The organism is Paenibacillus piscarius (assembly GCF_022234545.1).
Taxonomy (GTDB): domain Bacteria; phylum Bacillota; class Bacilli; order Paenibacillales; family Paenibacillaceae; genus Paenibacillus_AQ; species Paenibacillus_AQ piscarius.
Genome location: NZ_JAIEUI010000015.1, coordinates 115,343 through 171,971, shown reverse-complemented (window position 1 = coordinate 171,971; position 56,629 = coordinate 115,343). Strand labels below are relative to the sequence as shown.

The window sequence follows — 56,629 nt, the reverse complement described above, 5'->3', positions numbered from 1 at the left end:
TGATACATATATGAACACCTCCAACGCAAGCATATCTTAGCGAATTATTCGCTATTAATTTTTAGCGAAAAATTCGCTAATATAATAAAGAGATGATGATTTGGGAGGGGTGCAAGTGAGTTTTTTAGAAGATCTATATTACGGGAAAATCTGCCCAAATGAACAATCTGTTTAAATGATCCCGAATATGTACATAACTCTAAGCTAATCTCGGAGCGTATACACATCCTGCAAGCAAAGCTGTCTCGAGAAGACTTCACCGTGCTCGAAGAAATAATGGATCTGAACAGTCTACTGATCTCTATCTCATCCGCTTCTGCCTATACTCTTGGTTTCAGAACGGGAGCTGCGATGCTCGTAGAAGTGTTGGAGCATAAGTAAAAACCTATACATATTAAGGAGAAGTAGGTCTTTGAAGAAATAAAGTTGGATAGGAGAGAGTTATGAGACTTCTAATTCTATATAGTACGTATATTCATTTACGCGTTGGCTTCTTTTATTTTGTTAAGGGGTTGGGTTTTAATCTTGGGCATATTGCAATACGGTTAACTGATAGCAAGATACCTAAGCAATATAACATTATAAGAGCGGATCATTGACCTGAACATGTTCGATGAGAACAAGCTGCAAAGTTGTAGTTATAATAATACGAAGACCATGTTTGCCGCGATGAAATAGGAACTGCAAAAGTATAGACGGGTATTAGATAAACTGCAAGAATCCAATAAAGATAAAATTATGAAGCGAGTGTTAGTGAAGCGAAACGTAGTTAGAACAAGGCGAATACAGATTGTGTATAATCGGAAAGAAAGTCAGGCGGAGTTGACGGATTCTTAAAAATGAATTACTGCACGTGATTATCCATAAAACAGAAAAAGAGCCTTCATCCAATAGACATATAAATAGGAATTCTTGTCTGATATAATGATATGAATCTTATGTTTGGGGAGGATTTATGACAAAGAATTCTAACTTAATGAGTGGTTTTATTGGAACGGTTATTGGAGCATGTATTGGTGTAGGAGCAACTTGCTTAGGAGTCTATCTTAACTTAAGTTTCGACTTTATGGTTGATAATGAAGCTGCATTATTAGAACTGAATAATGTAAAATCTATTCTTGAAAGTACTAAAATCGGAGAAATTCCAAAATACAAGTTGTTAAATAATATCGATGTGGATTGGAAGACAGTTCTAATTGATATTGGTGATGAAGAACTCAGAAACTTATATTATGAACTTGCAACATTAGATACATTGTTAGAAAGAATACACCAGACTGTTGATGGTCCGATTCGTAAAGAATATATAATGGAGTATGGTGATAGAATCAATTTTTTGGCAGAAAACAATTTAGTAGATCGAGAAATAGAAAATGTCACACGCAAAAATAATTCCTCTTATTAATTTTTGTTAAATTACTCCTTTAAGAATTGGAGAAAGGTGATGTGAGATGGCTGTATTTGCATCTGAAGAATTTAATTTAGGGACTTCCCTAGAAGAACTAGGGGTTTTTGATTCTCTGCTTAATGAAGATAGCAATTACTTTATCAATATAAAAAGATTGAAATCAACCAAAGTACCCGAATTTTCTGATTCCTACAAAAAAATCAATCATTTTTTTCGAGATATTGGAATTTTATTGAAGGCTTCAACGAATAAACAAGATAAAAATTATAGAACTGCACTAAAAAAATTTGATTTTCCTGAAGTACAAGGGATTAACTTAGGGTTCTCTAAAGGGAAAAGAGGGGCTGGATTCGGAAAAAAATTAAAAGAAAAAATAATAAATGATGCGTCTGAAATAATCAAAAGTGGTTCAGAACAACCAGAAATATTTCATCTGGTCGGTCTTTTTGAAGAAAATGTTGGACCAGATAGACTAAGCGATATGGTAGCTCGGTTAATATATGATGAAATTGTTTTATATACTAAGAACATCAATGAGTTATTAGGAATAAATCAGTTTAATTATCCAAATATTAAGTTTGTAAATGGACTTGCGATAAATTCATATAAGAAATGTGAAATATTACTGCTTCCTATTGATATCTTACATGAGCTTCCCATTGCTAAGGATTGGGAAGATATAGATAGAGTGTGCAGAGAAAATGAAATAATTAGAGAAGAAATAAATGGATTGGTAGAGAAAGAGTGGAAAAAATTATCTGTTGGTAAGAAAAAGGAATATCTCAGAGAACATATATTTAAAAATCCTGAAATATTACAAAGGGTAATTGCGAATTACGACGCAATAGTAGTCGCCCCCTATGATGTGAATAAAAATATGGAATATTTAATTGAGAAGATTATTTATAATATTCGAAAGACTGATGAGACAGTTAGTAATTTTAATAAGAGTTCATTTGAAGCGGCCAGAGAAATACTGCTCCACTATAAACAGTGGGTTGAAAATCAAAAAGGTTACTCTGTATTACAAGGAGTAGAAAGTAAGAATGAAGAAAAAATTGTTCAAAGAACTCTACATGGGTGTGCTGGATACTATTGCAACATAAACGGACTGGATATAAGTCCTGAGTCAAATACAGGGAGAGGACCCGTTGATTTCAAGATAAGTAGAGGGATGGATAAAACAGTTATTGAAATAAAACTAACATCCAATAGTCAGGTTGTTCATGGTTTTGAAGTCCAAATAGAAGAATATGCAAAATCTGAACAAACTGAAAATAAAATATTTCTATTAGTAGATAACGGCAAAGAGTCCCATAGAGTTTTAAAAGTGATGGAGAGCTACAAAAAGAGAAAAGCAGAAGGACAAAAACCAGCAGAAATAATAATAATAGATACTAAGCCAAAATCTTCCGCAAGTAACTTTAAGCCTGGTGCGAATTAATGATTTTTGTCAGCAGTTAACTTCACGTATAGTTTGTTAAGATAATTTTTGGATATATCTATGTTTTTGTTAATTTAAGTGAGTTTCATTTATTTAAATTGATGAAATTACAAGTTGTATGACGATATGAATGAATTCTATCATATGGTAGAATTTGTTCGTATTGTTAAGAGACGTGTAAACCAAGTTATTGGTTTGTGGTTTTTACGCGTATTCTTATTGGTGTTTATTTCAGGTATTATTTTGCAATTATTTTTTAATCTTGAGGGGATAACCCCTCTTTTTTTGTAATATTTAAGCATGCAATTAGGTATCGTATTGTCGGTACCTTTTTTCAATTTTTGAGCCTTCCCCCACCAATTTGGGTAAACTAACCCTAAGCAACACTCTACCCAAATCCAACACGAAACGAGGTGATGCCCCATGACAACTCACAAAGTACCCAATAGATTAGCCAAGGAAAAGTCACCGTACTTGCTGCAACACGCCTATAACCCGGTGAACTGGTTCCCTTGGTCGGAAGAGGCTTTTGAAGTTGCTAAGCGCGACAACAAACCTGTCTTCCTTTCTATTGGGTATAGCTAGTTGTTGATACCCAAGAACTTGCCATTGGTGTCACGTAATGGAGCGCGAATCCTTCGAGGACGCCGATGTCGCCCAAATTCTCAACAATCACTACGTAGCGATCAAAGTGGACCGCGAGGAGCGGCCGGATATTGATGCGCTGTATATGTCGGTGTGTCAGGCGCTGACGGGGAGCGGGGGATGGCCGCTGACGGTGCTGTTGACGCCGGAGAAGAAGCCGTTCTATGCCGGGACGTATTTCCCGAAGCGGCAGATGTTCGGGCGGATTGGGCTGATGGAGGTGCTGGAGCAGATTCATGCGAAGTGGGAGCAGGACGGTGAAGCGCTGGATAAGCTGGGCGATGATCTGCTGGCTGAGCTGCACACGCTGGACCGCAAGAATGCGTATAACCCTGATACTGCGGGCGGTATTCCCGGAGCGGAGCTGCTGCACGAGGCGTATGAGCTGTACCGGCGGCAGTTCGATGAGGAGTATGGCGGGTTCGGCAATTCGCCGAAGTTCCCTTCGCCGCATAATTTGTCTTTCCTGCTGGCGTACAGCCAGCTGCATGATCAGCCGGAAGCGCTGCGGATGGTGGAGCATACGCTGGAGTCGATGTACAAGGGCGGCATGTACGACCATGTGGGCTTCGGCTTCGCGCGGTATTCGACAGATCGGGAGTGGCTGGTGCCGCATTTTGAGAAAATGCTCTACGATAACGCTCTCCTCGCGAATGTCTATCTGGAAGCCTTCCAGCTTACGGGGAAGCCGCTGTATGCGGAGATTGCCGAGCAGATCTTCACGTATGTGCTGCGCGATATGACTTCGCCTGAAGGCGCATTCTACTCCGCAGAGGATGCCGATTCCGAAGGGGTGGAAGGCAGGTTCTATGTCTTCTCCCGTGAAGAGATTGAGGAAGCGCTGGGACTTGAGGATATGCATTCGTATTGCCATGTGTACGGGATTACACCGGAAGGTAACTTCGAAGGTAAAAATATTCCGAATCTGCTCCAAGGTCTGCCGGAAGAGATTGCGGAGCGTATGGGCATGAATCCGCTTGGCCTGCGGACCCGGATGGACGAATGGCGCGAGAAGCTATTCGAGTACCGGGAGCAGCGCATTCACCCGCTTAAAGATGATAAGGTACTGACCTCATGGAACGGGCTGATGATTGCTGCGCTGGCAATGGGTGCGAAGGCCCTACAGAAACCGGAATACGCCAGAGCCGCCGGACGTGCGGCGGACTTCATCTGGGACAAGCTGCGGCGTGAGGATGGACGGCTGCTGGCCCGTTACCGTGACGGGGAGGCGGCGATTCCCGCATATGTGGACGATTATGCCTTCCTGCTCTGGGGGTTCAGTGAGTTATATGAAGCGACAGGGCGGGCGATCTACCTGGAACGGGCGTTGGAGCTGAAGGACGGACTCTTGAACTTGTTCCATGATACGGATGGCGGCGGATTCTTCTTCACCGGACATGACGGGGAGAAGCTGCCGGTCCGCTCGAAGGAATTGTATGACGGGGCGATTCCGTCCGGGAATTCGGTGGCGGCGAAGCTGCTCTGGAAGCTGTCGGTGGTCACCCAGGATATGGAGCTGAAGCAGATCGCTGAACGGACTGCGGCGGTGCTCGCTTCCGCTGCTTCGGAGTATCCGCCGGGGTATGCGATGTATCTGCAGGCCCATCTGGGCATGGTCTCCGGCGGCAGAGAATGGGTCCTCTACGGCAAAAAAGAAGATCCGGTGCTGCACGCCATGCTCGCCCAGGTTCAGCAGACCTATCTGCCGGACGCAGCGCTCATCGTCAATTGGGAAGGGGACAGCGAAGGGATGCTCCGCCTGCTGCCGCATCTGGCTGACAAACCGGCCATCCGGGGTGAAGCAACCGCCTATGTCTGCCGGAACTTCGCCTGCCGGGCTCCGGTCACGAACAAGGAAGCCGTCCGCGAACTGCTGGCCAGCCGCGAGGTCTAGCGAATACAAGATTTGCCATGGCAGAATGGATGAGCTATTGTAAAAGCATGGCTTCATTCCGTTAGCCTTGTCTAATCTGAATCGTGAAAAGGAGAGGAAACTCATGAACATTACGTACCACGGCCATTCCTGTGTGCAGATTGAAGTGAACGGCAAGTCTTTGATTATCGACCCGTTCATTAGCGGTAACTCTGCGGCGGTGACGAAGGTAGAGGATATTCAGACCGATGCTGTCCTGCTGACTCATGCCCATATGGATCATATCCTGGACGCTGTGCCGATTGCCGAGCAGAATCAGGCGGTGGTTGTAGCCAACGTGGAACTGGCGGGCTATCTGGAGGGCCAGGGAGCGAAGAAGACCATCGGGATGAACATCGGGGGGACGGTGGACCTTGGCTTTGCCAAGGCGACAATGATTCATGCCTTCCACACCTCAAGCATCACGCTGGAGGATGGACAGAGGATCTATGGCGGAACCCCGGCGGGCTTCATTATTGAGGCAGAGGGGCGCACCGTGCTCCATGCCGGAGATACCGGGCTGTTCGGTGACCTGAAGATGTTCGGGGAGCTGTATTCCATAGATCTGGCTATCCTGCCGATTGGCGGACATTTCACCATGGGGCCGGAGCATGCGCTGCTTGCGGCGAAGTGGCTGGGGGCGAAGCAGGTGCTTCCGGTTCATTACAATACCTTCCCGCCGATCCGCCAGGATGCAGGAGCCTTCGTGAAGGCGCTGGAGGAAGCGGGAATCCGGGGCACAGCGCTGGCATACGGAGAGTCGCTTGAGCTGTAATGTCAATACCATGCTCAGTTAAAATACAGCCGTTTCTTTGCGTAAGCAAGGAAACGGCTGTATTCATATAGCGGACCGTCTAACGGGCGAAGGCGGACAGCTCCCGGTTGAAGCGTTCCCGTTCGTCATAGAAGAGTCCGTGCCCGCTGTTCTCGAACGGAATCAGCACCGAGTGCCTGATCCCTTGATGCTGCGCCACGGCCAGCGGATACAGGACAACCTGATCGTGGATGCCGTGCATAATCAGGGTCGGAACTTGAATACAAGCGAGATCGCGGAACAGCTCTTCTGCCAGCCAGGTCTCGGCGACGGCCATCGTAGACCAGCTCGCCGCCTCCAGTCCGAGCTGGAAGAACCAGTCCGAGAACGGCTGCGACACCTTATGATAGAAGAAGATATCGCCGAAATCCCGCAGCATCTGCGGCCGGTCCTGCCGGGTGGCCTGAATAATCTGCTCTATCGTTTCCCTGGTCACGCCATATGGGAAGCCGGGGCGCTGAATCAGACTGGGAGCCGCCGCTGCAAACAACGCGAGTCTGGACACCCCGTAGCCCTGATGCCGGGCCATATAACGTATGGCGACGGCACCGCCTGTGGAATGGCCGCTCAGTGTAATATTCTGCAATCCCAGCGCACCGATCACACAGCGGATGTCATCGGCAAGCCGGTTGTAGTCGTACCGCCCGACAGGCTTATCCGATTGCCCGAAGCCCCTCAGGTCCACCCCGATACAGCGGTAGCCCAGCGGGATCAGATGATTATACTGGTATTCGAACATCCGGTGATCGGCCGGCCAGCCGTGGATGAACAGGATGGTTCGGCTGCCCAGCGGGTTGATGTCGTTGACATAGATTTTCACGTCCGGTTCGACTCTGATCCAATGCTCCATATTACTTCCCCCATTTACCGGTTGATGGTCCTATGGGGTTATACTATTCAGAGCAGTAGGGAAAGTGCCTAGATCAAGGAATAGTTAATGGAGAGGAGTGCCCATTATCATGAATCATAGTTTTGATGAAATCGTGTGGAAAGAGCAATCGGCGGAAGGGGAGGAGCTGCTTAGGAAGGCTGACGGGGCGGTAATCACTGCCATGAAGGGAGGACTGGAGGCTGAGGTGCAGCGGGTATCGCTTGGGAGTACAGAGCTGGTGCTCAAAAGCTGGAGCCGTGAATCCCGGCCGGATGTCCCGCTTCAATATAAGGTGCTGGAGCAGCTATACCGACAGGGCTGCGCGGTATCCCGGCCTTACGCCTGGGGCGTGGACGCAGCGGGCGATCAGGTGCTGTTAATGAGCTACGACGGAATGCCTGTCCGTAAGGTAAACACCGCAGGCCTTACAGCTATTGCGCAGAATTTGCTTGATATACATAAGCTAGACCTTAATATACTGGACGTAGTTCATGTACCACGTTATGAGTTCACCGATTACTTCTTCCCGGAGTGGGGCAAGCAGCCGGAGATCCGGGCACTGGCGCAGAGGCTGGCAGCTCAGGCCGAGATGACTTCCCGGCATCTGATACATGGGGATTATCATCTGGGGAATGTGCTGGAGGCAGACGGGAAATATACGATTATTGACTGGACCAATGTCCAGCTCGGTGATCCGCGGTATGATATCGCCTGGTCGATTCTGCTGCTTAGAGTCTATGCAGGGGAGCGGTACGCAGGTATCTACCAGCAGGCATTCCTCACCGCAGGCAGCTGCACTCCGGCAGAGCTGGAGCTGTTCGGGGCATTGGCCGCGCTGCGCTGGCTACAGCTGCACCGGACGACCGGTGTCCCGCTGAAGCCGGGCACGCCTGCGGTGATTCGTAAGCTTATGCAGCAAAATGTATTTTTACCGAACGACCTGCTATGATTTGCGTTCAGGCTTCTGCGGCTTCGTGCGGGCCGGCCGGGTTACCCAATTGCTGCGGTTCATCGGCTTCACAGTATCAATCCGGGCCATAGCAGCCTCATCCTTGCTATTGTCAACCGGAGCTGTTTCTTCGGTGTTATCGCTCCCCTCTTCTACATTGACAGGGGGCTTCTTGGACAGGCCGGCCCCATTATGCTTGCCTCTGTTCCACACTCTGTTCTTGCTCATTCATTACACTCCATTTCTGTTCACATATAGTTCAACCATACCATAAGTCAGCCTAAGCACAAAACACTGATTTTGACAAGTTATAAATTATACTATTGCTGGTCTGCCAGGGTGGCTATAATAATATAGAATTGAAAGGAGAGCACCCTGATGCCCATCAAGATTATTACAGATAGCGGTTCCGACGTCCCCCTTGAGTACATCCAGCAGTACGATATCTCTATTGTCCATTTGCCTGTTCATTTCGGCCATGAGCTGATGCCGGATGATATGACGGCGAAGGATTTCTATGCGCGGATGCATGATGAGAAGGAGCTGCCCACAACGGCAAGCCCAAGTCCGCAGACCTTCCTGGACACCTTCAAGGAGGTAGAGGCAGGCACTGACATTCTGGTCATTTGCATGTCCTCTAACATTAGCAGTACTTATCAGACTGCACTGATCGCTAAGGAGATGTACGAGGAAGAGGGACATCCGAATGCGATTGAAATTATAGATTCCAAGCTGTTCTCCGGCGGACTGTCACTGATCGTGGCGATGGCGGCCAAATGGTCACTGACGGCAGCAAGTCTCACTGAGCTGAAGGATAAAGTGCTGGACAAGGTCGAAGAGACGACCGCTTACTTCACGCTGGATACCCTGGAGAATGTCATCAAGGGCGGACGGCTGAGCCGGATCTCCGGGGCTGTGGCTTCTGTACTGAACATCAAGCTGCTGCTGAAGATCAGCGATGAGGGTGTCGTTGAGGTGGTGGAGAAGACCCGGGGGCTGCCCAAGGCGCTGACCCATCTGCTGGCTAAGCTCGATCAGAAACAGCATGATTATGAACAGGCAGTGATCGCCATTGTGCACAGCAATTGTGAGAAGCTGGCGCTGGAGGTCAAGGCGCGTATTCTGGAGAAGCATCCCTTCAAAGAGGTTCTGCTGTCCACGATGGGGCCTGTGATGGGCACGTATGCCGGGCAGGGCGGAATCGGGGTTGCCTTTTAGCAGATATGCCCCGAGCAGATACAAGCATAGCGTAAGCCGTATGCGGAAGGTTCCAGTGTACGGCTTTTTGGTGTGTGCCGGGGTGGAGGCAGGAGCGCTGAGCAACCTAGGCACCCCGGACTGGGCAGATGCATAGAATGGAGCAAATCCATTAAGACGGAGGTCATCCACTTATGTTAACCAATCAGTCCGGCCCGCAAACAACGGTGATCTATCAGGCAGATCCAGCGGCGGTTAAGCATATGCAAGGTGTACGCGATTCTCTGCATCAGAGCTGCAAGCCATATCTGAATCATAATGTCCAGGTGCAGACGATTGACGGACAGATGCATGAAGGCACCCTTGCCGGGATGGACAGCAAAAACCTGTACCTGACCGTAACAGTAACCATGGAGAACGGCCGCGGGTACTACAACCCATACTACAAGCCTTATCCGGGCTACGGCTATCCGGGGTATCCTTATCCGGGTGGAGTGAGCAGCAATGTGATTGTACCGCTCGTTCTGTATGAGCTGCTGGCAATTTCATTGCTCTGAGGTTCATTTCCTTCTCTGCTTGATAACCGGGTCGGCATAGGGCTGATCCGGTTATTTTGGCTGCGCGGGACTTGTGCGAATCGGATACCGATCTGCTATACTGGCAGTAAGACAGACAAGACAGGAGTTATGATGGGATGAAAAAAATGTTTTTGGCGTCTTCCTTTGTTGACGTTGCCAGCCTGCTCGCAGATTTCGAACCAGACTTAAGCGGTAAAAGGGTAACCTTCATTCCTACGGCAAGCAAAGTCGAAGACTACGTTGTTTATGTGGAGGAGGGAAGAGCGGCCCTTGAGCAGATGGGTCTTATTATCGACGAACTGGATGTATCCACTGCTGCTACTGCAGATATCGCTGCCAAGATAGACACCAACGATTACATCTATGTGAGCGGAGGCAACACCTTCTATCTGCTGCAGGAGCTGAAGAGAACCGGTGCAGATGCCATCATCGCGGATGCGGTCAACGCCGGCAAGCTATATATCGGGGAGTCCGCCGGATCAATCATTGCCTCAGCGGATATAGAATATGTACAAGGAATGGATAGCGTTGAGCCGGCCCCGGAATTACCGGATTTTGCTGGCCTTAGTCTGGTGGACTTCTATACCGTGCCGCATTATACCTGCTTTCCTTTTATAGAAAGTGCGCAACAGATTGTGGATACCTATTCGGCTACCCTCAGCCTGCGTCCGATCACCAACAACGAAGTGATTTGCGTCAGGGGCAATGAGATTAGCGTCAAAAGCATCTAAGCCTCCGCTTCAGCCTGATCTGAACAGAATGTACATAGACAAAAGGGATGATCCACCGGATCATCCCTTTATCCTTAATTACGGCTGACGTACGCTTACGTGTTCACAACCGCTGTAATCTCTTCATCCAGCTCCAGCCGCACATCCTCGCGGTAAGCGCGGATGCCGTATTCGCTGTGCAGGTAGCGCAGAATAGCCTCAATCATATTGGATTCGACCAGATACTGGCTCCGGCCTTGTACCCAGACCTCAGCGGTATATCCGGTGTCTTCATCCCAGCTGAGTTCAACCTGGACCTCCTCCACGCGGACAGCCTTGCGCTCCGCCATATGCAGGCAGATCGCGTTGATGATCTCGTCCATGCTTAGAACAGTAGCCGGCATCTTAGTAACGTCCGTCTCTTTCCTGCAGTCTGCGGCGTTCCTGTCTGCGCTTGAAGAATGACATGATCAGGACAATGACGAAGTAGATGGCCATCATGTTAATCAGGAAGCCGATGATATTCCCCAGTGCGCCCATGCCGGCGAACATTCCGCCGAAGAGCATGCCGGCGATTCCGCCGATCATCAGGCCTTTCATCAGTCCGCCGCCGCTGAAGAAGCCGCGGTTTGCGTTGGCTGCTGTTCCGGCAGTGCTGCTTTTGGTGCTATCGCTTTTTTTCACGTTGTCAGTGGTGGATTTCTTCGGGGTGGTGGTGAAGCCCCGGGTACCGGACTTGAAGCCTCCGCCGCCGCGGCGGGCATCTGCGAAGTCAGGGGCGACAGTGACGAAGAACAGGGTGAAGGCCATGACGATCATCAATACGCGTTTCATTGGTTTCATTGTAGTACGAGAACCTCCTAGAAGTATGGTAACACCTTACCGGTGTTCCCCGGTAATACGCAGGCGGAGGCCTAAGGTTTCAATTTTAATAATCATAAATGTTAATAAAAAAGGCGCAGGTCCAGGACCCGCGCAAGCAGCAGTTATTCAGGGAGTTGTCTTCACGTCGGCGTATCCATCCGAGACAAGCTCAAGCGCTCCGGTAGCCGGATCGATGATCATGCCGTGGATAGGTACGTTCGGTGGGAGTAGGGGATGGCGCTTGATCAGCTCCACAGTCTGAATTACCCCTTCCTCCACGTTGTCAAACCCGCGGAGCCATTTCGTCAGCTTAATGCCCGAATTCTCCAGCGTGCTCAGTACTTCGTCAGACACGCCGCGCTCCTTAATGGAATTAATCATTTTGTCGGCGTTCAGCGAAGCCATACCGCATTCATAGTGCCCGACGACGATGACCTCGTCCGCATCCAGCTCGTATAGCGCAACCATAACGCTGCGCATCACGCTCCCGAACGGCTGGGAGATGACGGCTCCGGCGTTTTTGATGATTTTGACATCACCGTTCTTGAAGTTCATTGCCTTGGGGAGAAGCTCAACAAGCCGTGTGTCCATGCAAGTGATGATCAGCATCTTCTTATCCGGGAAGCGGCTGGTCAGATAACTCTCATATGCCTTCTCCTCCACAAAATGCTTATTGAACTCCAAAATGTCTGTAATCTGACTCATACCAATGCGCCTCCTCAAATTAAACTGTAACTTATTGTACTGCGTCTTGCGGCGAACATAAAGAGCTTCCTGTGCTGTAATCATGATGAGTATAAGCGGTATTTCCGCTTCTGCTCTGTAGACCGCCTACTACTTCAAATTTGAAGAGGTACAGCCTGAATTTGATTATATATATTATAAAAAGTATCATCAAGAGGAGAAGAAAAAATTAACAAGGCAGGTGCTTATCCATGGAACAGCAGGTCCGGGAAGAGTGGGAGAAATTCAGTGAGCTATTATCCAAAATCAAAGGCTATTATGAAGCGATTGGGCTTCTTGGCTGGGATCTGCGCACCGGTGCGCCGCGTAAAGGCGTTGAGATGCGTTCGGCCACATTGGGGATGCTGAGCGCAGAGGCGTTCAAGCTTGAGATATCGGAGGAAATGGGAGCATTCACCGAATACTTCAGCCGTCCTGAGATCATGAGCCAGTTGAACAGCAATCAGAACAAAATTGTGAAGGATACCCGTAAGGAGTACCTGCGCAGCAAGAGTATTCCCGCCAAAACGTTCGAGGAGTATTCCGTGCTGACCGCTCATGCCCAGACGATCTGGGAAGAAGCCAAGGACAATGACGATTTCGCTTCCTTCGAGCCATATCTCAGCAAAATTGTTGAGCTTAAGCAGAAATTCATTGATTATTGGGGCGTGAAGGGTACGCGTTATGACACGCTGCTGGATATGTATGAGCCGGATCTGACGGTGGATAAGGTGGACGATATCTTCAGCCGCCTCCGCAGCCGTCTGGTTCCGCTTGCTGAGGCAATCAGCGCGTCGCCGAACAAGCCGGATACGGCGTTCCTGAGCCAGATTTTCCCCAAGGAGCAGCAGGAGAAGTTCGGCCTCTTCATGCTGGAACAGATGGGCTATGATTTCGAGGCGGGACGTCTGGATGAGAGTGTCCATCCGTTCGCAACGGGCCTGAACCCCGGCGATGTGCGTATTACAACGAACTACCTGCTGGACAATGTGACCAGCGCGATCTTCAGCTCGCTGCATGAGGGCGGACATGCCCTGTATGAGCAGAATTTCGGGGAAGAGCTGATCGGCACACCGCTGGCCCAGGGCGCTTCCATGGGAATTCATGAATCCCAGTCCAGACTGTGGGAGAATATGATCGGCCGCAGCCGGGCGTTCTGGCAGCGTTACTACGGTGATCTCCAGCAGCATTTCCCCGAGCAGCTTGCGGAGGTAACGATGGAGGACTTTTACCGGGCGATCAACAGTGTGGGCAATTCCTTCATCCGCATTGAAGCCGATGAGCTGACGTATAACCTGCATATTATTGTGCGCTATGAGATCGAGAAGCTGATCTTCAACGAAGGACTGGAAGTGAAGGATCTGCCGAAGATCTGGAACGCGAAGTACCAGGAGTATCTTGGCATTACGCCGCCGACCGATGCGCTGGGCGTGCTGCAGGATGTCCACTGGTCCGGTGGCGACTTCGGCTATTTCGCTTCCTATTCACTTGGCAACATGTACGCGGCCCAGATGCTGAATACGCTGCGCAAGGAGCTGCCGGAGTTCGAGGAGCTGATTGCCGCAGGCAACCTGCTGCCGATCAAGGAATGGCTAACCGATAAGGTATACCGCTACGGGCAGAGCCTGACCCCTTCGCAGATCATTGAGCAGGTGACCGGCGAGCCGCTGAACCCGGATTATCTGGCCGATTATCTGGAAGCGAAGTATACCGAGCTCTACAAGCTGTAGAATAACCAGTGGCTGGAAGGATGGCGGGGAAACAGCTATAATAGAAGGAAACCGTTAACGGAAGGAATTGTGGTATGGCTAACACTCACACTTACAGCCGCAGGGAAGAAGTGGCGAATGCGGTTACGCACGGAATTGGCGCTGTGTTAAGTATCGCCGCACTGGCGCTGCTGGTCGTATTTGCAGCTCTATACGGCACGGCCTGGCATGTTGTCAGCTTCTCGATCTATGGCGCTACGATGCTGCTGCTGTATTTTAATTCAACGATGGTCCATAGTCTCAAGGAAGGCAAGGCGAAGGATTTCTTTGAATTTCTGGATCACTCTTCGATCTATTTGTTTATCGCCGGCACGTATACGCCATTCATGCTGGTGGCCATCCGCGGGCCGCTGGGCTGGACACTGTTCGGCATCGCCTGGGGAATCGCGGTATTCGGGGTTGTATTCAAGGCTTTCTTCGTCAAAAGATTCCTGTTCATGTCCACCATCTTCTACATTGCGATGGGCTGGATGATTGTGATTGCCTGGGGGCCCTTGACTCAGGCTGTAGCCAGCGGCGGTATTACACTGCTGGTGCTCGGAGGAGTCCTGTACACATTGGGAACAATCTTCTATGTATGGCGGGGATTCCCGTATCATCATGCGATTTGGCATTTGTTCGTGCTCGCGGGTACAGTGCTTCACTTCTTCGTTGTTTTGTTGTATATTACCCCGATTCAATAAGGAAAGAGACATGAAAGAGGACGGTATTCCAGCGTGGAACCGCCCGTTTGGAACACAGAGAAAGATGACAAGCAAAAAAGCTTGACATCTTTCTTTGTTTTCGGTATCATAAGGGACGTTGTGAAGCTGTAAAGTGTTTTTCCTTGACGAAGGGAGTGCCCTTAATGAGTCAGGAGAATAGGCTCGAGAAGACGAACCGGATTAACCTGTTATTCGCTTTCTACGAACGGCTGCTTACTGATAAGCAGCAGACGTTCCTCAAATATTATTTCCATGATGATTTCTCCCTGGGGGAGATTGCAGCGGAATTTGAAATCAGCCGCCAGGCCGTGTATGAGCATATCAAGCGGGCCGAGCAGGTGCTGGAGAATTATGAAGAGAAGCTTGGACTGCTGTCCAAGCATGAAGACCGCAACAAGTATATTGAAGAACTGCGCAGACTGCCTGACCATGGGACGCTGCCTGAGGCATTTGAGCAGCGGTTCATGGACATCCTGGACCGGCTGCAGAAGTTAGAATAGCATTGAAGGGAGCGAGCCGCCTATGGCATTTGAAGGGTTAACCGGAAGATTGCAGAATGTGTTCAACAAGCTGCGCGGCAAGGGCAAAGTATCCGAAGATGATGTCAACGAAGCGATGCGCGAAGTGCGGCTGGCCCTTCTGGAAGCTGACGTTAACTTCAAGGTCGTCAAGGACTTCGTGTCCAAGGTGAAGGAGAAGTCAGTCGGTACGGAAGTGATGGACAGCTTCACGCCGGGCATGGTCATCATCGACATTGTGAATAAGGAACTGACCGAGCTGATGGGCGGCAGCCAGGCGAAGCTGGCGAAGGCGAACAAGCCGCCGACCGTTATCATGATGACGGGTCTGCAGGGGGCAGGGAAGACCACCACCTCCGGCAAGCTGGCGAAGCTGCTGCAGAAGGGCAATCACCGCCCGCTGCTTGTAGCGGCTGACATCTACCGTCCTGCGGCGATCAAGCAGCTGCAGGTGCTGGGCGACCAGATTAAGGTTCCGGTCTTCTCGCTGGGGGATCAGACAAGTCCGGTGGAGATCGCCAGACAAGGGATTCAGCATGCGAAGGACAACAACCTGGATTATGTACTTATCGATACCGCAGGCCGCCTGCATATAGATGAAGCTCTGATGGAAGAGCTGAAGCAGATCCATGCTGTAGCTAATCCTGATGAGGTACTGCTGGTTGTGGATGCCATGACCGGTCAGGATGCCGTGAATGTGGCAGACAGCTTCAATAAGCAGCTTGAGCTTACCGGTGTAGTGCTGACGAAGCTTGACGGTGACACCCGCGGCGGTGCCGCGTTGTCCGTCAAGGCCGTTACCGGCTGCCCGATCAAGTTCGCTGCGCTCGGTGAGAAGATTGATGCACTGGAGCCGTTCCATCCGGAGCGGATGGCGTCGCGGATTCTCGGCATGGGCGACATGCTCTCCCTGATCGAGAAGGCCCAGGCCAACATCGACACCGAGAAAGCGAAGGAAATGGAACGTAAGATGCGCAATGCGGAATTTACGTTCGATGACTTCCTGGAGCAGATGGACCAGGTCAAGAAGCTTGGCCCGATCGATCAGATCCTTGATATGCTGCCCGGCATGAATAAGGCCAAGGGTATGAAGGATCTGAAGGTCGACGATAAGCAGATGGGCCGTGTCGAAGCCATTGTTCATTCCATGACCAAGGCTGAGAAAGCCCAGCCTGAGATCATTAACCATAACCGCCGCAAGCGTATCGCTGCAGGCAGCGGCACCAACGTGGCTGAGGTGAACCGGCTCATCAAGCAATTCGACGAGATGCGCAAGATGATGAAGCAGTTCTCCGGCATGATGGGCGGCGGAGGCAAGGGCGGCAAGAAGAACGCCATGAAGCAGCTGAAGGGCCTTGCCGGTAAGGGCGGCATGAAGTTCCCGTTCCGTTGATCTTAATCTTTTAATCATTTGTTTTTAAAGATCAGACATAGTACAACATCAGAAGATCAAAGGGTTTTGATCTTGCCCTTAATCTTTCCCCCGTATCCAGGGAACATCGCCGTCAAGCGTATCCCGCAGGGAGGAAAAGCGGTCCTTCACCAACCCCCCTCTAAGTCCCGCAAGTCTGAACGCCTACGCTAATTGCACTTAGCAGGTGTCCAGAGGGTGCAACCCTTTGGGGCCCTCCCTTGGAGAAGGGAGGGTTTGGGAGGGATGGAAAAAGGGTTTATCTTTAAACAATTCCCTATATTCCGATATTCTACTAAGGAGGTGAATTTCGTGGCAGTACGTATTCGTCTGAAAAGAATGGGTGCACATAAAGCGCCTTTCTACCGTGTAGTGGTTTCCGATTCCCGGTCCCCTCGTGACGGTCGTTTTATTGAGGAAATCGGTTATTATAATCCGGTTGAAGTTCCAGCAGTCGTTAAGATTGATGAAGAGAAGGCTCTTAAATGGCTTCAGACAGGTGCCCAGGCATCTGATACCGTCCGCAACCTGCTTTCCAAGGCTGGCGTGATGAAGAAGTTCCATGAGTCAAAGCTACAGAAATAATGACTGATTGCGAGGGTCCTCTATGGAAGAATTAGTTGGCGTTATTGCTAAGGCTTTAGTGGATCATCCGGAGGATGTGGCTGTGCGGACCGTGGAGAAGGATCACCTGATTGTCTATGAGCTTTCCGTACATCCTGATGATGTCGGCAAGGTCATCGGCAAGCAGGGGCGGATCGCCAAAGCGCTTCGTACCGTAGTCACATCGGCAGCAGTCAAGAGCGATAAACGCGTTACCGTGGATATTTTATCTTAAGGATGCGCACAAGAGGGGCTAGGGATAGTATATCCCGGCTCCTTTTTGTTGAAAATATAAGAATTTATAGGTTGCACACGATAAGAACGGCAGAAGGAGAGGAAGTTATGACGGAAGAGCTAACGGTAGGCAGGCTGGTGAATACCCATGGAGTCCGCGGGGAGATCAAAATTCTGTCCCACACCGATTTCCCGGAAGTGCGCTTTGCCCCCGGCAAGAAGCTGCTGCTGATTCCGGCCGACGGAAGCCCGAAATTCGAGGTCACGATCGAGTCGGCCCGCGAGCATAAAGGGATGTATATCGCGAAGCTTAAAGGGTATACCAATATCAACGAGGTTGAGAAATACAAAGGCAGTATGCTGAAGGTGCCGGCGGAGGACCTGGTGGAGCTGCCGGAGAACGAATATTATTTCCATCAGATCGTGGGCTGTGAGGTCTACACCGATGAGAATCCAGAGCAGCCCTTGGGAACGATCAAGGAGATTCTGCGGCCCGGGGCGAATGATGTCTGGGTCGTGAAGCCGGCCAAGGGCTCCGATATTCTGATTCCGGTGATTAACGATGTCGTGCTTGATGTAGATATTGCCGCCAAAAGAATTACTGTCCACCTTATGGAAGGGCTGCTTCCATGATGCGGATTGATGTGCTGACGCTGTTCCCGGACATGTGTGAAGGCGTGTTCGGCACCAGCATTCTCGGCAAGGCCCGGGAGAAGGGGATCGTTACGCTAAATGCCGTTAACTTCCGTGACTTCTCGGGGAACAAGCACAACAGTGTGGATGATACGCCTTATGGGGGCGGGGGAGGCATGGTACTGAAGCCTGATCCGATCTTCGCAGCGGTAGAGCATGTTCTGGCCCAGAGCGCCGCTGACAGCAGGCAGGAAGGGGCTGCTGAGGGTAATGTTGCTGAAGACAATACCGCTGTGAAACCGCGCATCATCCTCATGTGCCCCCAAGGCCAGACCTATAATCAGCAGATTGCCGAGGAGCTGGCGCAGGAGCGGCATCTCATCTTCATCTGCGGACATTACGAGGGCTACGATGAGCGCATCCGCGAGCATCTGGTGACAGATGAGCTGTCGATCGGGGACTATGTCTTGACCGGGGGAGAGCTTCCTGCCTTAACGGTAATAGATTCGGTCGTACGGCTCCAGCCCGGGGCACTCGGGAACGAGACCTCTGCAGTGACGGACTCCTTCAGCACGGGGCTGCTGGAGTATCCGCACTACACCCGCCCTGCGGAATTCCGGGGATGGAAGGTGCCGGATATGCTGCTTAGCGGGCATCATGCCAATATTGAGGGTTGGCGGCGTGAGCAGGCACTCCAGCGTACGCTGGAACGCCGGCCGGATCTGCTGGAGACGGCTGTGCTGACTGAGAAGGACAAGCAAACACTGAAGCGGCTCCGGGAGCAGGCAAGCTCTAAGGAAAACAATTAAAATTTGGGCCACGATAGTTGTCATAACCAGCGTCTTGTTAACGTATATTACGTTAGGGAGGCGTTTTTTGCTGTGTGCCGGGAACCGTATACGGCTATCAATCGATGGAAGGGGCAAGCCGAGAGAATAGAAGCACCCAGAAAAAATGAGCCTAGATGTGTCGGCGTCCTCATGCCAGGGTAATAGATAGAGGCGCCGCAAGAATAGATGCAGCTTAAGATACAGCTAGCTTAACTACCGAAAGGAATGACTGAAGTGACTACGAATACGCATGAACCATTCAAGCCTGCCGTGGACACAGTCCACAACAAAGAGGCGGAGCCGCTCCGCACCGTTAGTGATATTATCGATTTCTATAAGAACCGCAAATCGTAATTAAATATAGCCCCGGCCATACAGCAGATTCCACCAGTAACCGCCTGAGCGCAGAAGGACTTAAGGTCCCTCTCGCTCAGGCGGTTATTATTTATTCATTACTTCATGTATATGCACAAGTAAGCAAACAAAAGTAAGCAAACAAAAAAAGACCGTCCGAAGACGGTCTTTCTACCCGAGGCGCTAACTTGTAACTTTGATCCGTATCCCGCGCCACCAAGGCTAAGAGGTTCAGCCGTTGGTCCGGGTAAGGGATACGTTCAGCATGTCATGCTTGATGTGAACGCACCTCCTTTCCTTGTGCCAAGAGTATAGCATAGCTTGCGGGGAATATCCATTGAATTTTAACAATATTCTTGAAAAACATTCTAGCAAATTATTCTAGCACTTGATTTGAAACGGAAGCGAATCTGAGGTATATTATAACTATACATAAAAAGTAACCGTTTCCCGGAATATTCTGTCTTGTGCGGACGTATGTTATTTCGAAGGGATGCGGTGGTTCATCTTATTGTCGGGGTATAGCGCAGCCTGGTAGCGCGCACCCTTGGGGTGGGTGAGGTCGCAGGTTCAAATCCTGTTACTCCGATTTATGAAGCGAAGCAGATAAGATCACGCCGGACGGACCTTAGATCCTGAAGGAGTGGTCTTATTTGTTGCAAGAACTTGCAATAATCAGTGGTGTTCGTTTACAAAGAGAGGTAGCCGGCCGCCCTTGCAAGCCTATTCTATTGCTTCTGTGATTATATCATATTTTGGCGAGGATTGGCATTTATTGCTAGGTGAAAAATAAAAACACTTCCGTCAGAACAATGCTCTGAGGGAAGTGTTTGATTGATGTAGTATTTATGTCCGGTTATATCCTGCCCCGATCCTCATCCCGGCGGTTAAGCATAATCACCCCGGTTACGAGCGAATATAAGCCAACAGCCAAAAGCAGTACAATGGCCCAAGTATAATTGCGTACGGTGTAGGTGAGCGAAGCGAAAATAATAAACCAGGCGATCCGCAGTACTCCTTCGTTCATAAAACGTCTGCCTGCTGTGCTCATGATTCCTGCCTCCTTAATGAATTGTAGAATAAAGTTCATAATCATTAGAATTTATTTTGAATGGTTACTCTAATATTACCCCTTTTTACACAAAATTGATACACAATGTTCACAAGTTCTTGTTTTCACAGCAAGTTTATTTATTGACAGCCTAGCCGTGATGATAGCCGTTGCCGGCTTATCCCGCCCCTCATAAGATACAGAAACACGGTTGAGGAGGAAAAAGCAGATGGATGCTTATTATAATTGCCTTCATTGCAAAAATAAGCGGGTACGGATAATGACCACTGACGGCAAGCGCCACGAAGGAATCATTGTTGATGTGGACCGGAACAACGTGTATCTGAAAACGAAGGGCAACGGCAGAATGCAAACCTCGGCCTTCTATCCGGGAGGACCGGGGAGCTACTACGGCGGGTATTATGGCTATGGCAGTCAAATTCTTACCCTGAGCCTGTTCACACTGCTGGCGATTGCTCTGATCTGATCACTGCCAGATACACCAAAAAAGTGGGCCCCTGATGGTCAGGGTCACCCACTTTTTGTTGTGATATCAATAAAAATTATTGAACAGATATAGCTCCGATCTGTGTGCTGAGTGTGATGAGCGGACCGCCGCCGTTGAAATCCCTGGTCTTGCCGTCTCCGTTGCCCGAGATGTGGCCAAGCTCACTGCTGGCTTCTACTGTGCATGGAAGGGAGCCGGCCAGATCAGCACTGATTCTGCCAATGTCGCTTTTTGCCTTGAGGCTGCTTCCGCTGTCCATGCCCGAAATGCCCAGCTCTATGCTGCCTGTATTCGACTCCACCTTTGATTTACCGGTAAAGACGGCGTCTTGCAGAATGATGCTGCCCACATTATTATTGATCTCGTACGCACCCTCCAGACCACGGAGCTGAACGTTGCCTACATTATTGTTAATCTCGAATCTGTCTACGCTATGCGGCAGCCCGATTACATAATTAATGCTTAAATTGGAGGTTCCGTATTCATGCTGGGCCCATTCCCACAGGCTCTTCTTCCGGTTGGCTTGACCGTGGCTGGAGACGATCAGCGCGTCGCCTTTATGCTCAATCGAGATCTCAGCGTGATCAAGAATACCGGATACCGACTCGTGGTCCTTGGGCTCATAGACAATAACGGTGGCCTCAACCTCAATCTCGTCGCCGGAGGCGGGAGTCACGGTGACTTCGCCAAGCGGATTGTCAAGCTTAAGCACAGAGGCCGAGGATACCGGGAGCGACGTGGAGAACTCTCTGCTGATGCCATGGGCATTCAGCTTATCTTGAAGCTTGTCTGTAGTATTCTGGACAACGTCTCCTACAGCTACAGTAGCGTTGCTGATCCCCTGCTTGACGGCCGCGGCTGCTTCTTCACTGAAGCTTCCGGATATGCGCTGCTCTAACTGATTGCCGGCGGATTCTTTGCCGGGAAGTTCCCGGCATCCTGCGAGCAGAACGATGGAGAATACGGCTGCGGCGGCGACGATGGCTGGATTATGTTTTTTCTTCACTATATAGACCCTCCTAATGGATAATCAGTTGCTTATGTATACTCAATATTATATATTATGGGAAAACATTGAATAACAGGCTGGCGGCGGGTTGCGATACTGGACCATAGTCTAGTAAGCTGGAACAGAACGGTACGGAGACGGACCGGAATCCGGTATATGAACGTATTCGGATGAGGCAGTCAGGGCGGAGCGGATGAGAAGGGAGCGGATGAGTGAAATGGTAGTTGCAGCGGTTGTGATGATCGTACTGGCGGGTGCAGCTGTCTATGCAGTGTCCCGCAGCCGGATGAACCCGGGAAAGACGGAGACGGCGAAGCCGGCCAGGAGCAATGTGATCTCTATGGAAGGTCACCGCAGGGCCAAGCAGAACGCTACAGAACAGCTCTGCTCCTCCTGCAGGAAGAAGAACGGCAAGCTGATCTTTTATGCACAGGACGATGGAAGTGTCGTAGGGCTATGTAAAGATTGCAAGGCCAAGGCGAAGAAACGGGATATGCTGCCGCTTTAATGAATAAATATATGTTGCAGAAGCTTGTAATTTGTGTTAATATAACTTCTGTTGTGTGGAATACGGTGGTCCTCTGCGGATAATGAGGGAGAGCAAGGGCTCTCCGGAAGAGGCAAGAACACCTGTACGGAAGGAGGAAGTCCTTAATGAATATCCTACAAGCTATTACACAAGAGCAACTTCGTAAAGATATCCCGAGTTTTCGCCCGGGTGACACTTTGAAGGTGCATGTAAAAGTTATCGAAGGAACTCGTGAGCGTGTCCAGTTGTTCGAAGGCGTTGTAATCAAACGCCGCGGCGGCGGGATTGGAGAGACTTTTACAGTTCGTAAAATCTCTTATGGTGTTGGTGTGGAAAGAACATTCCCAGTCAACTCCCCTAAAATCGAGAAAATCGAAGTGGCTCGCCGCGGTAAAGTGCGTCGTGCGAAGCTGTACTATCTTCGTGACCTGCGCGGTAAAGCTGCAAGAATTAAAGAAATCCGTCGCTAGAATACGGACAGATGAAAGGGGCTTGAGTTCAAGCCCCTTTCGTTATTTCTTGCGGATAACAATTTTTGTTTGTGGGGTTTATGAACCTATGTGCCTTAGGAACAGCTTCTCCGAAAAGGCCTCCTGAAGGAGTAATCACGGGGGAGTTTTTGGCAGAAGTTTTTTTGTGTTGTATAGTGGAGATAACAAGAGCTAGAGAGGACGGTGAACTATGCAGCAGGATATGCAGCAGGGGCAAGGCGAGATTGCGGAATCTGGCGGGCAGACCCCCCGGAAGCCGAAGAATGAAGTTCTGGAATGGATTAAGGCGATAGCGATTGCATTGGTTCTGGTTATTCTAATACGCTGGCTGTTGTTCAAGCCGTTTATTGTAGACGGACCTTCCATGAAGCCTAACTTTCATACCGGCGAGCGTGTGATTGTGAATGAGATTCTCTATGATATCCGTGAGCCGAAGCGCGGGGAAGTCATTGTGTTCCATGTTCCGTCTGAAGGCAGGGATTTCATTAAACGTGTCATTGGAGTTGCCGGTGATACGGTCAAAGTGGAAGGGGATGTCGTTACAGTTAATGGCGAGCCTGTGAATGAGACGTATATTCAGGGTGCTATTGATGAGTCCCACAAGAACAACGCTTTGTACAACGACAAGAACTTCCCGAACGAGCAGTTCACAGATGGTACTGTCCCGGAAGGCCATGTATTTGTTATGGGGGACAACCGCTCTGACAGTACAGACAGCCGGATGATCGGCTATGTACCGCTTGGCGATATCGTTGGCCGTGCTGACCTGATTTTCTGGCCGGTGAAGGATATCTCCATTATTAACCATTAACAGGACTGAAAGTCTAAGGAGGTGACGGCATTGGCCATTCAATGGTTTCCTGGTCATATGACGAAGGCAAGACGGCAAATCGAGGATAAGCTGAAGCTGATTGATGTTGCAATAGAACTGCTTGATTCCCGTCTGCCGTTGTCCAGCCGTAATCCGATGATTGACGATATTTTGCGGGAAAAGCCAAGGCTGATTATTCTGAACAAGGCGGATCTGGCTGATCCCGAGACCACACGCAGGTGGCTGGCTTACTTCAAGGCTGAGGGGCATGTGGCTCACCCGGTGGATGCATCAACCGGAACGGGAATCAAGGAGATTCCCGAGCAGGTCAAGCTGCTGCTGAAGGAGAAGATCGACCGGCAGCTGGCCAAAGGAATGAACCCGCGCGCGATGCGGGCGCTGATCGTCGGGATTCCCAATGTAGGCAAGTCGACGCTCATTAACCGGATGGCCGGCAAGAATATTGCGATTACTGGTGACCGTCCAGGCGTGACCAAAGGCCAGCAGTGGATCAAGACAGGCGGTGACCTGGAGCTGCTGGATACCCCGGGGATTCTCTGGCCGAAGTTCGAGGACCAGGTAGTGGGCTATAAGCTGGCAGTTACCGGAGCGATCAAGGAAGAGATCCTGAATATTGAGGATATTGCCTTCTATGCGGTTAAATATCTGATTAAGGATTACGGCAGCCGCTTCCAGGAACGCTTCGGTATCGTCAAGCTGCCTGAGGATCTGGAGAACCCGGACGAGATCGTAGCTGTGATGGAAGCGGTAGGTCGTAAACGCGGCTGCCTCATGAGCGGCGGACGTGTAGATCTGGAGAAGGCTTCGCGTGCGCTGCTGCATGAGCTGCGTGCCGGGAAGCTGGGACGCTTCACACTGGAAACGCCTGAATAGCACAGAATGAGGTATGGAAGAGCCATCCGAAGATAATGGATAGGCTCTTTTTTGCGTGGGAGGGTGATTTGGTGCATGAAGGAAAGGCCATTGTATTAGATGGTTTTGTACAACTTTTTGGGATTAACGTAGTAATAATGTAGGTAATGTTGTCTGAGCGCAGAAGGATAAGTTTCAGAGTGATGAATAGACAGAGTTTCATTAATATAGCATGGGACAGGCGGGGATACGATGAGTACAGCAGATATGCTTGGATATGAAAAAGAAGGCTGGGCCCAATCCTTCCGCCACATCGCGGGTGTGGATGAGGTAGGCAGAGGGTGTTTGTTCGGGGACGTGGTGGCTGCGGCCGTTATTCTGCCTGCGGGGCTGATTATTGAAGGGGTGGACGACTCCAAGAAGCTGACGGCCAAAAAGCGCGATGCCTTGTATGAGCTGATTATGGAGCAGGCGCTGGCTGTCAGTGTAGGATATGTGGATTCCACGGTAATTGATGAGATTAATATTAAGCAGGCCGCACGCCTGGCAATGCGCCAAGCCGTTGAAGGCTTAAGCCAGCAGCCGGATTATATGCTTGTGGATGCGGAGAAGGTGGATCTGCCTGTTCCGCAGCGTTCAATTATTAAGGGGGATGCGAACAGCCAGTCCATCGCTGCAGCTTCGATTGTAGCGAAGGTTACACGTGACCGGCTCTGTGAAGGTGTATGGGAGGAGATGTACCCGGATTACGGGATCAAAATACATAAAGGATATGCGACCAAGCTGCACCGTGAACAAATCAAGCTGCTTGGGGTAACTCCGATGCACCGCCGCAGCTTCATCGGCAATATTTTGGCGGAGCAGGAACAGCTGTCTTTGTTCTGACGATGACTAGATACAGTAACAATCGGACCGGAAAAACCGATATACATTAGAAAGGGACAGGAGGCGGACAACATAAATATCGGGTCGCTGATTCGCGGGTTGCTTGGGGACACCAGGGCAGGAGAATCTAAATCGGTAGAGCTTAAGGAAGGCCAGGTTGTTCGCGGCGTTGTACTTAGCGTATCGGATTCTGGAAAAGAAGCCGTCGTACAGATTCAGGGTACGCCGGTCCGGGCGGAGCTGGAAACACCGCTGGCTGCGGGTCAGACGTTGAATCTGCAGGTAGGAGCGCCCGGAGAGGGCGGTCTGCCGGTGCTGAAGCCCGTATCGCTGGGTGAGGCTGCGATGACATCGCCGCAGAGCATGGGCGAGGCTATTGAAGCTATGGGATTGGCTAGCTCGAAGGCAGGACGGGAGATTATCCAGGCCATGCAGGCCGGAGGATTAGCGTTCACTAAGGAGACTGCTGCAACGCTTGATGCAGCAATGAATGCCAAGCCGCCGGGGGTGCCTGCATCGGAATGGCTGGAGGCAGCAGTCGTCTCGATGAAGCGGGGATTGCCGGTGACTGCGGAGACCATCAAGGGCCTGCAGCAGGCCATATTCGGACCGAAGCTGCATCAGCTGCTGGCCGCCCTGGAGACGGAGCTGGGTGTATGGGCGCAGCAGAGCGGCGGTGGAACAGGGACAGGTGAAGCTGCGGGAGCCGGAAGGACGGCCGGTGCGGCAGGCGCCGCTTTGCTGGGAACAGGAGCGTCTGTTTCGGCGAACGCGGCTGGCAATAGTGTCAGTGCCGGAGGTAGCCCGGGGATGGTACAGCCATCCGGCAGCACGGGGTTGGCTGCAGGAGTGCAAGCAGGCGGCAGGGCTGGAGTATTGCGCGAAGGTGAAGCTGCAGGTACAACCGCTGGAGTACGGGGAGGTGCAGGTGCTGTGCCGGTAACGCAAGGAAGTGCGGGCGCGGCAGCTGGGACGCAAGAAGGTTCAGAGGCAGCCGGTACGGCTGAAGGTGCGCGCACTGCGGCTGGAGTGCGTGATGGTGCGGGTGCAGCGGCAGGACTGCGCGAGGGTGCAGGGGCAACGGCGGTACCGCAACCAAGTGCGGGTGTTGCTTCAGGAACCGGTGAGGGTGCCAGAGCTGTGTCCGGAGCACGCGATGGTGCGGGTTCGGCGGCGTCAGCCGCGGGTGAAGCTTCAGGCACGGCTGCTGTGTCACGCGAAGGTACTGGTGCTGATTCAGGAGCGGGTGGAGGCGCCAGAGCTGTGACCGGAGCACGCGATGGTGCAGGTACAGCGGCGTCAGGAACGCTAAGCAGCGCGGGTGCCGCGGCTGGAGGACGTGAAGGAGCGGGGGCTGCGGCGGCAGGGAATGAAAGTGCAGGAACTGCGGCGGTATCACGCGACGGAGAGGGCGCTGGCGCTGTGGCTGGAGCGCGTGATGCTGCGGGCATGGCAGCAGCAGGCGTGCGCGACAGCGCCGGGGCGGGCCTGCTGGCGAAGCTGCAGGGCGTCCTGACGGAGCTGCGCGGCGCGCTGCCGCAGCTCAGCGATGCGCCGCCCGCCTCCGGCACGGCGGGCGGCACGGGCGCCCCGCCTGCACCGGCGGGGCAAGACCCCGTCCCCGCTGCGCTGCGCGGGGACACTGCCGCCACCCGGGGCGACGCGCCTTGGGTGGGGCAGGTCTTGAAGCTGCTCGGTGCGGAGCACGAGCAGCTGGCGGTGCGCGGCGGCGTGCCGCATGCCGCGCATGCAGCGTCCGGCGGCGCGGAAGAGGCCGCCGGGACGCTCAAGGGCCTGCTGCTGCAGGTGCTGGGCAGCAGTGAGGCCCCGCCCGCGGTCAAGGAAGCCGCGGGCCAGCTCGTGCAGCAGCTGACGGGTCAGCAGCTGCTGCTGAATACGGACCGCACCGCGCCGTTCGCGCAGGTGACGATGTTCCTGCCGCTGCAGGGGCCGGACGGCCGGGAGACGGCCTCGGTGCACATCCAGTCGCGGCGCGGGCGCAAGGGCGAGCTGGATGCGGCGAACTGCCGCCTCTGGTTCGACCTGGATATGAAGCTGCTCGGCCATACCCTGGTTGATGTGCAGGTGATGGACCGGATTGTCAGCCTGAAGCTGCACAATAATGAACCCTGGGTGCAGGAGCTGCTGGAAGGGCGCCGCGAGGAGATTCGTACTGCGGTGGAATCCATTGGCTACCAGTTATCCGGCCTGCGGGCTGAACCTCTGCCGGAGCTGAATGTAGCTGCTTCGGCGGCCAAGCCCTCGGATTATGTTCCGCATGAATATAAAGGAGTAGATTACCGCATATGAGTGAACCGGAGCAGAAGGTTCCGCAGAACCTGAAAAAGGCAGTCGCCCTGAAATATGTTCCCGGCCAGACGGAGGCGCCCGTCGTTGTTGCCAAAGGGCAGGGGGCGGTAGCTGATGTGATCTTGCAAAAGGCAAAGGAAAACGGGGTCGCCGTGCAGGAGGATGCAGCGCTCGTGGAGGTGCTGTCCAAGCTGGATCTGGACCAGCAGATTCCTCCGCAGCTGTATCAGCTGGTGGCAGAGATTCTTAGCTATGTCTACCAGAGTGACCGGATCGCCGGGGAACGGAGCCGGAAGTGAGCCGCGCCTCCGGCGGCATCCCGTATACCCGCAGGGAAAAAGGTGCGGCCGCAGAGCAGGCGGCCAGTCTGTATCTGACTTCACGGGGATACCGGATCTTGGAGCATAACTGGCGCTGCCGCAGCGGGGAGCTGGATATTATAGCAGAATATGAAGCAGGTCTGGTCTTCATTGAGGTGCGCAGCCGCAGCGGTTCCCCGCAGAGAGGGACCGCAGAGGAGTCGGTGGATGCACGCAAAATCCGTCAGGTGAGACAAACAGCCGGTGTATACCTTCATCAGTATCAGGAGGGAATCAGTCAGGCTAACATCTCCTTCGATGTGATTGCTGTGCAGCTTAATGCAGATTTAAGTGTGGCCTCGCTCCGGCACATCCGGGGCGCATTTTAGCCCTCAAGGCCCGCCGGGCCGGTGAAATGATACAGTTAACCCTGACATGGGACGGACTTCGTGGGTCATTTCTCAAAAGATGTGGGTAAACATTAGTGTGACTTTTAATGCCACCATGAGGAGGGCTGCCGATATGAGAAATCAACAACCGATGGATATACAGGTTAGCTTTACTTGCCAGCATTGCGAACACAAAGTGGTAACTGAACTTGGCGCTGAGCCCTTGTCGGTTGTATGCTGCAGCAATTGTAACAAGACATTCACCGTTATGCGGCCTGCTATAGCGGAAGAGATATTGATTGACTGGGAGAATGAAGCCTTGTTCCACAAGATGCGTGCTGAGAAGACCCAGGACAGCAACAGCAGCCTCTTGTCGCTGGTCATCAATGTGATCGAGCTGCTGACCTGGCGGGATAAGGGCAACGGTCAGGTCGAAGCCATTAAGGAAATGCGCAAATGGCTGGTTGAGCATGAAGAAGCCCCGCCGGTGGCAGAATTAATCCAATCGAATGTGAACCGGCGCGGAGCCAAGCGGAATTGGGAGAAATGAGGAGCTTCAGCTGCACACTAAGCAGTGTGAAGCTCCCGTAAGACTCTGAACGGCCCCTATAGACGGGCAGTTTGGAGTCTTTTTGGAGACATGGTGTTACAAATTACAGGGAAGACGGGTGAGGGTGTTGTCGAAAGTATACTTTACCTCGGACCATCATTTTGGCCACAAGCTGATTATCGATTTCGAATCGCGGCCCTTTGGCGGCATAGAGGAAATGAACCAGACGATGATCACGAATTGGAATGCGGTGGTGGGCAAGGAGGATACCGTCTTTCATCTCGGTGACTTCTCTTTTCTAAACCTGGAGGATACCCGCAGGATTGTATCTGCACTGAACGGCTACAAAATTCTGATTCTCGGCAATCATGACCGGGGCCGCAGCCGGAGCTGGTGGCTCGAAGCCGGTTTTGATGAGGTCAGTGAATATCCGCTGATCTACAAGGAGTTCTTCATGCTCTCGCATGAGCCGATGTATATGAACAAGCATATGCCTTACGTGAATGTGCACGGCCATATCCATGGACAGAAATATGAGGGCAAGCATCATTTCAATATTTGTGTGGAGCATTGGAATTACACCCCGTTATCCTTTGAGCAGATCCGCGATGCGGTTACAGCCAGCGAAGAAGGCGGAGAGTTAAATGATTCTTAGGTCATGGCTGCACAATTATGCAATATGGAAGCTTTTGCGGAAATGTGCAGCGGATATGACGCAAGCGCCTCTTGCATGAACCAGGAGCTATTGGTTATACTCAAGTCAGCTAAAGCTTGCGGAGAATGAGGAAGCACCTTTTTTCCCGGAAAATGAACGCCCGGCTCACGGGCCTATTTCTGGAGAAGAGGTGCTTTTTGGTGTACGGAAAAATGCATAGTGCATGCCTTTATGGCATTGAGGGTGTAATGATCGGTGTGGAGATTGATCTGGCAAACGGTTTGCCGCAGACCCATATCATCGGCTTGCCGGACTCGGCTGTGCGCGAGGCGGTGGAACGGGTGAGGGCGGCAGTCAAGAACTGCGGATACAGCTATCCGCTTCAGCGGGTCACGATTAATCTGGCACCGGCGGACCTGCGCAAGGAAGGTTCAGCATTTGATCTGGCAATTGCGCTGGGCATTCTGACCACAAGCGGCCAGCTCATCATGCCGGAAGCGGGGGAGCTGCTGTGTATCGGGGAGCTTGCCCTGGATGGCAGTCTGCGCCCGGTGAACGGGGTGCTCTCGATGGTTGAGGCAGCGCGGCGCGCAGGGATGCGGGCGGTACTGGTCCCCCCGGGGAATGCCGCCGAGGCGGCACTGATTCAAGGGATGAGGGTGTACACGGCGGGCCATCTGAGCCAATTGCCGCAGCCCGGGCAGCTGCCGGCGCCTGATAGAGGAGAGCTATCCGTCACTGCTCGCGAAGAGGCAATAGAGCAGGCAGACCTGCCTTTTCCAGTATCCGTCAGCCACGGTTCAGCGGCCGGTAAGCGGCCTCCGGTGCTTGCCCTGTCTCTGGAGCATTTAAGGTACCGGCCTGCGGAGATAGCGGATAATCCGCCGCCGCTCCGGGCAGAACATCTGATGATGGAAGATTACAGCGATGTGATGGGCCAGAATCATGTCAAGCGGGCACTGACAATCGCTGCTGCCGGGATGCACAATATTCTGCTGATCGGTCCTCCAGGCACGGGGAAGACCATGCTGATCAAGCGGCTGCCCGGCATTCTGCCTGACCTTAAGGATAATGAGGCGCTGGAGGTGACGAAGATCTTCAGTGCCGCCGGAATGCTTAGAGACGGGCGGCAAGGCCTGCTGCGCAGCCGGCCGTTTCGCTCGCCGCATCATACCATATCGGGAGCGGGGCTGATTGGCGGAGGCGGAATCCCGAAGCCGGGGGAGGTCAGCCTTGCACACCGCGGGATTCTCTTCCTGGATGAGCTTCCCGAGTTCTCCCGCGCTGTGCTGGAGGTGCTCCGCCAGCCGCTGGAGGATGGAGTGGTGACGATCAGCCGGGCCCGGGCAGCGTTCACCTTCCCGGCGCGGTTCCTGCTCGCCGGTTCAATGAACCCGTGTATGTGCGGATATCTCGGCAATAGCGGCACTCATCAGCGGTGCACCTGCAGTCCGGCCGGAATTGCCCGGTACCGGGCTAGAATCTCGGGGCCGCTGCTGGACCGGATGGATATGCAGGTAGACGTTCCGCGCCCGAAGGAATGGGACAACAGCGTAACTCAGGTGTCTTCCGCACAGATGCGGGCGGAGGTGCAGCAGGCACAGGCTATTCAAGCCGAGCGTTACGGACGCCTGCCGATTTCCTGGAACAGTGAGCTGTCCGGGGCGGCATTGCGCCGTTATGCAGCGCTCAGGCGAGAGGAGGCAATGCTGCTGAACAGCATCCTGGAGAGCCTCGGGCTGAGCATGAGGGCACATGACCGGATTATCCGGCTGGCCCGCACGATTGCGGATCTGGAAGGCGCAGAAGCGATCAATGCCGCACATCTGGCTGAAGCGGTGCAGTATCGTAATCTGGACCGGCAGGTACCGGCTGAGGAGGAATGAGGACAAGGTATTTCCGCCTGGGACTTCTTTTGAATGCGGGATGCGCTCTTTGCTTTTCTATGCAAAATCCCCTGCCCGGAACTTCCGGACAGGGGACAGGCTATCTGCTGTGAGAAGAGAAATAGTGTCTTATAGCACGTTCAGTTCGACTTCAATGTTGCCGCGGGTTGCGCGGGAGTATGGGCATGCGCCGTGTGCCGCTTCAACCAGCTGTTTAGCGGTCTCATGGTCAACGCCCTTGACCAGAACATCCATTTTCACAGCGATGCCGAAGCCGCCGTCCTCTACTTTGCCGAAGCTGACGGTTGCGGTAACTTCACTGCCCTCGATCTTTACCTTGCCCATCCGGGCAACCATGTTCAGGGCGCTGTCGAAGCAAGCGGAATAGCCAGCGGCGAATAGCTGCTCCGGATTCGTGCCTTCACCGCCGGCGCCGCCCATTTCACGCGGTGTGCTGATAGCGAGGTTCAGCTTGGGACTGTCGGATTCGACAGAGCCTTGTCTGCCTCCAACCGCTTTTACTGTAGTTTCATACATTTTCTGTTGGATCGTCATCATGATTAATCGCTCCCGTTCAGTTTCAAATTATATTGTACACAACTTAATTTAACACAATTAAAATAAAAGTCAATCTATTTTCCGCTATTAACATGATATTATGAATGAATTGTGATAAACTAATGTCACAAAGGCAGGTGAAGAAGAAATGCAAAATGAACCGTCGACAAACCCTGAGCTTATGCTTGAGAATCAGCTTTGCTTTACGATTTATGCCTGTTCGCGTGAATTCACGAAGCTGTATCAGCCCCATCTGGATAAAATCGGGTTAACCTATTCCCAATACTTAGTGATGCTTGTTCTCTGGGAGAGACGGCAATGCACAGTCAAGGAGCTGGGGGAGGCACTATTCCTGGATTCAGGTACGCTGACACCGCTGCTTAAGCGGCTGCAGGCGGCAGGGCTGATCCTGCGTGAGCGTTCTCTGCAGGATGAGCGGAAGGTGCTGATCTCATTAACTGACCAGGGGCTGTCACTGAAGCAGGAGGCGCTGTCTATTCCCGGTAAAATGGTAGCCGGAACCGCGCTCTCTCCGGTGGAATTCATCGATCTGCTCGGACAATTCAAAGACCTTCTGAACCGGGTCCACGAAGCGAATATGAATAGCTCAAAGTAATCTGTTCGCTTATTGTCAATGCAATCGTTCGCATTTCGGCATGAAACCGAGCGAAAATGTATGTATAAATAGTGAAAGTTTTTAAGGAAAGCGTTTTTAAAACATGTTACAATATTCTGGGTTTCACATTCTGGCATATAGGTAATTATAGATATCACTCTGTAATAGATTCTGTGTGCCAGCAGCAGAGAAACGGCTGCTTGCTTCTTCAGGAGCGAGGCGGGTACGGTCTCTGCTTGTCCCGGGATATTGACGGTAAATACCGGTCTGGACCCGGCTTTGGACAATCAAAACGGAATGCGGCTCGGCTGAAGGCAATCTGCTGAATGTCACCGCAACACTTTAGGAGGCTTCCGGAATGAATATCCACGAGTATCAGGGAAAAGAAGTACTTAAGAAGTACGGCGTAGCCGTACCGAACGGAAAAGTTGCTTATACAGTGGAGGAAGCAGTAGAAGCTGCCGCAGCGCTGGGCACGCCGGTAGTTGTGGTCAAGGCCCAGATTCATGCCGGAGGACGCGGTAAGGCCGGCGGTGTTAAGGTTGCCAAGAACAGTGATGAGGTACGCGCGTACGCGTCCGAAATCCTCGGCAAGACCCTGGTTACCCACCAGACAGGACCCGAAGGCAAGGTCGTGAAGCGGCTGCTGATTGAAGAGGGCTGTCAGATTGAGAAGGAGTATTATATCGGACTGGTTGTAGACCGCGGCACCGGCCGGGTAGTCATGATGGCTTCCGAAGAGGGCGGCACGGAGATCGAAGAGGTAGCGGCAACGCACCCTGAGAAGATTTTCAAGGAGATCATTGATCCGGCAGTAGGACTGCAGACCTTCCAGGCACGCAAGCTGGCCTATAGTATTGCTATTCCGCCTGCGCTGGTGAATAAAGCTGTGAAGTTCATGCAAGCGCTGTATCTGGCTTTTGTGGATAAAGATTGCTCCATTGCCGAGATTAATCCGCTGGTCGTGACTGCGGACGGCAATGTGATGGCACTGGATGCGAAGCTGAATTTCGATTCCAACAGCCTGTTCCGCCATAAGGATATTCAGGAGCTGCGTGATCTGGACGAAGAAGATGCCAAGGAGATTGAGGCTTCCAAATATGATCTCAGCTACATTGCACTGGACGGCAACATCGGCTGTATGGTGAACGGTGCAGGACTGGCCATGGCGACCATGGACATTATCAAATATTATGGCGGCGAGCCGGCTAACTTCCTCGATGTAGGGGGCGGCGCAACGACAGAGAAGGTCACCGAGGCGTTCAAAATCATCCTGTCGGATGACAAGGTGAATGGTATATTCGTTAATATTTTCGGCGGAATTATGCGCTGTGATGTGATTGCTACAGGTGTAGTTGAAGCTGCCAAGCAGCTTGGCTTAACCAAGCCGCTCGTTGTACGTCTGGAGGGCACAAATGTTGCACTGGGCAAGGAGATTCTCGCCGGTTCGGGGCTGAATATTGTTGCTGCCGATTCCATGGCTGACGGTGCCCGCAAAATTGTTGCTCTTGTGTAACCAAAGCTGCCGTTAACGGGGAGCCTGTCTCGTATTCGATAATAAAAGTGAGGATGTGACCTAAGGCATGAGCATTCTTGTAGATAAAAATACGAAAGTCATCACCCAGGGAATTACCGGCGCCACCGGTCTGTTTCACACCAAAGGCGCGCTGGATTACGGTACGCAGATGGTTGGCGGTGTAACTCCGGGCAAAGGGGGGACCACGGTTCACATTACACTGGAGGACGGGACGGAGAAGAGCCTTCCCGTATTCGATACGGTGATTGCCGCCAAGGCCGCCACAGGTGCGACTGCAAGTGTAATCTATGTTCCGCCAGCCTTCGCGGCTGATTCTATTATGGAAGCCGTGGATGCCGGGCTGGATCTGGTCATTTGCATTACAGAGGGGATTCCGGTGCTGGATATGGTCAAAGTCTCCAGATACATGGAAGGCCGCTCCACCGTGCTGATCGGTCCTAACTGTCCGGGAGTCATCACGCCGGGAGAATGCAAAATCGGCATTATGCCGGGCTACATTCACAAGCCAGGCTATGTAGGGGTAGTCTCCCGAAGCGGGACGCTGACCTATGAGGCTGTTCATCAGCTGACAGAGCGCGGCATCGGCCAGTCCACAGCCGTTGGCATCGGGGGCGACCCGGTGAAGGGCTCGGAGTTCATCGATATTCTGAAGCTGTTTAATGAAGATCCGGGCACCAAAGCCGTGATTATGATCGGGGAGATCGGCGGAACGGCCGAGGAGGAAGCGGCGCAGTGGATTAAGGAGAACATGACCAAGCCGGTCGTTGGCTTCATTGGCGGTGTCACCGCTCCTCCAGGCAAGCGGATGGGCCATGCTGGAGCTATTATTTCCGGCGGCCAGGGGACGGCCAGCGAGAAGATTGCTGTGCTGGAATCCTGCGGCATCAAGGTGGCTCCGACTCCGGCCGAGATGGGCTCGACCCTTGTCAGTGTGCTTGAGGAACGCGGCATTCTGAATGCTTTTACTACCCACTAGGATTCAGTTTGCTTCCGTTATCTATGAATTATAGTTTTTAATGATGAATTTAATAGAATGTTCTTTCAAGGTAAGCAACCTTTTATTCGTGTATGCGGATGAAGGGTTGCTTTTTTTCTTGCTATTTCGAGTCTTATATTACAAAATAAGGAAGGTTCATCCTTCCATGGGGAGAGAACGCTTATGGAAATCCGTGATATTCTGTTTGGACTGCATGAGGTGGAAGGAATCGGCTGGAAGAGTATAGAGCGGATTACGCGGGCGGGAATGCTGACGAAGGATGTCCTATCCTGCACCGCCGCAGACTGGCAAAGGGCAGGTCTCCCGGATAAGTTATCCGCCCGGCTTACCGCAGTTCTGGATGAAGCGTGGATTATGAAGCGCCGCTCTTTAATGGAAGAAAGCGGTGTAGCGATGGTGACCATTCTGGATGATAACTATCCTGTTCAGCTAAAAGAAACCGCCCAGCCGCCATGGGTATTGTATTACCGGGGCTGCCTTGCGCTGGCTGCACGCCCTTCGGTGGCGATGGTGGGAACCCGGGTGCCTACCGCCTATGGGCGCAAGGTAGGGGAGCTGCTGGCGCGTCAGCTGAGTGCGGCAGGTCTTACGGTGGTCAGCGGCCTGGCCAGAGGAATCGACAGCATCAGCCATGAAGCGGCACTGGCGGAAGCCGGAGGGACGATCGCGGTGGTCGCTACCGGTCTGGACAAGGTCTATCCGCCGGAGAACCGCGGCCTGGAGCGGCAGATTGCCCGTGAAGGGCTGGTGCTGAGTGAATATCCGCTCGGAACGCCCAGCCACCCCGGGCTATTCCCCCAGCGTAACCGGATTATTGCCGGCCTGACGCTGGGAACACTGGTGGTGGAGGCTGACAGCCGCAGCGGGTCGCTGATTACGGCCGATGCTGCGCTTGAAGCGGGCAGGGATGTTTTTGCCGTGCCGGGGCCGCTGACCTCACCCAAGAGCCGGGGGGCACTGGAGCTGATTAAGCAGGGGGCTAAGCTGGTCACCGCAGCCTCGGATATTATCGAAGAATACCTGTCCTACCTGCCTAAGGCCTCATCTGGAGCAACCCTGGCAGGCGGCCCGGAGTGTGAGAAACTGGAGGATTGTCTGGAAAAGAAATTGACAAGTGAGGAGCTGCACCTTTACCATATACTGCATCAAGGGCCGTTTACGCTGGATGAGCTGCTGGTGTCTACGAAGTGGGATTTTGGACATTTGCATTCAGTTCTGTTATCTTTAATCATAAAAAAAGCGGTAGTACAATTACCGGGAGCAATTTATAAGGTAATTTAATATAGAAGTAACTGTGATAAGCATAGACCCGGTGCTCTTAAGCCTGTCCGGGAGACAGGCAGCCGGTGAAAGCTTATCAACTTTTGGGAGGAAAACCTATGGCAGATGCGTTGGTTATTGTAGAGTCACCGGCAAAAGCAAAAACGATTGGTAAATATCTGGGCAGTAAATATATTGTGAAGGCGTCAATGGGGCACATCCGCGATTTGCCCAAGAGCCAGATTGGCGTTGAGGTGGAGAAGGATTTCAGTCCCAAGTACATCACGATCCGCGGCAAGGGCTCCATTCTGAAAGAGCTCAAGGATGCCAGCAAAAAAGTAAAAAAAGTCTATCTCGCAGCTGACCCGGACCGCGAAGGGGAAGCAATTGCCTGGCATCTGGCCCATGCACTGGAGCTGGATAATACCCAGGAGTGCCGGGTTGTATTCAATGAGATTACCAAGCAGGCGGTGAAGGATGCATTCAAGACGCCGCGCAAAATTAATATGGATCTGGTGAACGCCCAGCAGGCCCGGCGGATTCTCGACCGGCTGGTCGGCTATAAGATCAGCCCTCTATTATGGAAGAAAGTCAAAAAAGGCCTGTCCGCCGGACGGGTGCAATCGGTAGCGGTCAAGATTATCATGGACCGCGAGAATGAAATCTCCGCGTTCATTCCTACGGAATACTGGAGCATCACCGCCAAGCTTGGCATCCGGGATTCGGAGTTCGAGGCCAAGTTCCATAAGCTGAACGGCGAGAAGAAAGAGCTGAACCAGGAGAGCGATGTCCAGGAAGTGCTGGAGGCGATTAAGAATGCCGCCTTCGAGGTGAAGGAAGTCAAGGAGAAGGAAAGACAGCGGCATCCGTCCGCTCCTTTTACCACCAGCTCACTGCAGCAGGAAGCGGCCCGCAAACTGGGCTTCCGCGCGGCTAAGACGATGTCTGTCGCCCAGCAGCTCTATGAGGGGGTTGAATTGGGCAAGGAAGGGACCGTCGGCTTGATTACCTATATGCGTACGGATTCCACCCGGATCTCCGCCACGGCCCAGGAAGAAGCCAAGGAGCTGATTCTCTCCAAGTACGGCGAGAAGTTCGTTCCCGAGACACCGCGCCAATATTCCAAGAAGGCTGCGGGCGCTCAGGATGCCCATGAAGCGATCCGTCCGACCTCTGCGCTCCGCGAGCCCGAGATGGTGAAGGAATTCATGAGCCGTGACCAGTTCCGCCTCTATAAGCTGGTGTGGGAGCGGTTCGTATCCAGTCAGATGTCCTCGGCGCTGCTCGATACCCTGTCGGTTGATATTACAGCAGGTACAGCGATATTCAGGGCTGTCGGGTCCAAGGTATCCTTCCCGGGCTTCATGAAGGTCTATGTGGAAGGCAATGACGACGGTACCACTGATGACGAGAAATTCCTGCCGCCGCTTAAGGCCGGTGATGCCCTGAAGGCGAATGAAATCGAGCCGAAGCAGCATTTCACCCAGCCGCCGCCGAGATATACCGAAGCCAGACTGGTCAAGACGCTGGAGGAGCTGGGGATCGGCCGTCCGAGTACGTATGCGCCGACACTGGAGACGATCCAGAAGCGCGGGTATGTGGCGATTGAAGAGAAGAAGTTCATGCCGACTGAGCTAGGCGAGCTGATCATTGAGCAAATGGAAGAGTTCTTCCCGGAGATTCTCGATGTGGAATTTACAGCCCATATGGAGGGAGATCTTGACCATGTGGAAGAAGGCGCAGAGGATTGGGTCAAGGTACTGGCTGAATTCTACGAATCCTTCGAGAAGCGCCTTACGTATGCGGAAGAGGAAATGAAGGAGATCGAAATTGAAGATGAGGTCTCTGACGAGCTATGCGAGAAATGCGGCAAGCCGATGGTCTACAAGCTGGGCCGGTTCGGCAAATTTCTCGCCTGCTCGGGATTCCCGGAATGCCGCAATACGAAGCCGATTGTGAAGGATATCGGGGTCAGCTGTCCGAAATGCCATGAAGGCAAGGTGGTGGAGCGGCGCAGCAAGAAGGGTCGTGTCTTCTACGGGTGCGACCAGTATCCGGGCTGTGATTTTGTGTCCTGGGACAGACCGTCCGCGAAGCCGTGCCCGGCTTGCGGCTCCTGGATGATCGAGAAGCGCAACAAGCAAGGGGCGAAGCTGCAGTGCACCTCGTGTGATCATACAGAAGCTGTACTTGACAACGAGGAATTGGCAGAATAATAGGTTCACAGGAGGAACGGAAATTGACTGAAGCAAAGAAAGTAACCGTCATTGGAGCGGGCCTTGCCGGGAGTGAGGCCGCCTGGCAGATCGCCTCGCGCGGAGTGCCGGTAAGATTATATGAGATGCGCCCGGTTGTGAAGACACCTGCGCATCATACCAACCAGTTCGCAGAGCTGGTCTGCAGCAATTCGCTGCGGGCTAACGGGCTGGGCAATGCGGTAGGGGTTCTTAAGGAAGAAATGCGCCGTCTGGACTCGCTTGTGCTGGGCGCTGCCGACAGACATGCAGTTCCGGCAGGCGGTGCGCTTGCTGTGGACCGTGACGGCTTCTCCGGAGAGATTACATCGGTGCTGCATAATCACCCGCTGGTTGAAGTCATAAATGAAGAGCTTACGCATATACCGGAGGAAGGGATCGTTGTCATTGCTACTGGCCCGCTGACCTCCCCGTCCCTGTCCTCGGAGATCAAGGAGCTGCTGGGCGAGGAATACTTCTATTTCTATGATGCCGCCGCCCCGATTGTAGAGAAGGACAGTATTGATATGAACAAGGTCTATCTTGCCTCCCGCTACGATAAAGGCGAAGCCGCATACCTGAATTGCCCCATGACGGAAGAGGAATTCAATACGTTCTATGATGCGCTGATCTCGGCCGAGACTGCCGCGCTCAAAGATTTCGAGAAAGAGATTTACTTCGAGGGCTGTATGCCGATCGAAATTATGATGAAACGCGGTAAGCAGACGGCATTATTCGGCCCTATGAAGCCTGTAGGTCTGATGAATCCGCACACCGGCAAGCTGCCTTACGCGGTTGTGCAACTTCGCCAGGACAACGCTGCGGGAACGCTGTATAATCTGGTCGGCTTCCAGACCCATCTGAAGTGGGGCGAGCAGAAGCGGGTCTTCTCGCTTATTCCGGGCCTGGAGAATGCCGAGTATGTGCGCTATGGTGTCATGCACCGCAATACCTTCATCAATTCTCCCAAGCTGCTGCATCCTACCTATCAGATGAAGGGCCGCGAGCGGCTGTTCTTCGCCGGGCAAATGACCGGTGTTGAAGGATATGTGGAGTCGGCGGCTTCCGGCATGATTGCCGGCATGAATGCGGCGCGGGCTGCGCTTGGTGAGGAGAGCCTGATTTTCCCGGAGGATACCGTTCTTGGAAGCATGCCTGCGTACATTACCTCGGCCGATCCCGAGCACTTCCAGCCGATGAATGCCAACTTCGGACTGCTGCCGAAGCTGGATAGCCGGTTCAAGAACAAGAAGGAGAAGAATGAACGTCTTGCTTACCGGGCGCTGGACAGCCTTGCTGCTTATGCGGCATCCCGCGGGCTGACCTATAAGGAGCCTGAGGCGGCGGAAGCTGAGCAGGCTGAAGCTCCAGTGCAATAATTTCAGGATTCGATCATAACATTTCAGGAGGGCGCCTATTATGTTACCCAGCTTTCATGCGACTACGATTTGTGCGGTAAGACATAACGGCCATGCGGCAATTGCCGGGGACGGCCAGGTTACATTCGGAGAGAGCGTCATTATGAAGACGACGGCCAAAAAAGTCCGCCGCCTGTACAGAGGACAGGTGATTGCCGGGTTCGCGGGTTCCGTATCTGATGCAATCACCCTGTTCGAGAAGTTCGAGGGCAAGCTGGAGGAGCATCACGGCAACCTGCAGCGGGCAGCGGTGGAGCTGGCCAAGGATTGGCGCCAGGACCGCATCCTGCGCAAGCTGGAGGCTCTTATGATTGTAATGGATAAGGAAGGGATGCTGCTGATCTCCGGTAACGGCGAAATCATTGAACCGGATGATGATGTGCTGGCTATCGGTTCCGGCGGCAACTTCGCACTTGCCTCGGGGCGGGCGCTCAAGCGCCATGCTGCCCATCTCAGCGCACCGGAGATTGCCAGAGAAGCGCTGCAGATTGCTTCCGAGATCTGTGTATATACCAATTCTAATATCATTGTCGAAGAACTATAGGCACGGTGCCACACAAAAAGGGAGGAAGTCCGAATGGCGAATCAGTCGCTTACACCCCGCCAGATCGTAACAGAGCTTGATAAGTACATTGTTGGCCAGAGACAGGCCAAGAAATCCGTAGCTGTGGCGCTCCGCAACCGGTACCGGCGCAGCCTTTTGTCTGAAGAGCTGCGGGATGAAGTGGTGCCCAAGAACATTCTGATGATCGGACCGACCGGTGTCGGCAAAACCGAAATTGCCCGGCGTCTGGCCAAGCTTGTTAATGCGCCGTTCATCAAGATAGAAGCTACCAAGTTTACTGAAGTCGGTTATGTGGGCCGCGATGTCGAGTCCATGGTCCGCGATCTGGTGGAGACCTCTATCCGTATGGTAAAGCTTGAACGCACCGAGAAGGTTAAGGACCGTGCCGAGGAGCTGGCCAATGACCGGATTGTGGCGATTCTGGTACCTTCCTCATCCAAGGGCAAATCACAGCGGAATCCGTTCGAGATGATTTTTGGCGGGAACAGCGGCAGTGCGGAGGAGACCAAGGAAGAGGCGGAGGACGGAAGTCTGAGCGAGCGCCGCAGAGGCATCAAGTTCAAGCTGCTGGCCGGTCAGCTGGAGGATGACGTCATTGAGATTGATGTGGAGGACACGACGCCTTCAATGATGGATATGTTCGCCGGGCAGGGGAATGACCAGATGGGCATGAACATGCAGGAGATGTTCGGCAGCCTGCTGCCGAAGCGGACGAAGAAGCGCAAGCTGCCGATCCGGGAGGCCCGTAAGGTGCTGATCCAGGATGAGGCGGCCAAGCTGATCGATACGGATGATATGATCCAGGAATCTGTTGCGCGTGCGGAGCAGTCGGGCATTATTTTTATCGATGAGATTGATAAGGTAGCCAGCCAGGGCAAGGGCTCAGGCCCCGATGTATCCCGCGAGGGCGTACAGCGCGATATTCTGCCTATCGTGGAAGGCTCAACGGTGATGACCAAATACGGTCCTGTGAAGACCGACTACATTCTGTTTATCGCCGCTGGGGCCTTTCATATCGCCAAGCCTTCGGATCTCATTCCCGAGCTGCAGGGGCGTTTCCCGATTCGCGTAGAGCTGAGCAGTCTGACACTTGAGGACTTTGTATCTATACTGACCGAGCCGGAGAACGCATTAACGAAACAATATGTCCATCTGCTGCAGACGGAGAACATCGAAATCCAGTTCCAGAAGGAGGCTATTCAGGAAATTGCCAAGATTGCCGCTTCTGTGAACCAGAATATGGAGAATATTGGGGCGCGGCGTCTGCATACCATTCTGGAGAAGCTGCTGGAGGACCTTTCTTTTGAAGCGCCTGAGCTGACCTTGGATATTATGGTCATTACACCGGAATATGTTCGCGAAAAACTGGCAGGAATCGCCCAGGATCGCGATTTAAGCCAATATATCCTTTAATCTGACAGAGCGAAAAACCTTAATTCTAGGTAAAAAGAATTATGTCTATCTGAATTTGATCCTTTAATCATGCACGAAAAGTTAAATGATGCTATTTTAAAGAAAAATATGTAACATAAAAGGAAGAAAATTGTAAAAACATGCTTTAAGCCCTCTCTTTTCAGAAAAGATAGGGCTTATTTCTTATTGTAATAATATACAAATTCTAAGAGAATCAATGTATGTGAGATTGACATAAGATGCATTCGTCGACATGATTCGACTTTTTATCGACAAAGCAATGAAAAAAATGACTTTATTTGTCGAAAGTGAGCAGGAATTTGGTCGAAGTTGTGGAATTCTTTTCATTATGATAGGTTTGGAAGGGGGATTACCATGGGTTTGCTTAACAGTGTCAGCTTTCAAAGATTACAGGGGGGCCTAGAAGCCGCCACCAAACGACAAAGTGTTCTCGCCAATAATGTAGCAAATGCTGATACACCAAATTTTAAACGTTCTGATGTAAGCTTTGAGAGTATCCTGAAACAACAGGAGCATGGACTCAAGCCGACGCTGAGCGCTAAAGTATCAGATTCCCGTCATTTCCAGTTTGGAACGGTGACCGGTATACCGGCTGCTGTTGTCAGCACAGATGAGACTACTTCTATGAATAACAATGGAAATAATGTGGATATGGAACGTGAACAGGCGCTGAGCGCCGAGAATCAGCTAAGGTACAACTCTTATATAGAGCAGCTGAACAGCCAGATCACCATGATGCGTACAGTGGTACAGGGAGGATAATGAGCGATGAATTTTGGCAGCAGCTTTGGAATCAGTGCTTCGGCTTTAACCGCCCAGCGTCTGCGGATGGATATCATCTCGTCCAATATCGCAAACGCCGAGACTACTAGAGCTTCCGTAGTGGACGGCAAGGCCGTTCCTTACCGCCGTAAACTTGCAGTACTGGAGACATCCCAGGGAGACAGCTTCTCGAATATCCTTCACTCACAAATGGGCGGGGGCAGCGAAGGGGTTAAGGTTACAGCCATTATTGACGATACTTCGCCGCTCAAGCCGGTATATAACCCCAGCCATCCCGATGCGGATGTGAACGGGTATGTGTACATGCCCAATGTGGATATCACCAAGGAAATGGTGGACATGCTGTCTGCCTCGCGTTCTTATGAAGCGAATGTTACGATGCTGAACGCCTCCAAATCGATGGTGGTCAAGGCGCTTGAGATCGGACGGTAAGTTGAATCGATGAATCAGGGGGAGAACAAGTGATACAGAATGTATTGATCGGGAGCCAGGCCGTGCAGCCGCTCGCAATGATGAAGCCCGCAGCCGCTGACTCCTCAGCCGTCCAGCAGTCAGGACAGAGCTTCGGCTCGTATCTGGAGAATGCGCTTAATCAGGTGGCTGCCCAGGAACAGCAGGCGAAAGAGATGAGTAACAAATTTGTACTGGGAGAGGTCAATATCGACGAAGCGATGATATCATCCCAGCAGGCATTGCTGAGTTTGCAGCTGACTACACAAGTCCGGAACAAAGTGATAGAAGCCTATCAGGAAATTATGAGAACGCAAATCTAAATAATCCTAGCTACGTTTCGGATGGGGTGACACTGTGAATGAAAGATTGGCCCAGTACCGGGAGAAGGTGACCCAGTATTGGAACAGATTCAGCGGTAAACAGAAAATATTATTTTTCTCCACGCTGTTTATCATCATAATAGTAATCGTAGTAGTAACAATGCAGTTAACGAAGACTGAATATGAAGTGGCATTCAAGGATCTGGACAGCACGGATTCGGCAGGAGTTATGAATTATCTGGATTCTTCCGGGGTGTCTTACCGTCTGAGCCCTGATGGCAAGAGTATATCGGTACCAAGCACAGATGCTGCTCGTATCAAGATTGCTGTCGGTTCCCAGGGGATTGTGCAGCAGGGGTCCATCGGATACAAGGTGTTCAATGAATCATCTTCGATGATCGGCACTACAGACAGCGAATTCAATGTGAAGTACAACAACGCCCTGAATGGCGAAGTGGAACAGCTCATGCGAAGAATGCAGGGGATCAAGGACGCCAAGGTGCTCATCACCCTGCCCAAAGAGACGGTATTCGCCGCGCAGGAGGATCAGGAGAAGGCTCAGGCTTCCGTTGTGCTCAGCTTCGATCCAGGATTCAGACCGTCCCAGGAGAATATTGACGGCTACTTCAATCTGGTGAAGACCGCTGTGCCGAATCTTCCAATCGACAATATTACGATCACCAATAATGAGGTGGAGCTGCGGCCTACAGCCAGAGGCGGCCAGAGCGGCGTCTCCAGCCAGGTTGAAGAGAACTTCGCGCTGCAGAAGAAATTTGAGGAAGATGTCAAACGGGATGTCAAGCAGTTCCTCAGCACACTCACCGGTCCCGATAAAGTCGATGTTCTGGTATTCTCCAAGCTGAACTTCGACAAAGAGAACCGGAAGGAAGACCTCGTTGTGCCTGTAGACACCGAGAATATGAAAGGGATCGAAATCAGCTCCCAGATCATCAGCAATACGTACTCGGGCAAAGGAAACACATCCGGAGGAGTGGCAGGTACAGGCTCTGAAGATGTTGCAGGTTATCCGGCGGGGGCAAGTACGGGTGATTCTTCTTCTGAGGAAACATCGGAGACAAGGAACTATGAAGTCAGCAGAATCACTAAGGATATTATTGCCAGCCCATATACTGTAAAAGATTTAACCATTAATGTTGCGGTTGAACCACCTGCAGGACAAACGGCTCTGGATGATGCGACCTCGGGAGCGATCAGAAACATTCTGGTCAATATCGTCCGTGCTTCACTGGCCGACTCGGGTATCACTTATACAGACGCCGATCTTACTAAAAAAGTTTCGGTAATGTCCCAACAATTTGGCAGTACTGCTGCGGATACGCAGACCGGAGGGCTTGCCAGCTGGATGATCTGGGCGATTGGCGCAGCCGCATTGCTAGTCGGTGCCGGTGGGGGTTATCTGATCTACCGCAGCCGCAAGAACAAACAGGAGGAAGAGGTAGAGGAAGATATTCCGCTGCAGGTTCCTACCGAATTCCCGTCTATTAATATGGACAGTGTGACGAACGAGAGTCAGGTCCGCAAGCAGCTGGAGAGTCTGGCGAAGAAGAAGCCGGACGAATTCGTCAACCTGCTGCGTACATGGCTTGCTGAAGAACAGAGGTGAAGGAATGGCTAAAGCTAGCCAGCAGGGACTGAGCGGCCGGCAAAAAGCGGCAATCCTGCTAATCACATTAGGGCCGGAAGTATCGGCACAAATATTCAAGCATTTGAGAGACGAGGAAATCGAACAGCTCACTCTGGAGATTGCGAATGTCCGCAAGGTGGACAGCGGGGAGAAGGAGCTCATCATGTCCGAATTCCATCAGATCTGTCTCGCCCAGGAGTATATCTCACAAGGCGGCATTAACTATGCGAAGGAGATTCTGGAGAAGGCGCTTGGCTCAGCCAAGGCGCTCGAAGTCATTAACCGGCTCACGGCGACGCTCCAGGTCAGACCGTTCGATTTCGCCCGCAAGGCGGACCCGAACCAGATTCTCAACTTCATTCAGAATGAGAATGTTCAGACCATTGCCCTTGTACTCTCTTATCTGCAATTTGAGCAGGCCGCCTCCATCCTGTCTTCACTGCCTCAGGAGAAGCAGGCTGAGGTCGCCCGGAGAATCGCGATTATGGACAGCACCTCGCCGGAGGTTGTGACTCAGATCGAACGTGTGCTGGAGCAGAAGCTGTCGGCAACCGTCACCCAGGATTATACGAATGCGGGCGGTATCGAATCGATTGTCCAGATTCTGAACGGTGTAGACCGCGGTACAGAACGTACGATTCTGGATTCCCTGGAGATTCAGGACCCCGAACTGGCGGAGGAAATCAAGAAGCGGATGTTCGTCTTCGAGGATATCGTCAATGTGGACAACCGCTCCATCCAGCGGATTATCAAGGATATCGACAATGCGGATCTGCAGCTGGCGCTCAAGGTGGCCAGCGAAGAGGTGCGGGATGTTATCTTCCGCAACATGTCCAAGCGTATGGCGGAGACCTTCCGCGAGGAGATGGAGTATATGGGTCCGGTACGGCTGCGTGATGTGGAAGAAGCACAGACCCGTATCGTAGGCACGATCCGCAGACTTGAGGAATCCGGTGAAATTATCATCGCCCGTGGCGGAGGAGATGACATTATTGTCTAAGCTGATCAAACATTCTCAATATATTCCTGTTGATGTGCTGAAGCGGCTGGAGCAGGCCAGACATCATGCAGGACTTACTGAAGAGCCTGCTCAGGACGAGGCAGCGGGGGACAGCCGTGAGGCAGACCCTGCGGGAGAAGCGGCGGAGCAGACCCGGAGGCAGATGCTGAAGGACGCTCAGGAGTTCGCTGAAGATCAGGTCCGAAGCGCCTCCCAGGAAGCCGAGAATATTATCGAATCAGCACGGACGGAAGCTGAAGAATGGTGGCGCCAGCAGAGGGAGCAGGATGAGCTGCTGACCGAAGCGGTCAAGGCCGAGGGGTATCAGCAGGGCTATCAGGAAGGTCTGGCCCAGGCTGAGCTGGAGATGTCCCGGCGTATGGCTGAGATGATGGAGGAGGCGCGAAGCGTGCTTCAGGAGGCATACCGGGCAAGAGATGTGATTATTCAGGAGGCTGAGCCGTTTCTGGTGGAGATGAGCTGCAGCATTGCCGAGAAGATCGTGGACAAGCAGCTGACGGTGGAGCCGCAGTTCGCCATGGATCTCATCCGTAAGAATCTGGCCCGCAAGCGTGAGCAGGGGTTGATCTCGCTATGCGTCTCTCCTGCCCAGTTCGCCTTCGTCAATGCTGCAAGAGAGGAGCTCTCGCTCGCGGTAGACTCGCAGGCAGAGCTGCAGATTCTCCCGGACTCCACGGTGAAGGACCAGGGCTGTGTTATCCGCTCCTCCTTCGGCAGCATTGATGCCCGCGTCGATACCCAGCTTGCCGAGATCAAAAAAGAGCTGCTCCGCATTGCACTGGACTCGGATGAGCAGAGAAGTGGAGACAGCGATGCTTGATGCCGCAAAGTATAAAGAGCAGCTGCGTAACTTCGATCCGGTCCGCATTAACGGTAAGGTTACCCAGGTGATCGGGCTGATGGTCGAGTCAGAGGGTCCGGATGCCAGCATCGGTGATGTGTGTTATATCTATCCGGCCAAGGGTACGAAGCCTCTGCAGGCCGAGGTCGTCGGCTTCCGCGACAACAAGGTGCTGCTCATGCCGCTGGGTGAACTGCAGGCTATCGGCCCCGGCTGTGATGTCGTCGGCACCGGCAAGCCGCTGAGTGTTCAAGTTGGCTCCGAGCTGCTGGGCAAGGTGCTGGACGGACTGGGACAGCCGCTTGACGGCTCCCTGATCCCGGCCAGAATGCCGCATAGCTCAACCTTTAATATACCGTCCAATCCGCTGAACCGCCCGCGGGTGGCCGAGCCGATCAGCATCGGAGTCCGGGCGATTGACGGTCTGCTGACTATCGGCAAAGGCCAGCGCGTGGGGATCTTCGCCGGCTCGGGCGTCGGGAAGAGTACCCTGATGGGCATGATTGCTCGCAACACGTCAGCAGATGTGAATGTGATTGCGCTGATCGGCGAGCGGGGCAGAGAGGTGCTGGATTTCATTGAGCGCGACCTGGGACCGGAGGGCCTCCAGCGTTCAGTAGTTATCGTAGCGACCTCAGACCAGCCGGCGCTGATTCGCATCAAAGGGGCGCTGATTGCCACTACCATCGCGGAGTACTTCCGCGACCGCGGCCTGAATGTGATGCTGATGATGGACTCGGTGACCCGTTACGCCATGGCCCAGCGCGAGGTGGGACTGGCTGTAGGCGAGCCTCCGGCGATGAGGGGATATACGCCATCCGTGTTCGCCAGCCTGCCCAAGCTGCTGGAGCGGGCAGGGACCGGGCCTACAGGCTCAATCACCGCTTTCTATACCGTGCTGGTTGACGGTGACGATATGAATGAGCCGATCGCCGATGCGGTGCGTGGTATCCTGGACGGACATATTGTCCTGAACCGGAGCATTGCCAACAAAGGACATTTCCCGGCCATTGATGTACTCTCCAGCATCAGCCGGGTGATGAAGGACATTGCTCCGGAGGAGCAGATTGCGGCGGCGGAGAATGTGAAGCGCCTGATGGCCGTATACAAGGATTCCGAAGATCTGATTAATATCGGAGCCTACCAGCGGGGCTCCAATGCCCAGATCGATGAATCCATGCATTACATCGACAGCATCTGGGAATTCACCAAGCAGAAGGTGAATGAGAAGGTAACCCTTAGTGAAGTGCAGCAGTCTTTAATTTCACAGTTCTCGAGGAGTGAATGATCATGCGGTTCCATTATACTTTTCAAAAAGTGGTGGACTTGAAGGGTAACGAAAAGACACAGGCAGAGTGGATGCTCTCAAGCGCCCTCGGAGAACTGCAGGCACAGGAGAAAAGCCTTGATGAATTAATAAACCAGCGGAGCTCACTGATGATGTCCCTGCAAAGTGCAGCCCAGCAGAGGACGCCGCTGGCCAAAATCCGCGAGATGCAGGATTATGCGGATTATCTGGACAGATGTATTGCCCGCAAGCAGTCTGATATCAGCCGGGCGCATATGGAGGTTCAGAATAAACAGAATCATCTGAGTACCAAGGTGCTGGATGAGAAGGTATGGCTGAAGGCAAAAGACAAGGCACAGACGGCATTTCTGCAGAATATGAGTTTACGGGAACAAAACGAACTGGATGAGATGGCTACCGTCCGCTTCGCGATGAAATCCCTCTAACCCGGGAGGTTTCCGCCAGTGGCAAATCATGATATGGAATTTGAAGATGAAGGGTCGGCAGGCAAGTTAGAGCGTTTCTTATTCTTGATGATTCCGATCATCTTCACGCTTGTGCTGCTTGGGGTATTGCTGACTCTATTTAATATGGATATCCGCAATAACGTGCTGGAGATTGCGGGCAAAATTCCTTTTGTAGAAAAGTGGGTTCCTGATCCGGTGCCGGACCCTGAGGCGGCAGATGAGACCGGCGGTGAACCGCAAAAGGAAAGCAAGGAGCAGGCTGCCAGCTCGGAGAGCACAATTAAGGAGCTTAAATCGCAGCTGGCCGCGCAGGCTGAGAAGCTGAAGCAGGCTGAAGACGCAAGAACAGCTGAAGCGGACAAGGCTTCGGCGCTGCAGAAGCAGATTGACGGCTTGAAGACAGAAGCCGCTGAGGCCGCAGCCGCAACAGATGAAGAAGAGGATCCGTATCTTACGAAGGTAAAGGACCTGGCCAAGCTGTATGCCGGAATGAAGCCTTCCAAGGCAGCTCCCATCATGGAGAATATGACCACGGAAGAGATGGTGCAGATCTTCAGCAACATGAACAATGCCGGCAAAACGGCCATTCTCGAAAAGATGGACCCTAAAAAAGCAGCGGATGTGTCCATTCTGCTAAAGGAAACAACCAATTCAACCGATATGGCTATTGCAGCCCTTCAATCCAGACTTAAGCAGGATGCAGGGGGCGAGGCCCCTGCAAAGCCTTCGGCCAATCTGGATCAGGAAAAGCTCAGCCAGACCTTCACCGCTATGCCGGCTGCAGATGCAGCTGTCCTGCTCGGCTCCATGTACAGCGTCAGTCCGGATAAGGTCATTACGGTCCTTAATTCGGTAAGTGACACAGTCCGCTCCTCTATTCTGGGCGAGATGACGAAGAAGGACAGCAAGCAGGCTGCTAAGATTGTAAACCGTCTGATGGGCGGCAAATAACACGCTTGAAGGGAGGTGAAAAAGATGAGTCTAATCATACAAACCCTGGCTGCAGGTAATTTGACTACGGGCGGAGGATCAACGGCGGGTGCAAGTGGAGCAGGCGGCACAACTGCAGCGGCTTCCAGTCCGGCAATGCCTTTTGCACAGACGCTGGTACAGAGCATGGGCGGCACAACCGCAGCTGCTCCGGCAACCGCGGCTCCTGCTGTTAATCTGGCGTCCTTGCTGCAAGGACTTCTAAGTGCCGTGCAGGCTAAGGGAGAGGATACAGAAAGTCTGGATAAGCAGACAGCCCCCTTACTGGAAAGCATGAAGCAGGATGTAGAGCAGCTGGACAGCAGTCTGGAGGCCGATCCTAGCTTGCTTGCAGCGCTCCAGGGATGGCTGCTTCAGGTATCCGCTCTGCTGACCGGCAACACTGCTGCAGTGCAGCAGAATGGAGCTGAGCCTGCGGCTGAGACCTCCGTAACCTTGTCGCCGCTTGCGGGCAACCCGGACACCCTGCGTTTTGCCGTTCAGGATGAACTGAACAGCCTGGTGCAGCTGGTTCAGAAGGCAGCGGTCAGCGGCGATCAGGAGACGGCTGTCAAAGGAGCAGCACTTCTGAATCAATTCTCGGCTCTTATGGCGGAGAGTACACCTGTTAATCACAAGTCCATGGCTAACAAGGCTCCAGCAGTTGTTGATGCTCCAGCGGTGTCACTTAAACAGGCAACGGGAAGCGAGCCTAAGGTGGAAATGTATAGCAAGGCAGATTTGGCAGCGGATGTCCGCAGACTATTAGGGGCTTCAGCGAGCACTCGTTCTATGCTGGATGCAGCGGCTGGGGCTGGCAATTCCGAAGCGGTAACTGCACCTGAGGGTTCCACTCCTGTGGCCACGTTAGTGCCTGCCGCAGCGAAGGAGACCGTGCTTGCAGAAGATCCTTTGCTCGCTGGCGAAGGGACAACTAAGGAGCCGGAGGTTGTAACGGCGGGCCAATTATCCCTGCGGCACGGAATTACTGCACCGCTTAAGGCGGAGGCTGCGCCTGTGCCGGTCCATCAATTTGCCCGCGAGATGAATTCGTTCATCGGCGGCAAGCTTGAGATCGTCCGCAAAGGCGGCGTGGCGGAAGCAACCATTACTTTGTTCCCTGAGAATCTGGGACAAGTGGATGTGAAGATTACTATGCATAACGGCAATCTGGTTGCACAGTTCATGACCCAGCATGCCGGAACCAAGGATATGCTGGAGCAGCAGATGAGTCAGCTCCGTCTGGCGCTGCAATCCCAGGGTCTGCAGGTAGAACGGCTGGAAGTATCGCAGAACAGCTCGTCCCCTCAGTCCCAGTGGACCGGACAGCAAGGCCAGCAGGCAGGGGCCGGCAGCCAGCAGCAAGGCAGACGCTCAAGAGAACGCCAGGAAGAATCCGGAGATGCAGTATTAGCTGCGGAGCTGGGCGGAGAATGGAAGGATTGGGTCTCGGCACAGCAGGAGCTTGCAGAGGACGGCGGCTTCTCAGCCAAGGCTTAGTGAATAAGTGAACAGACAAGAGAGGTGAGATAGCATGGCAACAACACCCCCCGTTTCAACGAGTGATCAATGGAATTATGTAGTCGACAATAAGCCTAAGACCACCGGGAGTTCTACACTGGGCAAGGATCAGTTCCTGAAGATTCTAATGACCCAGCTGCAGAATCAGGACCCGACGCAGCCGATGGAGGACAAGGAATTCATCGCCCAGATGGCCCAGTTCTCATCGGTTGAGCAGCTTATGAATATTTCAACCCAGCTTACGGCGATGAATCAGTCGCTGGGCTCGGTCTCCGGGCTGATCGGCAAGCAGATTACCTGGACGGATACCGAGACAAAATTGCCGAAATCCGGCAATGTAGAATCCATTGTTGTCAGCAGCGGTGTCCAATACGCGGTTGTAAGCAATGAGCGCATTGCCTTAACGGATGTCACGCAAATCCAGAATGCCGTTAGTGAAGCAGAAGCAGGCAGTGACTCTTCAACGGACGGCGGGGAGAGCGGGGAAACGGCATGAGTGACCGGATAACAATCGGGCAGCTGTACCCGGGAACGGTACATCCTTCTGCCCTGCAGCGTCCGTCATCCGTCAAGAACCCGGCCGGCTCCGAGGCTTCCTTCGAGAGTGTGCTGCAGAAGAATCTGCTGAAATTCAGCAATCATGCAGCGAGACGTCTGGAGCAGCGGGGAATCGAGCTTGGCAGCCGCCAGCTGGATCAGATCTCCTCTGCTGTAGATAAGGCAGCCGCCAAGGGCAGCAAAGAGTCATTGATTCTCATGAAAGACATGGCGTTAATCGTAAGTGTCGCCAACCGGACTGTAGTTACGGCCATGGACGGCCAATCTATGAAAGACAATGTATTCACGCAGATTGACAGCGCAGTAATTATCTCATGAACCGGCTGGTCCGAACTGGAGAGCCGGCAGTGGCCGCCGACCGACTGACGCGGCCATGCTCTTAGCTTCAACATTCCAATTCTCAAGAGTCAGAAGACTCTATATCCGGGAGGACGATTAATAATGTTAAGATCGATGTATTCAGGGGTTTCAGGTATGCGCGGCTTCCAGACGAAGCTTGATGTTATCGGCAACAATATCGCCAATGTCAATACCATCGGCTTCAAATCAGGCCGCGTGATGTTCAAGGATATCATGAGCCAGACCGTATCCGGGGTTACGGCACCGGTGGATGGGGGCCAGGGCGGGGTGAATGCGAAGCAGATCGGCCTCGGGGTATCCATCGGCTCTATCGATACCATGCATACGGGCGGCAGTGCGATGACGACCAATAATCCTACCGACCTGCGGATTGAAGGAGACGGATTCTTCCTGGTGAAGCTCTCGGAGGACCAGGATGTTCCCTTCCTGACCCGCGCCGGGGATTTCCATGTCGATGCGGGCCGTAATCTGATTACGTCCGATGGGCTGCACGTCGTAGATTCCGGCGGTGAACCCATTCAGTTGGGAGAGGATGTAACGGCGTTCTCGATCTCCAGCAACGGTACGATCATACAGAGTATGGCTGACGGCACCACCCAGAACGGTGTGCAGATTGGTATCGGCAAGGTGAGCAATCCGTCGGGTCTGGAGAAGATCGGCGGCAACTTGTACCGGATGACATTGAATGCCAATGCCGAGGGTGCACTGGAGCCGACCACGGCCAGCAACACTGAGGTAGGAACCGGCACCATCGTTCCCGGCCAGCTGGAGATGTCCAACGTTGACCTGACCGGCGAATTCACGGAGATGATTGTGACCCAGCGCGGCTTCCAGGCGAACTCGCGGATCATAACCACCTCTGACGAAGTGCTGCAGGAAGTGGTTAACCTGAAGCGTTAAGCTCTTCCTTTAGCTTAATACTAGCTTGATCAAGACACTCTGCCGCTCAGCAGGGTTGTCAGAACAGTCGTGGGGGAGGAATCCTCCCCCTATTTTTTGTTAGGAGGCCTGTTATGATTTCGGTAACAAGATTGAACGGGGCAGCCATGTGGCTGAATGCCCTGTTAGTTGAAATGGTGGAGGAGTCACCGGACACGTACATTACACTCGTAACGGGCAAAAGGCTGATTGTGCGTGAGAAGGCCGATGAAGTCATTAACATGATCAAGGAATATAACAGGGACATAGGCACACATGCTGCCACCATTAAAGTCCAGTCGATGGAGGAGCTTTCATGAAAAAGATGCTGCCGTGGCTCATTACGATACTGCTGGCCATTACGCTTATCGTAGTCGCCGCATTCCTGCTGATGGACAGGTTTTTCCCAAGTGATGCAAATGATGCAAACCAGGCTGTACAGAACGTGGAGACTAAGAAGTTGTCTGCGGATGAAATCGTCGAATTGACGGCCGAAATCAAAGACATCAAAACCAACCTTGCCGATCCCGATTACATCCTGTCAGTTGACATCGCGATTCAATTAGATTCGGCGAAGTCCAAGGAAGAATTCGAAAAGATAAAATCAATCAAGATTACACCGCTGATTATCAAGGCGGTTGCCGATGCAAAGCCCGAGGAGTTGAGAGGGGCAAACGGCATGGATCAATTCAACAGCAAGCTGGCGAACATTATCAATAAGAACTTGACTAAAGGTTCGATTACCCAGATTGAATTCACTAAGTTTATACTGGCACCGATGTAGCTGCAGGCGGGTTCATTCTTTGATGGGGGGTGATTGAATTGGTTGATGTACTATCACAAAACGAAATTGATGCGCTGCTTGCTGCATTGTCATCCGGAGAGATGGATGCCGACGAACTTAAAAAGGAAGAAACCCAGAAAAAGATCCGCTCTTACGATTTCAAACGGGCTGTGCGCTTCTCCAAGGATCATATCCGCAGTCTTACGCGGATCCATGATAACTTTGCCCGCTATCTTACGACATACTTTTCGGCCCAATTACGTACCTTCGTGCAGATCAATGTCGTTCAGGTAGAGCAGCTCCCTTATGATGAGTTTATCCGCTCCATTCCGAAGATGACGATTCTGAATATCTTCGAAGCCGAACCGCTGGAGGGCCGGATGGTCATGGAGGTTCACCCGAATATCGCCTTCGCCATGCTCGACCGGCTGCTGGGCGGCTTCGGAACAGCACCCTCCAAGATTAATTCGCTGACCGAGATTGAGACAACGATTATGGAGCGGATCTTCAGCCGGTGCTTTGAGAGCCTGCAGGAGGCCTGGAAAACGGTGCTGGATATCCATCCGCGGATGGAAGCGCTGGAAACAAATCCGCAGTTCATGCAGATTGTATCGCCCAATGAGACCATTGCGCTGATCTCCCTCAGCACCAAGATAGGGGATACAACAGGGATGATCAACCTCTGTATTCCTCACGTTGTACTGGAGCCGATTATGTCGAGATTGTCCGTACACCAGTGGTTTGTCTCCGAGAAGAAGGTGCGGGATGAGGTGGAGCTTGAAGCGATCCGGGCGAGAGTTCACCGGGCCCAGCTTCCGATTGTAGCCGAGCTGGGCGAATCCAGATTATCCATCGCTGAATTTCTTGGACTCAGCGTCGGCGACGTGATTTCCCTGAACAAAACGGTGGATTCCGGTCTGTCGATCAAGGTAGGAGACAAGCTGAAGTTCATCGGAAGTCCCGGGATGATCAAAGAACGTGTGGCTGTACAAATAGACGAGATTGTCAGCGAAGGGGTTGAAGAGTTTGACGAGTAAAGATTATTTGTCCCAGGAGGAGATCGATGCCCTTCTAAGACAGTCTGCGGAAGGCACCCTGGCTCCTTCACCGAAGACTGTGGATGATTACTTAACGCCGTTTGAGCAGGATGCGCTGGGAGAGATCGGCAATATCACCTTCGGAAGCGCGGCGACAGCACTCTCCACGCTCCTGGGCAAGAAAGTGGATATCACCACACCTAAGGTATCGATCATTACCCGCGGAGAGTTCGAGGAGGCCTTCCCGAAACCTCATGTGGCGGTTCATGTGCAGTATGTGGACGGCTTTCAGGGAATCAATTCCCTGGTCATCAAGATCAGGGATGCGCAGGTCATTGCCGACCTGATGCTGGGCGGGGAAGGACAGCCTAAGGATGAGGAGCTGAATGAGATCCATATCAGCGCCGTGCAGGAAGCAATGAATCAGATGATGGGCTCATCCGCAACCTCGATGTCAACCATCTTCAACCGGTTCGTGAACATCTCCCCGCCCGGTATAGATATTCTCAACATGTCCAGCGGTGAAGGGGTCGGCAGCCTGCCGGATGATGAAACCCTGATCCAGATTTCCTTCCGCCTGAAAATCGGTGACCTGATCGATTCTACCATCATGCAGTTGCTGCCGGTACAGTTCGCCAAGGATATGGTGACGATGCTGCTGGGTGATGTCGGTCAGCCGGAACAGGAAGCAGCAGCCGCCGCCGTGGAGACGCCGGCGCAGACTCCGCCTCCGGCAGCAGCACCGGAACCGCCTGCAGCGCCGCCTACGGCACAGCAGCAGATGCCGGCGCCGGAAGCGCCTGGATACCCGCCGCAGTATCCGCCGCAGGGACAGGGAATGCCGCCATACCCGGGAATGCCGGAAGGCGGATATTATTATCCTCCGCAAGGGATGCCGGCGTATGGAATGCAGGGGGTTCCGCCTTACGGTATGCCTCCGCAGGGGACACCGTATCAGCAGGCTCCGCCGCAGAATCCGGCACCGGGCCGCAACGTGAATGTGCAGCCTGTCCAGTTCGCGAATCTGAACGCCGGAGCGTTCGGCAATATCGACGAAAATAATTTAAATTTATTGATGGACATACCCCTAAAGGTAACCGTAGAATTAGGAAGGACCCAGAAGCAGATCAAAGATATTCTGGAAATGTCGCAAGGTTCGATTATTGAACTGGACAAGCTGGCGGGTGAGCCTGTTGACATCCTGGTGAACAACAAGCTCATTGCCAAAGGGGAAGTCGTAGTTATCGACGAGAACTTTGGTGTCCGCGTTACCGATATCGTCAGCCAGTGGGACCGCATACAGAAATTACAATAAGCATACTTAGGGAGGATTTTGTAAAAATGGCTAACCGAATTCTAATCGTGGACGATGCAGCATTTATGAGAATGATGATCCGGGACATTTTGTCGAAGAACGGGTTTGAGGTTGTGGGGGAAGCCCAGGACGGTTCACAGGCGATTGAGAAATTCAAGGAGCTGCGTCCGGATCTGATCACGATGGATATCACCATGCCTGAAATGGACGGAATCGCCGCCCTGAAAGAGATCAAAAAAGTGGATGCCAATGCCAAAGTCATCATGTGTTCAGCCATGGGTCAGCAGGCTATGGTTATTGATGCAATTCAAGC

65 protein-coding genes and 1 tRNA gene (2 of these 66 cut by a window edge) are annotated in these 56,629 nt (G+C 52.5%); 57 read left to right on the top strand and 9 right to left on the bottom strand.

Annotated elements, in window-relative coordinates; translation table 11 throughout:
• Positions 1-8: the beginning of a helix-turn-helix domain-containing protein gene (locus K1558_RS22145; RefSeq protein WP_238653841.1), read on the bottom strand. The gene continues 211 nt to the left of window position 1, outside the view; only the first 8 of its 219 coding nucleotides appear in the window; the start codon lies at positions 6-8; its stop codon lies beyond the left edge, outside the window.
• Between the two features lie 157 nt (positions 9-165).
• Between K1558_RS22145 and K1558_RS33200 the strand changes: the two genes are divergently transcribed.
• The 6 genes from K1558_RS33200 (at position 166) to K1558_RS22125 (ending at position 6,184) form a co-directional block, all read left to right on the top strand.
• On the top strand, positions 166-381 hold the full coding sequence (locus K1558_RS33200; protein WP_420800461.1) for a DUF6809 family protein: 216 nt from the start codon (positions 166-168) through the stop codon (positions 379-381).
• 574 nt (positions 382-955) lie between these two features.
• A complete protein-coding gene (locus K1558_RS22140; protein ID WP_238653840.1) occupies positions 956-1,405 on the top strand; it encodes a P-loop NTPase family protein in 450 nt (149 codons plus the stop codon).
• A 46-nt stretch (positions 1,406-1,451) separates the two neighbouring features.
• Complete coding sequence (locus K1558_RS22135; RefSeq protein WP_238653839.1) at positions 1,452-2,852, top strand: hypothetical protein; 1,401 nt, start codon at positions 1,452-1,454, stop codon at positions 2,850-2,852.
• Positions 2,853-3,275: 423 nt separating this feature from the next.
• Entirely contained in the window at positions 3,276-3,437 is a 162-nt protein-coding gene (locus K1558_RS32880; RefSeq protein ID WP_274528698.1) for a DUF255 domain-containing protein, read from the top strand.
• 37 nt (positions 3,438-3,474) lie between these two features.
• The gene (locus K1558_RS22130; protein ID WP_274528697.1) at positions 3,475-5,391 is read left to right on the top strand and encodes a thioredoxin domain-containing protein; all 1,917 of its coding nucleotides are present in this window, start codon (positions 3,475-3,477) and stop codon (positions 5,389-5,391) included.
• Between the two features lie 103 nt (positions 5,392-5,494).
• Positions 5,495-6,184 (top strand): metal-dependent hydrolase, encoded by a 690-nt coding sequence (locus K1558_RS22125; RefSeq protein ID WP_238653838.1) that lies wholly within the window; start codon positions 5,495-5,497, stop codon positions 6,182-6,184.
• Between the two features lie 79 nt (positions 6,185-6,263).
• Here K1558_RS22125 and K1558_RS22120 read toward each other — a convergent pair whose 3' ends face one another.
• Positions 6,264-7,073 (bottom strand): alpha/beta fold hydrolase, encoded by an 810-nt coding sequence (locus tag K1558_RS22120; protein ID WP_238653837.1) that lies wholly within the window; start codon positions 7,071-7,073, stop codon positions 6,264-6,266.
• Between the two features lie 109 nt (positions 7,074-7,182).
• Between K1558_RS22120 and K1558_RS22115 the strand changes: the two genes are divergently transcribed.
• Positions 7,183-8,043, top strand: coding sequence for an aminoglycoside phosphotransferase family protein (locus K1558_RS22115; RefSeq protein ID WP_238653836.1), 861 nt, complete (start codon positions 7,183-7,185; stop codon positions 8,041-8,043).
• Here the strand turns inward: K1558_RS22115 and K1558_RS22110 are convergent.
• Positions 8,038-8,271, bottom strand: coding sequence for a hypothetical protein (locus K1558_RS22110; RefSeq protein ID WP_238653835.1), 234 nt, complete (start codon positions 8,269-8,271; stop codon positions 8,038-8,040). The genes K1558_RS22115 and K1558_RS22110 overlap by 6 nt on opposite strands.
• 150 nt (positions 8,272-8,421) lie before the next feature.
• On the opposite strand from K1558_RS22110, the gene K1558_RS22105 reads away from it, so the two are divergent.
• The 3 genes from K1558_RS22105 to K1558_RS22095 all read left to right on the top strand — a co-directional run bounded on the left by K1558_RS22105 (position 8,422) and on the right by K1558_RS22095 (position 10,549).
• Complete coding sequence (locus tag K1558_RS22105; protein WP_238653834.1) at positions 8,422-9,261, top strand: DegV family protein; 840 nt, start codon at positions 8,422-8,424, stop codon at positions 9,259-9,261.
• A 173-nt stretch (positions 9,262-9,434) separates the two neighbouring features.
• Complete coding sequence (locus tag K1558_RS22100) at positions 9,435-9,797, top strand: hypothetical protein (RefSeq protein WP_238653833.1); 363 nt, start codon at positions 9,435-9,437, stop codon at positions 9,795-9,797.
• 137 nt (positions 9,798-9,934) lie between these two features.
• On the top strand, positions 9,935-10,549 hold the full coding sequence (locus tag K1558_RS22095) for a peptidase E (protein ID WP_238653832.1): 615 nt from the start codon (positions 9,935-9,937) through the stop codon (positions 10,547-10,549).
• A 95-nt stretch (positions 10,550-10,644) separates the two neighbouring features.
• Here K1558_RS22095 and K1558_RS22090 read toward each other — a convergent pair whose 3' ends face one another.
• The 3 genes from K1558_RS22090 to K1558_RS22080 form a co-directional block, all read right to left on the bottom strand.
• Entirely contained in the window at positions 10,645-10,932 is a 288-nt protein-coding gene (locus tag K1558_RS22090; protein WP_238653831.1) for a YxcD family protein, read from the bottom strand.
• 1 nt (position 10,933) lies between these two features.
• Positions 10,934-11,371, bottom strand: a complete 438-nt coding sequence (locus K1558_RS22085; RefSeq protein ID WP_238653830.1) for a hypothetical protein — start codon at positions 11,369-11,371, stop codon at positions 10,934-10,936.
• A gap of 147 nt (positions 11,372-11,518) precedes the next feature.
• Entirely contained in the window at positions 11,519-12,097 is a 579-nt protein-coding gene (locus K1558_RS22080; RefSeq protein ID WP_238653829.1) for a beta-class carbonic anhydrase, read from the bottom strand.
• Positions 12,098-12,327: 230 nt separating this feature from the next.
• Between K1558_RS22080 and K1558_RS22075 the strand changes: the two genes are divergently transcribed.
• The 9 genes from K1558_RS22075 to K1558_RS22035 all read left to right on the top strand — a co-directional run bounded on the left by K1558_RS22075 (position 12,328) and on the right by K1558_RS22035 (position 19,760).
• Positions 12,328-13,845, top strand: a complete 1,518-nt coding sequence (locus K1558_RS22075) for a carboxypeptidase M32 (protein WP_238653828.1) — start codon at positions 12,328-12,330, stop codon at positions 13,843-13,845.
• A 74-nt stretch (positions 13,846-13,919) separates the two neighbouring features.
• Positions 13,920-14,567, top strand: a complete 648-nt coding sequence (trhA, locus tag K1558_RS22070) for a PAQR family membrane homeostasis protein TrhA (protein ID WP_238653827.1) — start codon at positions 13,920-13,922, stop codon at positions 14,565-14,567.
• A 164-nt stretch (positions 14,568-14,731) separates the two neighbouring features.
• Entirely contained in the window at positions 14,732-15,088 is a 357-nt protein-coding gene (locus K1558_RS22065) for a putative DNA-binding protein (RefSeq protein WP_238653826.1), read from the top strand.
• A 22-nt stretch (positions 15,089-15,110) separates the two neighbouring features.
• Complete coding sequence (ffh, locus tag K1558_RS22060; RefSeq protein WP_238653825.1) at positions 15,111-16,499, top strand: signal recognition particle protein; 1,389 nt, start codon at positions 15,111-15,113, stop codon at positions 16,497-16,499.
• 330 nt (positions 16,500-16,829) lie between these two features.
• The gene (rpsP, locus tag K1558_RS22055; RefSeq protein ID WP_238653824.1) at positions 16,830-17,102 is read left to right on the top strand and encodes a 30S ribosomal protein S16; all 273 of its coding nucleotides are present in this window, start codon (positions 16,830-16,832) and stop codon (positions 17,100-17,102) included.
• Positions 17,103-17,124: 22 nt separating this feature from the next.
• The gene (locus K1558_RS22050) at positions 17,125-17,355 is read left to right on the top strand and encodes a KH domain-containing protein (RefSeq protein ID WP_020432321.1); all 231 of its coding nucleotides are present in this window, start codon (positions 17,125-17,127) and stop codon (positions 17,353-17,355) included.
• A 107-nt stretch (positions 17,356-17,462) separates the two neighbouring features.
• The gene (rimM, locus tag K1558_RS22045) at positions 17,463-17,987 is read left to right on the top strand and encodes a ribosome maturation factor RimM (protein ID WP_238653823.1); all 525 of its coding nucleotides are present in this window, start codon (positions 17,463-17,465) and stop codon (positions 17,985-17,987) included.
• Positions 17,987-18,796, top strand: coding sequence for a tRNA (guanosine(37)-N1)-methyltransferase TrmD (gene trmD / locus K1558_RS22040; RefSeq protein WP_238653870.1), 810 nt, complete (start codon positions 17,987-17,989; stop codon positions 18,794-18,796). The genes rimM and trmD overlap by 1 nt, the downstream gene beginning before the upstream one ends.
• A gap of 890 nt (positions 18,797-19,686) precedes the next feature.
• Positions 19,687-19,760, top strand: a tRNA-Pro gene (locus K1558_RS22035).
• Positions 19,761-20,027: 267 nt separating this feature from the next.
• Here K1558_RS22035 and K1558_RS22030 read toward each other — a convergent pair.
• The gene (locus tag K1558_RS22030) at positions 20,028-20,222 is read right to left on the bottom strand and encodes a hypothetical protein (RefSeq protein ID WP_238653822.1); all 195 of its coding nucleotides are present in this window, start codon (positions 20,220-20,222) and stop codon (positions 20,028-20,030) included.
• A gap of 229 nt (positions 20,223-20,451) precedes the next feature.
• Here K1558_RS22030 and K1558_RS22025 point away from each other — a divergent pair, with 229 nt between their 5' ends.
• Positions 20,452-20,709: an LSm family protein gene (locus K1558_RS22025; protein ID WP_238653821.1), complete on the top strand. Its 258-nt coding sequence runs from the start codon at positions 20,452-20,454 to the stop codon at positions 20,707-20,709.
• A gap of 76 nt (positions 20,710-20,785) precedes the next feature.
• Here K1558_RS22025 and K1558_RS22020 read toward each other — a convergent pair whose 3' ends face one another.
• The gene (locus tag K1558_RS22020; protein ID WP_238653820.1) at positions 20,786-21,736 is read right to left on the bottom strand and encodes a DUF4097 family beta strand repeat-containing protein; all 951 of its coding nucleotides are present in this window, start codon (positions 21,734-21,736) and stop codon (positions 20,786-20,788) included.
• A gap of 211 nt (positions 21,737-21,947) precedes the next feature.
• Between K1558_RS22020 and K1558_RS22015 the strand changes: the two genes are divergently transcribed.
• The 11 genes from K1558_RS22015 (at position 21,948) to K1558_RS21965 (ending at position 31,417) form a co-directional block, all read left to right on the top strand.
• The gene (locus K1558_RS22015) at positions 21,948-22,247 is read left to right on the top strand and encodes a hypothetical protein (protein ID WP_238653819.1); all 300 of its coding nucleotides are present in this window, start codon (positions 21,948-21,950) and stop codon (positions 22,245-22,247) included.
• A gap of 146 nt (positions 22,248-22,393) precedes the next feature.
• Positions 22,394-22,738, top strand: a complete 345-nt coding sequence (rplS, locus tag K1558_RS22010) for a 50S ribosomal protein L19 (RefSeq protein WP_238653818.1) — start codon at positions 22,394-22,396, stop codon at positions 22,736-22,738.
• A gap of 211 nt (positions 22,739-22,949) precedes the next feature.
• The gene (gene lepB / locus K1558_RS22005) at positions 22,950-23,570 is read left to right on the top strand and encodes a signal peptidase I (protein ID WP_238653817.1); all 621 of its coding nucleotides are present in this window, start codon (positions 22,950-22,952) and stop codon (positions 23,568-23,570) included.
• 30 nt (positions 23,571-23,600) lie between these two features.
• Complete coding sequence (gene ylqF, locus K1558_RS22000; RefSeq protein WP_238653816.1) at positions 23,601-24,464, top strand: ribosome biogenesis GTPase YlqF; 864 nt, start codon at positions 23,601-23,603, stop codon at positions 24,462-24,464.
• Positions 24,465-24,695: 231 nt separating this feature from the next.
• Positions 24,696-25,328 (top strand): ribonuclease HII, encoded by a 633-nt coding sequence (locus K1558_RS21995; RefSeq protein ID WP_238653815.1) that lies wholly within the window; start codon positions 24,696-24,698, stop codon positions 25,326-25,328.
• A 99-nt stretch (positions 25,329-25,427) separates the two neighbouring features.
• On the top strand, positions 25,428-27,638 hold the full coding sequence (locus tag K1558_RS21990) for a hypothetical protein (RefSeq protein WP_238653814.1): 2,211 nt from the start codon (positions 25,428-25,430) through the stop codon (positions 27,636-27,638).
• Complete coding sequence (locus K1558_RS21985; RefSeq protein ID WP_238653813.1) at positions 27,635-27,937, top strand: EscU/YscU/HrcU family type III secretion system export apparatus switch protein; 303 nt, start codon at positions 27,635-27,637, stop codon at positions 27,935-27,937. The genes K1558_RS21990 and K1558_RS21985 overlap by 4 nt, the downstream gene beginning before the upstream one ends.
• A complete protein-coding gene (locus K1558_RS21980; protein WP_238653812.1) occupies positions 27,934-28,326 on the top strand; it encodes a YraN family protein in 393 nt (130 codons plus the stop codon). The genes K1558_RS21985 and K1558_RS21980 overlap by 4 nt, the downstream gene beginning before the upstream one ends.
• 133 nt (positions 28,327-28,459) lie before the next feature.
• A complete protein-coding gene (locus K1558_RS21975; protein WP_238653811.1) occupies positions 28,460-28,876 on the top strand; it encodes a hypothetical protein in 417 nt (138 codons plus the stop codon).
• Positions 28,877-29,000: 124 nt separating this feature from the next.
• Positions 29,001-29,531 carry a phosphoesterase gene (locus tag K1558_RS21970; RefSeq protein ID WP_238653810.1) on the top strand — a complete coding sequence of 177 codons (531 nt, stop codon included), beginning with the start codon at positions 29,001-29,003 and terminating at the stop codon, positions 29,529-29,531.
• Between the two features lie 200 nt (positions 29,532-29,731).
• The gene (locus K1558_RS21965; protein WP_238653809.1) at positions 29,732-31,417 is read left to right on the top strand and encodes a YifB family Mg chelatase-like AAA ATPase; all 1,686 of its coding nucleotides are present in this window, start codon (positions 29,732-29,734) and stop codon (positions 31,415-31,417) included.
• A gap of 129 nt (positions 31,418-31,546) precedes the next feature.
• Here K1558_RS21965 and K1558_RS21960 read toward each other — a convergent pair whose 3' ends face one another.
• The gene (locus K1558_RS21960; protein ID WP_238653808.1) at positions 31,547-31,975 is read right to left on the bottom strand and encodes an organic hydroperoxide resistance protein; all 429 of its coding nucleotides are present in this window, start codon (positions 31,973-31,975) and stop codon (positions 31,547-31,549) included.
• A 148-nt stretch (positions 31,976-32,123) separates the two neighbouring features.
• On the opposite strand from K1558_RS21960, the gene K1558_RS21955 reads away from it, so the two are divergent.
• From K1558_RS21955 to K1558_RS21830, 26 genes are all read left to right on the top strand, one after another.
• The gene (locus tag K1558_RS21955) at positions 32,124-32,591 is read left to right on the top strand and encodes a MarR family winged helix-turn-helix transcriptional regulator (protein WP_238653807.1); all 468 of its coding nucleotides are present in this window, start codon (positions 32,124-32,126) and stop codon (positions 32,589-32,591) included.
• Between the two features lie 358 nt (positions 32,592-32,949).
• Positions 32,950-34,107: an ADP-forming succinate--CoA ligase subunit beta gene (gene sucC / locus K1558_RS21950; RefSeq protein WP_238653806.1), complete on the top strand. Its 1,158-nt coding sequence runs from the start codon at positions 32,950-32,952 to the stop codon at positions 34,105-34,107.
• 67 nt (positions 34,108-34,174) lie between these two features.
• On the top strand, positions 34,175-35,104 hold the full coding sequence (gene sucD, locus K1558_RS21945) for a succinate--CoA ligase subunit alpha (protein ID WP_238653805.1): 930 nt from the start codon (positions 34,175-34,177) through the stop codon (positions 35,102-35,104).
• A gap of 183 nt (positions 35,105-35,287) precedes the next feature.
• A complete protein-coding gene (gene dprA, locus K1558_RS21940) occupies positions 35,288-36,406 on the top strand; it encodes a DNA-processing protein DprA (protein ID WP_238653804.1) in 1,119 nt (372 codons plus the stop codon).
• A gap of 98 nt (positions 36,407-36,504) precedes the next feature.
• Entirely contained in the window at positions 36,505-38,601 is a 2,097-nt protein-coding gene (gene topA, locus K1558_RS21935; RefSeq protein ID WP_238653803.1) for a type I DNA topoisomerase, read from the top strand.
• A gap of 23 nt (positions 38,602-38,624) precedes the next feature.
• Positions 38,625-39,998 (top strand): FADH(2)-oxidizing methylenetetrahydrofolate--tRNA-(uracil(54)-C(5))-methyltransferase TrmFO, encoded by a 1,374-nt coding sequence (gene trmFO / locus K1558_RS21930; protein WP_238653802.1) that lies wholly within the window; start codon positions 38,625-38,627, stop codon positions 39,996-39,998.
• Between the two features lie 40 nt (positions 39,999-40,038).
• A complete protein-coding gene (hslV, locus tag K1558_RS21925; protein ID WP_238653801.1) occupies positions 40,039-40,581 on the top strand; it encodes an ATP-dependent protease subunit HslV in 543 nt (180 codons plus the stop codon).
• A 33-nt stretch (positions 40,582-40,614) separates the two neighbouring features.
• Positions 40,615-42,015, top strand: a complete 1,401-nt coding sequence (hslU, locus tag K1558_RS21920) for an ATP-dependent protease ATPase subunit HslU (RefSeq protein ID WP_238653800.1) — start codon at positions 40,615-40,617, stop codon at positions 42,013-42,015.
• Between the two features lie 375 nt (positions 42,016-42,390).
• Complete coding sequence (flgB, locus tag K1558_RS21915) at positions 42,391-42,798, top strand: flagellar basal body rod protein FlgB (RefSeq protein WP_238653799.1); 408 nt, start codon at positions 42,391-42,393, stop codon at positions 42,796-42,798.
• Positions 42,799-42,804: 6 nt separating this feature from the next.
• Complete coding sequence (gene flgC, locus K1558_RS21910) at positions 42,805-43,251, top strand: flagellar basal body rod protein FlgC (protein WP_238653798.1); 447 nt, start codon at positions 42,805-42,807, stop codon at positions 43,249-43,251.
• Positions 43,252-43,280: 29 nt separating this feature from the next.
• A complete protein-coding gene (gene fliE / locus K1558_RS21905; RefSeq protein ID WP_238653797.1) occupies positions 43,281-43,592 on the top strand; it encodes a flagellar hook-basal body complex protein FliE in 312 nt (103 codons plus the stop codon).
• 34 nt (positions 43,593-43,626) lie between these two features.
• On the top strand, positions 43,627-45,216 hold the full coding sequence (fliF, locus tag K1558_RS21900; RefSeq protein WP_238653796.1) for a flagellar basal-body MS-ring/collar protein FliF: 1,590 nt from the start codon (positions 43,627-43,629) through the stop codon (positions 45,214-45,216).
• Between the two features lie 4 nt (positions 45,217-45,220).
• A complete protein-coding gene (gene fliG, locus K1558_RS21895) occupies positions 45,221-46,237 on the top strand; it encodes a flagellar motor switch protein FliG (protein WP_238653795.1) in 1,017 nt (338 codons plus the stop codon).
• Complete coding sequence (locus tag K1558_RS21890) at positions 46,230-47,078, top strand: FliH/SctL family protein (protein WP_238653794.1); 849 nt, start codon at positions 46,230-46,232, stop codon at positions 47,076-47,078. The genes fliG and K1558_RS21890 overlap by 8 nt, the downstream gene beginning before the upstream one ends.
• Entirely contained in the window at positions 47,071-48,387 is a 1,317-nt protein-coding gene (fliI, locus tag K1558_RS21885; protein ID WP_238653793.1) for a flagellar protein export ATPase FliI, read from the top strand. Before K1558_RS21890 ends, fliI begins: the two co-directional genes overlap by 8 nt.
• 2 nt (positions 48,388-48,389) lie before the next feature.
• Positions 48,390-48,833 carry a flagellar export protein FliJ gene (gene fliJ, locus K1558_RS21880; protein WP_238653792.1) on the top strand — a complete coding sequence of 148 codons (444 nt, stop codon included), beginning with the start codon at positions 48,390-48,392 and terminating at the stop codon, positions 48,831-48,833.
• 18 nt (positions 48,834-48,851) lie between these two features.
• A complete protein-coding gene (locus K1558_RS21875; RefSeq protein ID WP_238653791.1) occupies positions 48,852-49,805 on the top strand; it encodes a MotE family protein in 954 nt (317 codons plus the stop codon).
• A 24-nt stretch (positions 49,806-49,829) separates the two neighbouring features.
• Positions 49,830-51,323, top strand: a complete 1,494-nt coding sequence (locus K1558_RS21870; RefSeq protein WP_238653790.1) for a flagellar hook-length control protein FliK — start codon at positions 49,830-49,832, stop codon at positions 51,321-51,323.
• A 34-nt stretch (positions 51,324-51,357) separates the two neighbouring features.
• Entirely contained in the window at positions 51,358-51,840 is a 483-nt protein-coding gene (gene flgD, locus K1558_RS21865; protein ID WP_238653789.1) for a flagellar hook assembly protein FlgD, read from the top strand.
• On the top strand, positions 51,837-52,220 hold the full coding sequence (locus tag K1558_RS21860; RefSeq protein WP_238653788.1) for a TIGR02530 family flagellar biosynthesis protein: 384 nt from the start codon (positions 51,837-51,839) through the stop codon (positions 52,218-52,220). Before flgD ends, K1558_RS21860 begins: the two co-directional genes overlap by 4 nt.
• Before the next feature lie 123 nt (positions 52,221-52,343).
• A complete protein-coding gene (gene flgG, locus K1558_RS21855) occupies positions 52,344-53,162 on the top strand; it encodes a flagellar basal body rod protein FlgG (protein WP_238653787.1) in 819 nt (272 codons plus the stop codon).
• A 113-nt stretch (positions 53,163-53,275) separates the two neighbouring features.
• On the top strand, positions 53,276-53,500 hold the full coding sequence (locus tag K1558_RS21850) for a flagellar FlbD family protein (protein ID WP_238653786.1): 225 nt from the start codon (positions 53,276-53,278) through the stop codon (positions 53,498-53,500).
• Positions 53,497-53,964: a flagellar basal body-associated FliL family protein gene (locus K1558_RS21845; RefSeq protein WP_238653785.1), complete on the top strand. Its 468-nt coding sequence runs from the start codon at positions 53,497-53,499 to the stop codon at positions 53,962-53,964. The genes K1558_RS21850 and K1558_RS21845 overlap by 4 nt, the downstream gene beginning before the upstream one ends.
• A 38-nt stretch (positions 53,965-54,002) precedes the next feature.
• Positions 54,003-55,001, top strand: coding sequence for a flagellar motor switch protein FliM (fliM, locus tag K1558_RS21840; protein ID WP_238653784.1), 999 nt, complete (start codon positions 54,003-54,005; stop codon positions 54,999-55,001).
• Positions 54,991-56,316: a flagellar motor switch phosphatase FliY gene (gene fliY, locus K1558_RS21835; RefSeq protein ID WP_238653783.1), complete on the top strand. Its 1,326-nt coding sequence runs from the start codon at positions 54,991-54,993 to the stop codon at positions 56,314-56,316. The genes fliM and fliY overlap by 11 nt, the downstream gene beginning before the upstream one ends.
• A 26-nt stretch (positions 56,317-56,342) precedes the next feature.
• Positions 56,343-56,629: the 5' portion of a response regulator gene (locus tag K1558_RS21830; RefSeq protein ID WP_019910416.1), read on the top strand. 79 nt of this gene lie beyond the right edge of the window; 287 of the gene's 366 nt are visible here — the first part of the coding sequence; its start codon is at positions 56,343-56,345; its stop codon lies off the right edge, out of view.

Coding starts and splice junctions, on each gene's coding strand:
- K1558_RS22140 (WP_238653840.1), top strand. CDS start 956: ATGACAAAGAATTCTAACTTAATGAGTGGTTTTATTGGAACGGTTATT.
- K1558_RS22135 (WP_238653839.1), top strand. CDS start 1,452: ATGGCTGTATTTGCATCTGAAGAATTTAATTTAGGGACTTCCCTAGAA.
- K1558_RS32880 (WP_274528698.1), top strand. CDS start 3,276: ATGACAACTCACAAAGTACCCAATAGATTAGCCAAGGAAAAGTCACCG.
- K1558_RS22130 (WP_274528697.1), top strand. CDS start 3,475: ATGGAGCGCGAATCCTTCGAGGACGCCGATGTCGCCCAAATTCTCAAC.
- K1558_RS22125 (WP_238653838.1), top strand. CDS start 5,495: ATGAACATTACGTACCACGGCCATTCCTGTGTGCAGATTGAAGTGAAC.
- K1558_RS22120 (WP_238653837.1), bottom strand. CDS start 7,073: ATGGAGCATTGGATCAGAGTCGAACCGGACGTGAAAATCTATGTCAAC.
- K1558_RS22115 (WP_238653836.1), top strand. CDS start 7,183: ATGAATCATAGTTTTGATGAAATCGTGTGGAAAGAGCAATCGGCGGAA.
- K1558_RS22110 (WP_238653835.1), bottom strand. CDS start 8,271: ATGAGCAAGAACAGAGTGTGGAACAGAGGCAAGCATAATGGGGCCGGC.
- K1558_RS22105 (WP_238653834.1), top strand. CDS start 8,422: ATGCCCATCAAGATTATTACAGATAGCGGTTCCGACGTCCCCCTTGAG.
- K1558_RS22100 (WP_238653833.1), top strand. CDS start 9,435: ATGTTAACCAATCAGTCCGGCCCGCAAACAACGGTGATCTATCAGGCA.
- K1558_RS22095 (WP_238653832.1), top strand. CDS start 9,935: ATGAAAAAAATGTTTTTGGCGTCTTCCTTTGTTGACGTTGCCAGCCTG.
- K1558_RS22090 (WP_238653831.1), bottom strand. CDS start 10,932: ATGCCGGCTACTGTTCTAAGCATGGACGAGATCATCAACGCGATCTGC.
- K1558_RS22085 (WP_238653830.1), bottom strand. CDS start 11,371: ATGAAACCAATGAAACGCGTATTGATGATCGTCATGGCCTTCACCCTG.
- K1558_RS22080 (WP_238653829.1), bottom strand. CDS start 12,097: ATGAGTCAGATTACAGACATTTTGGAGTTCAATAAGCATTTTGTGGAG.
- K1558_RS22075 (WP_238653828.1), top strand. CDS start 12,328: ATGGAACAGCAGGTCCGGGAAGAGTGGGAGAAATTCAGTGAGCTATTA.
- trhA (WP_238653827.1), top strand. CDS start 13,920: ATGGCTAACACTCACACTTACAGCCGCAGGGAAGAAGTGGCGAATGCG.
- K1558_RS22065 (WP_238653826.1), top strand. CDS start 14,732: ATGAGTCAGGAGAATAGGCTCGAGAAGACGAACCGGATTAACCTGTTA.
- ffh (WP_238653825.1), top strand. CDS start 15,111: ATGGCATTTGAAGGGTTAACCGGAAGATTGCAGAATGTGTTCAACAAG.
- K1558_RS22050 (WP_020432321.1), top strand. CDS start 17,125: ATGGAAGAATTAGTTGGCGTTATTGCTAAGGCTTTAGTGGATCATCCG.
- rimM (WP_238653823.1), top strand. CDS start 17,463: ATGACGGAAGAGCTAACGGTAGGCAGGCTGGTGAATACCCATGGAGTC.
- trmD (WP_238653870.1), top strand. CDS start 17,987: ATGCGGATTGATGTGCTGACGCTGTTCCCGGACATGTGTGAAGGCGTG.
- K1558_RS22030 (WP_238653822.1), bottom strand. CDS start 20,222: ATGAGCACAGCAGGCAGACGTTTTATGAACGAAGGAGTACTGCGGATC.
- K1558_RS22025 (WP_238653821.1), top strand. CDS start 20,452: ATGGATGCTTATTATAATTGCCTTCATTGCAAAAATAAGCGGGTACGG.
- K1558_RS22015 (WP_238653819.1), top strand. CDS start 21,948: ATGAGTGAAATGGTAGTTGCAGCGGTTGTGATGATCGTACTGGCGGGT.
- rplS (WP_238653818.1), top strand. CDS start 22,394: ATGAATATCCTACAAGCTATTACACAAGAGCAACTTCGTAAAGATATC.
- lepB (WP_238653817.1), top strand. CDS start 22,950: ATGCAGCAGGATATGCAGCAGGGGCAAGGCGAGATTGCGGAATCTGGC.
- K1558_RS21995 (WP_238653815.1), top strand. CDS start 24,696: ATGAGTACAGCAGATATGCTTGGATATGAAAAAGAAGGCTGGGCCCAA.
- K1558_RS21985 (WP_238653813.1), top strand. CDS start 27,635: ATGAGTGAACCGGAGCAGAAGGTTCCGCAGAACCTGAAAAAGGCAGTC.
- K1558_RS21975 (WP_238653811.1), top strand. CDS start 28,460: ATGAGAAATCAACAACCGATGGATATACAGGTTAGCTTTACTTGCCAG.
- K1558_RS21960 (WP_238653808.1), bottom strand. CDS start 31,975: ATGATGACGATCCAACAGAAAATGTATGAAACTACAGTAAAAGCGGTT.
- K1558_RS21955 (WP_238653807.1), top strand. CDS start 32,124: ATGCAAAATGAACCGTCGACAAACCCTGAGCTTATGCTTGAGAATCAG.
- sucC (WP_238653806.1), top strand. CDS start 32,950: ATGAATATCCACGAGTATCAGGGAAAAGAAGTACTTAAGAAGTACGGC.
- sucD (WP_238653805.1), top strand. CDS start 34,175: ATGAGCATTCTTGTAGATAAAAATACGAAAGTCATCACCCAGGGAATT.
- dprA (WP_238653804.1), top strand. CDS start 35,288: ATGGAAATCCGTGATATTCTGTTTGGACTGCATGAGGTGGAAGGAATC.
- topA (WP_238653803.1), top strand. CDS start 36,505: ATGGCAGATGCGTTGGTTATTGTAGAGTCACCGGCAAAAGCAAAAACG.
- hslV (WP_238653801.1), top strand. CDS start 40,039: ATGTTACCCAGCTTTCATGCGACTACGATTTGTGCGGTAAGACATAAC.
- hslU (WP_238653800.1), top strand. CDS start 40,615: ATGGCGAATCAGTCGCTTACACCCCGCCAGATCGTAACAGAGCTTGAT.
- flgB (WP_238653799.1), top strand. CDS start 42,391: ATGGGTTTGCTTAACAGTGTCAGCTTTCAAAGATTACAGGGGGGCCTA.
- flgC (WP_238653798.1), top strand. CDS start 42,805: ATGAATTTTGGCAGCAGCTTTGGAATCAGTGCTTCGGCTTTAACCGCC.
- fliG (WP_238653795.1), top strand. CDS start 45,221: ATGGCTAAAGCTAGCCAGCAGGGACTGAGCGGCCGGCAAAAAGCGGCA.
- fliI (WP_238653793.1), top strand. CDS start 47,071: ATGCTTGATGCCGCAAAGTATAAAGAGCAGCTGCGTAACTTCGATCCG.
- fliJ (WP_238653792.1), top strand. CDS start 48,390: ATGCGGTTCCATTATACTTTTCAAAAAGTGGTGGACTTGAAGGGTAAC.
- K1558_RS21870 (WP_238653790.1), top strand. CDS start 49,830: ATGAGTCTAATCATACAAACCCTGGCTGCAGGTAATTTGACTACGGGC.
- flgD (WP_238653789.1), top strand. CDS start 51,358: ATGGCAACAACACCCCCCGTTTCAACGAGTGATCAATGGAATTATGTA.
- K1558_RS21860 (WP_238653788.1), top strand. CDS start 51,837: ATGAGTGACCGGATAACAATCGGGCAGCTGTACCCGGGAACGGTACAT.
- flgG (WP_238653787.1), top strand. CDS start 52,344: ATGTTAAGATCGATGTATTCAGGGGTTTCAGGTATGCGCGGCTTCCAG.
- K1558_RS21850 (WP_238653786.1), top strand. CDS start 53,276: ATGATTTCGGTAACAAGATTGAACGGGGCAGCCATGTGGCTGAATGCC.
- K1558_RS21845 (WP_238653785.1), top strand. CDS start 53,497: ATGAAAAAGATGCTGCCGTGGCTCATTACGATACTGCTGGCCATTACG.